We start from the raw sequence: 55,097 nt of genomic DNA on the forward strand, positions 1-55,097 counted from the left end.
ACCGGCCGGCGCCGAACGCCTATAGTTGATGCACGACCGACCACAGGAGGCCCACCATGGACACCACCCCACACACCTTCGCCGAGTTGTTCAAGCAACTGGGCCTGCCCAGCGGCCACCAGGAGATCGACGCCTTCCTCGCCGCGCACCGCCTGCCCGAAGGCCAGGCCCTGGCCGATGCGCCCTTCTGGAGCGAAGCCCAGGCGACGTTCATCCGCGAGGCCCTGGAAGAGGACTCGGACTGGGCCGAGGAAGTCGACGAACTGGCCGCGCGGCTGTCCCACTGAGCTACTTCAGGTAGGAACGCAGCACGCCCATCACCTGGTCGAGGTCTTCCGCGCGCTGCTGCGGCGTGCGCGCCTCGGCCGCCAGGTGCTCGCGCAGGTGCCCTTCCAGCACCTCGGCCATCAGGCCGTTGACCGCGCCACGGATCGCCGCGATCTGCTGCAGCACCGCGGCGCAGTCGCCCTCCTCCTTCTCCAGCGCCCGTTCCAGCGCCTCGCTTTGCCCCTTGATGCGGCGGATGCGGGTGAGCAGCTTGCGTTTGTCGCGGATGGTGTGGGCCATGGGCTGACGTCCTGAAAGTATACTGGGGTATAGTATATGAAACGGATTCCAGGACATTCTCGCATGCCAGCCCCCGCCCTTGCCCCGTCGCATCCGCACGACTTCCACGAAAGCAATCCGCTGGCCGAGCGCAACACCCTGCGCGCGGTGGTGCTCACCGCGCTGATGATGGTGCTGGAGATCGCCGGCGGCTGGTACTTCAACTCCATGGCCCTGCTCGCCGACGGCTGGCACATGAGTTCCCACGCCATGGCCCTGGGCCTGGCGTTCTTCGCCTACGTCGCGGCGCGGCGCCTGAAGGGCGACGGGCGTTTCGCCTTCGGCACCTGGAAGATCGAGGTGCTGGCCAGCTACAGCAGCGCCCTGCTGCTGCTCGCCGTGGCGGCGTTGATGCTGTTCGAGTCGGTGGCGCGGCTGATCAGCCCCTCGCCCATCCACTACGTCCAGGCCATCGTCATCGCCGCGCTCGGCCTGCTGGTCAACCTGGCCTGCGCCTGGCTGCTGCGCGACCACCACGAGCACGAGCACGGGCACGACCATGACCATGACCACGATCATCACCACGACCACGGGAACACCCATGGTCACGACCTCAACCTGCGCGCCGCCTACCTGCACGTGCTGGCCGACGCCGCCACTTCGGTGCTGGCCATAGTCGCGTTGCTCGGCGGCATGCTCTGGGGCGCGGCCTGGCTCGACCCGCTGATGGGCATCGTCGGCGCCGTGCTGGTGGCGATCTGGGCCCGTGGCCTGCTGCGCCAGAGCAGCCGCGTGCTGCTCGACGCGGAGATGGACGCGCCGGTGCTGGAGGAAGTGCGCCAGGCCATCGCCGCCGGCCCCTACCCGGCGCGCATCACCGACCTGCACCTGTGGCGGGTGGGCAAGCGCAAGTACGCCTGCATCCTCAGCCTCAGCACCGCCAGCCCGGCGCGGCCGGAAGACTTCAAGGCACTGCTGGGGGTGCACGAGGAGCTGGCCCATGTGACCGTCGAAGTGAACCCCGCCTGAGGCGCCGGGCGGCCTTTGACGATAGCGGCCATCTGCGGCCTAATGCACGCCCCCGACCGTCGCCGCCGCCCATGTCCGAGAAGCCGTTTTCCGCCGCCCAGCACCGCGCCAGCACCCTGCACCTGCCGGCCGGCCCCTGGTCGACGGTGCTCGACTGCCTGTGCGCGCGCTTCCCGGCGATCCCCCGCGAGACCTGGCTGCAGCGCCTGGCCCGCGGACGCGTGCTGGATGCCGAAGGCCGCGCCCTGGATGCCACAACGCCCTACCGCGAGGGCTTGCGCGTGCACTACTTCCGCGAGGTGGAGGCAGAAACGCCGATCCCCTTCGAGGAGCGCATCCTGCACGTCGACGAGCACCTGGTGGTGGCCGACAAGCCGCACTTCCTGCCGGTGACGCCCTCCGGCCAGTACGTCGAGCAGACCCTGCTGGCGCGCCTGGCCCGGCGCCTGGACAACCCGCTGCTGGTGCCGCTGCACCGCATCGACCGGCCCACCGCCGGGCTGGTGCTGTTCTCCGCCAACCCGGCCAGCCGCGCCGCCTACCAGGCGCTGTTCCGCGAGCGGCGCATGCACAAGCGCTACGAGGCCATCGCCCCGCCGCTGCCGCAGCTGGAATTCCCCCACGTGCGGCGCAGCCGCCTGGTGGACGGCGAACCCTTCATCCTCATGCGCGAGGCCGAGGGCACGGTCAACAGCGAAACCCGCATCGAGGTGCTGGAGCGCCGCGAGCACTGGTGGCGCTACGCGCTCTACCCGGTGAGCGGCAAGCGCCACCAGCTGCGCGTGCACATGGCCGCCCTGGGCGCCGCGCTGCGCAACGATCCGCTTTACCCACAGCTGCTGCCGGAAGAGCAGCGGCGCAGCGACGATTATTCCCGCCCGCTGCAGCTGCTGGCCCGCCACCTGGCCTTCGACGACCCGCTGACGGGCCAGCCACGACAGTTCGACAGCCAGTTGCAACTGGACTGGTGAGCCGGGCCTTTCATCGATTTCATCAATAGTCGAAAGCAGGAAGTTCCATTTCCGCCGGGGTGGCCGTTGCGCTTTCATAAGCGTCATCCCACTGACGGAACGCAAGGAGCCCGCCATGAGCTATACCGCGAAATCCTTCTCGGCCCTGGTCAACGCCCTGCTCGCCGCCGGCATCACCCGCCCGGAGCAGATGGCCCGGCAGCCATTCCGCAACGCCCAGGGCTACTGGTCGGCGGAGGTCAAGGCATGAACGCACGGACTTTCCGCCACTCGCCGCTGGGCGAGGATGGGTCGCTGCTGTTCTACCTGCTGGCGGTGGCCTGGTTGCTGTGTTCGGGGGTCTGAACCCCCGGGCCTCGTAGGAGCGAGCTTGCTCGCGAACCCTGGGCCTGTGCTCCGATCTCCACCCCTTTGTCATTGAAAAGACGTCGGGTGTGGGTGTAGCGCGCCGCTCCGAGTGTTCGGACGTCTCTTGTTTCGCCCCCTCGGGCGAGTCCCTTTTGTCAAACGCCACAAAAGGAACCAAAAAGGCTTGCCCCGCATACGGGCCCGATGAAGCCGGGCTACCCTCACGAACTCCCCCGCCACGGAGGCCCGCCCCGAGGGTACGTCCCTGTAGCCCATCGGGGCTCTCGCGACATCCATGTCGCATGACCTCCTGAGCGCCGGTTTCGCTCGGCCTTCTGAAGGGGCGTTCCGGTGCGCTCGGATATTTCTCTGGAAACCCGTAGGGCGCATAACGCCTACGGCGTTATCCGCCATTGTCGTCGGGCATCGGTGTTTGGGCTAACGGCGGATAACCGCGAACGGTTATTCGCCCTACGAGTTTGCCGGCTGACTCTGCGTTATCCGCCCACGCCGAACGGCCCCCTCTCCCTTCAGGGCGGGCCGCGTAGGCGAGGGTTGGGGAGAGGGGACGGACTTCGCTCTGGCACCTCTGCCAAACCTTGACTCCGCTCCCCCTCCCTAACCCTCCCCCGCAAGCGGGAGAGGGGACCGTTCGGTCTGGTGCGGAACCCCGAAGCTCCCGGGCTCCCCGTAGGGCGCATAACGCCTACGGCGTTATCCGCCAAATCGCGGACAAGGTCCGCTCCTACGGGGGTAGGAAAACGCTGTCGTAGAATGGGTTGAGCCTGCGAAACCCATGGGGCCGCCCCCGGGCTATTTCTTCAGGCACCCGCTCATGAACGTCTTGCGCTCGTCGCCCTTCAGCGCCTTGGCCGCGGCGTCCTTGTTGCACTGGGCCATCTTCTCCTGCTGCGGGGTGAGTTTCTTGCCGGTGTCGCCGCCGCCGGCCTTCAGGCAGTTGCTCATGAAGGACTTGCGCTCGTCGCCCTTGAGCGCCTTGGCGGTGGCGTCGGCGTTGCAGGTCTTCATCTTTTCCTGCTGGGCGGTGTTGGCGGCGAAACCCTGCACCGAGAACAACAGGGCGCACAGCAGCAGGGGAAGGCGGAGCTTGATCATGGAGCGGTCTCCTCGAATGATGATCGCTTCCTGAGCGTAGCCTGCTGTTACATTTGTGCGAGCCCACCTCCGCGCGCGCTACCCGGCTGACAGCGCCCCGGCAGCGGTTATAATCGCGCCTGCTATGCTTTTCCCGCATATCCCCATCCATCAGCCACACGCCATCAGGAACACAGGTGACGAAAGACGAACTGCGCGCCGAACTGGAGCGCCAGGAACAGCGTTACAAGGATGTCTACGGCGGCGAGGTCACCCTCTACGCCGCCCAGCCCGACCCCGACAAGAAGCCCTGGCGCAAGCGCCCGTCCGTGCAGGACAAGGCCTTCGACCGGGAACTGGAGAAGATGCAGAGCGACCTGCAGAAGGCGCAACAACGCCAGGCCGAACAGGACGCGACCTGAGCGGCGGCGGCCCCGCGAAAACGTTGCAGCGCATTGCCCGCAGCGCTGCAAGCCCCGTGCGACCGGGTGTCGCGAGATTCCGAGAATCGCTTCAGGTTTCAGACGACATCCTATCGCTTCTGGCATAATCGCCGCCCCGTCACCGACCGGTCACAGAAACTTCATGTTCGATCTCTTCAGCGGACTCGACCTCTGGGTAGGCATCAGCCTGGTGCTGGCGCTGGGCTTCGTCCTGGCCTTCGAGTTCATCAACGGCTTCCATGACACCGCCAACGCGGTGGCCACGGTGATCTACACCAAAGCCATGTCGCCCTACCGCGCGGTCATTCTCTCCGGCATCTTCAACTTCCTCGGCGTGCTGCTCGGTGGCGTCGGCGTGGCCTATGCCATCGTCCATCTGTTGCCGGTCGAACTGCTGATCAACGTCAACAGCGGCCACGGCCTGGCCATGGTGTTCTCCCTGCTGGCCGCGGCCATCGCCTGGAACCTGGGCACCTGGTACTTCGGCATCCCCGCCTCCAGCTCGCACACCCTGATCGGCTCGATCCTCGGCGTGGGCCTGGCCAATGCGGTGATCACCGGCGTGCCGCTGGCCGACGGGGTGAACTGGCAGAAGGCGATCGACATCGCCATGTCGCTGATCTTCTCGCCGCTGGCCGGCTTCCTCGTCGCCGCCCTGGTGCTGATCGGCCTGAAGTGGATGTACCCGCTGTCGAAGATGCACAAGACCCCGGAAACCCGCCGCGAAGTCGACGAGAAGAAGCACCCGCCGTTCTGGAACCGCCTGGTGCTGGTGCTCTCGGCCATGACCGTGAGCTTCGTCCACGGCTCCAACGACGGCCAGAAGGGCATCGGCCTGATCATGCTGGTGCTGATCGGCATCGTCCCGGCCAAGTTCGTCCTCGACCTCAACAGCACCACCTACCAGATCGAACGCACCCGCGACGCCGCCATCCACCTGAGCCAGTTCTACCAGCGCCACACCGACGTGCTCGGCGACATGCTGGCCCTGGGCAAGGGCGCCGACGGCGAGATGCCCGAGCTGTACCGCTGCGAGCCGAAGCAGACCGAGTCCACCCTCAAGGGCCTGCTGAGCGACATCAAGGGCATCTCCAACTACAACGAACTGTCCGCCGACAGCCGCGTGCAGGTGCGCCGCTACCTGCTGTGCCTGGACGACACCGCGAAGAAGGTCGGCAAGCTCGACAGCCTGCCGGCGCGCGAGAAGGCCGACCTGGAGAAGCTGCGCAAGGACCTGACCAGCACCACCGAATACGCGCCCTTCTGGGTGATCATCGCGGTGGCCCTGGCCCTGGGCGTGGGCACCATGGTCGGCTGGAAGCGCGTGGTGCTCACCGTCGGCGAGAAGATCGGCAAGCAGGGCATGACCTATGCCCAGGGCATCAGCGCCCAGCTCACCGCCACCGCGGCGATCGGCATGGCCAACCTCTACAGCCTGCCGGTGTCCACCACCCACGTGCTGTCCTCCGGCGTGGCCGGCACCATGGTCGCCAACCGCAGCGGCCTGCAGGGCGGCACCGTGCGCAACATCCTGATGGCCTGGATCCTCACCCTGCCCACCTCCATGGCCCTGGCCGCCGGCATGTTCTGGCTGGCGTCGCGCTTCTACTGACAGCCAGGGGATGCTGACGACACTGGCGCTGTGCGCCTGGCTGGCCGCCTGTGCCGTCCAGGACCTGCGCCGCCGCCAGGTGGACAACCTGCTGACCCTCGGCGGCCTGGCCATGGCCGCCGGCCAGTTGCTCCTCACCGGCCACAGCCTGACCCAGCACGCCCCTGCCGCCGCCCTCGCCGCGGCCGGCCTGGGCCTGCTGCTGAGCCTGCCCGGCTACCTGCTGGGCAAGCTGGGCGCCGCGGACGTCAAGCTGCTCGCCGCGCTGGGCCTGGCCAGCGATCCCTACAGCCTGCTCTATGCCCTGGCCCTGGCCTGCCTGGTGACGGTGGCGCTGATGCTGGCGAGCAAGCTTTCCCTTGAGTCGCAACGGCTGCCGAAGGCTTTCGAAGGCTGCCTGAAACCCTTCGACCTGAGCCGCTCGAAGTCCTTTCCCTTCATATTCTCGATCTTCTGCGGCTACCTGCTGCAGCTGTCATTCCGCTGACGCCAATCATCCGCGCCACCGGCTAAAGTTCCGCCCGGCGCCGCCGATATAGCCTGCCTACTTCGTCGTTTCCGCAGGATGCTCTACCCATGCTTCGCTCGCTGTCCTTCGCCAAGAAGATCCTTCTGGCGGCCTCCCTCGTGGTGATCTTCGCCTTCGCCTGCTTCATCCTCTTCAACGACTTCCGCCAGAGCCGCGCCATCCAGGAGGACACCGAGTCCTACCTGCGCGAGATCGGCAGCCTCACCGCCAGCAACATCCAGAGCTGGCTGGAAGGCCGCATCCACCTGGTGGAGATGGAAGCCGCGCAACTGGCCGACGGCGAGCCGACTGCCGAGCGCATCCAGCACGTGCTGGAGCAGCAGGTGCTGCAGCGCAACTTCGAATCGGTGTACCTGGGCGAGGCCGCCAGCGGCGTCTTCACCATGCGCCCCTATTCGCCCATGCCCGACGGCTACGACCCGCGCCAGCGCGGCTGGTACAAGGACGCCGTGGCCGCCGGCCGGCTGATCGTCACCGAGCCCTTCCTCGACGCCGGCACCAAGGAGCAGATCCTCGCCATGTCGGTGCCGGTCATGCGCAACGGCCAACTGGTCGGCGTGGCTGCCGGCGACATGAAGCTGGAGACCATCACCGCCATCCTCAACTCGCTGAAGTTCGACGGCGACGGCTACGCCTTCCTGGTCAGCGACGCCGGCAAGGTGCTGCTGCATCCGGACGCCGGGAAAGTGTTCAAGAACCTCGCGGAAATCTACCCGCACGGCGCGCCGCAGGTCCGCCCGGGCGTCCAGGAGGTCGACGTCGACGGCCGCACCCAACTGGTCTCCATGACCCGCGTCGAGGGCCTGCCGGGGGTGTCCTGGTACGTCGCCCTGGTGCTGGACAAGAGCGCCGCCTACGCCATGCTCAGCGACTTCCGCACCTCGGCCATCATCGCCACCCTGGTGGCCATCGTCGCCATCATCTTCCTGCTCGGCATGCTCATCCGCGTGCTGATGCAGCCGCTCACCGCCATGGGCCGCGCCATGCAGGACATCGCCCAGGGCGAGGGCGACCTGACCAAGCGCCTGAAGGTCGACAGCCGCGACGAGTTCGGCATGCTGGCCGAGGCCTTCAACCGCTTCGTCGAGCGCATCCACGAATCCATCCGCGAGGTGGCCGGCACCGCCCGCCAGCTGCATGACGTGTCGCAACTGGTGGTCAACGCCTCCAACTCGTCCATGGCCAATTCCGACGAGCAGGCCACCCGCACCAACAGCGTGGCCGCGGCCATCAACGAACTGGGCGCCGCCGCCCAGGAGATCGCCCGCAACGCCGCCGACGCCAGCCACCACGCCAGCGATGCCAGCCACCAGGCCGGCGACGGCCGCCAGGTGGTGGAGCAGACCATCAGTGCGATGAACCAGCTGTCGGAGAAGATCAGCTACGCCAGCACCCACATCGAGGCGCTGAACAGCCGCACGGTGAACATCGGGCAGATTCTCGAAGTCATCAAGGGCATCTCCGAGCAGACCAACCTGCTGGCGCTCAACGCCGCCATCGAGGCCGCCCGCGCCGGCGAGGCGGGCCGCGGCTTCGCCGTGGTGGCCGACGAGGTGCGCAACCTGGCGCACCGCGCCCAGGAATCGGCGCAGCAGATCCAGGGCATGATCGAGGAACTGCAGGTCGGCGCCCGCGAGGCGGTCAACACCATGGGCGAAAGCCAGCGCTACAGCCTGGAGAGCGTGGAGATCGCCAACCGCGCCGGCCAGCGCCTGGCCAGCGTCACCGGGCGGATCAGCGAAATCGATGCGATGAACCAGTCGGTGGCCACCGCCACCGAGGAACAGACCGCGGTGGTGGACTCGCTGAACATGGACATCACCGAGATCAATACCCTCAACCAGGAAGGCGTGGAGAACCTGCAGGCCACCCTGCGCGCCTGCGCCGACCTGGAAAACCAGGCCGGCCGCCTGCGGCACCTGGTGGACAGCTTCCGTATCTGATCCGCCATCCATGAACAAGGCGCCTGCGGGCGCCTTTTTCATGTTCGCAAGATGCCACCTGTAGGAGCGGGCCCTGCCCGCGAATCGCGCGCAGGGCGCGCTCCTACAAGGGTGCGAGGCATGGGCACCCGTAGGGCGTATAACCGTTCGCGGTTATACGCCGATACACCGACCTCATGCCCGACCTCCCGGCCGAGAGCGGAGTGCCTGGGAACCAGGGCCAAACGGCGGATAACGCCGTAGGCGTTATCCGCCCTACGCTCCATTCGCGGTCCGTTCCCATGCCCGGCCCATCGGCGCCCCACGCTTCTTTCTGCCTTTCACCGGCCGACCGCTACCGTTCGTCCGCCTCGCTAAAGCTTCCTACGGAAAATGCCGATTTCCTGTCTGAAAGCCGCATCAGCCGGCGCTTCAGCCCCGGGCAAGGGCTTATCGGCACAGGAGTGCCATGGGCCGCACGCCATCCGCGAGCGGCCCCCACCGCCGCCCTACCCGGCGCGCGGTCTGTAGTCCGGGAGCCCCGAACCATCGTCGGGGCCCCCAATCACTGGCCCCCTCCCTGGATGCAAAAACAAGATGATGAAGAACCTGAAGTTCAGCCACAAAATACTGCTGGCCGCTTCTTTGGTGGTTTTCGCCGCATTCGCGCTCTTCACCCTGTACAACGACTACCTGCAGCGCAACGCCATCCGCGCGGACCTGGAGTCCTACCTGCAGGAAATGGGTGAAGTGACCGCCAGCAACATCCAGAACTGGCTCAGCGGGCGCATCCTGCTGGTCGAGCACAGCGCCCAGAGCATCGGCCGCGACAGCTCGCCGGCCACGCTCGGCGCCCTGCTGGAGCAGAAGGCGCTGACCTCGACCTTCAGCTTCACCTACCTCGGCCAGGCGGACGGCACCTTCACCATGCGCCCGGACGACAAGATGCCCGACGGCTACGACCCGCGTACCCGCCCCTGGTACAAGGACGCCCTGGCCGCCGGCGGCACCACCCTGACCGAACCCTACGTCGACGCCGCCACCGGCCAGCTGATCATCACCATCGCCACCCCGGCCCAGGCCGCCGGCAAGACGGTGGGCGTGGTCGGCGGCGACCTCAACCTGCAGGCCATCGTGCAGATCATCAACTCGCTGGATTTCAGCGGCATGGGCTACGCCTTCCTGGTCAGCGGCGACGGCAAGGTGCTGGTCGCCCCGGACAAGCAGCAGGTGATGAAGAACCTCAGCGAAATCTACCCGCAGAACACCCCGCGGATCGGCAGCGGCTTCAGCGAGAGCGAGCTCAACGGCGCCACCCGCATCCTCGCCTTCGCCCCGGTCAAGGGCCTGCCCTCGGTCAACTGGTACATCGGCCTGTCCATCGACAAGGACAAGGCCTACGCCATGCTCAGTACCTTCCGCACCTCGGCGGTGATAGCCGCGCTGGTCGCCATCGTCGCGATCCTCCTGCTGCTGGGCATGCTCATCCGCGTGCTGATGCAGCCGCTCACCGCCATGGGCCGCGCCATGCAGGACATCGCCCAGGGCGAGGGCGACCTGACCAAGCGCCTGGCGGTGCACAGCCACGACGAGTTCGGCACCCTGGCCGAGGCCTTCAACCGCTTCGTCGAACGCATCCACGAGTCCATCCGCGAAGTGGCCGGCACCGCGCGCCAGCTGCATGACGTCTCGCAACTGGTGGTCAACGCCTCCAACTCGTCCATGGCCAACTCCGACGAGCAGGCCAACCGCACCAACAGCGTGGCCGCGGCGATCAACGAACTGGGCGCCGCCGCCCAGGAGATCGCCCGCAACGCCGCCGACGCCAGCCACCACGCCAGCGACGCCAGCCACCAGGCCGGCGACGGCCGCCAGGTGGTGGAACAGACCATCAGCGCGATGAACCAGCTGTCGGAGAAGATCAGCTACGCCAGCACCCACATCGAGTCGCTGAACAGCCGCACGGTGAACATCGGGCAGATTCTCGAGGTCATCAAGGGCATCTCCGAGCAGACCAACCTGCTGGCGCTCAACGCCGCCATCGAGGCCGCCCGCGCCGGCGAGGCGGGCCGCGGCTTCGCCGTGGTGGCGGACGAGGTGCGCAACCTGGCGCACCGCGCCCAGGAAGCCGCGCAGCAGATCCAGGGCATGATCGAGGAACTGCAGGTCGGTGCCCGCGAGGCGGTGACCACCATGGGCGAAAGCCAGCGCTACAGCCTGGAGAGCGTGGAGATCGCCAACCGCGCCGGCCAGCGCCTGGCCAGCGTCACCGGGCGCATCAGCGAGATCGATGCGATGAACCAGTCGGTGGCCACCGCCACCGAGGAGCAGACCGCGGTGGTGGACTCGCTGAACATGGACATCACCGAGATCAACACCCTGAACCAGGAAGGCGTGGAGAACCTCAAGGCCACCCTGCGCGCCTGCGCCGACCTGGAAAACCAGGCCGGGCGCCTGCGGCAGTTGGTGGATAGTTTCCGCATCTAATGAAAAGGCGCCTTCGGGCGCCTTTTTCATACACGGCGTCTGCCTATGCGTAGGGCGTATAACCGTTCGCGGTTATACGCCGATACACCGACCTCATGCCCGACCTCCCGGCCGAGAGCGGAGTGCCCGGGAACAGGTGCTTCGTGGTCGACAGCGAAGCGCGCCTGGAACCAGGGCCAAGCGGCGGATAACGCCGTAGGCGTTATGCGCCCTACGCTCCGTTCGCGATCCGTTCCTATGCCCGGCCCATCGCGGACGGAGTCCGCTCCTACGATATGACCACCACCGGCTCCACCTACCGCCGCTTGCCGCCCAGCAGCGAGCCCATCAACCCGCGCACCAGCTCGCGGCCGATCTGGTTGGCGGCCTGGCGCACCACGGTCTTCATGGTCTGGCTGGCCAGGTTACCGAGGATTTCCCCGGCCATGCTGCCCAGGCTGCTGCCGGCGTCGGCCTTGGTTTCGCTGGGCGCCATCTTGTCGTCGGTGCGGCCGGTCAGGCGCTCGTAGGCAGATTCGCGGTCGATCGGCTTGTCGTAGCGACCGGCCAGCGGCGAGCTGCGGATGATCGCGGCGCGCTCGGCTTCGCTCAGCGGGCCGATGCGCGACTGCGGCGGGGCGATGGCCACGCGCTGGACCATGGACGGCGTGCCCTTCTCTTCCAGGGTGCCCACCAGCGCCTCGCCGATGCCCAGCTCGGTGAGCACCTGCAGGGTGTCGAACGCCGGGTTCGGGCGGAAGCCGTCGGCCACCGCGCGCAGGGATTTCTGCTCCTTGGCGGTGAAGGCGCGCAGGCCGTGCTGGATGCGCAGGCCGAGCTGGGCCAGGACGTCGTCCGGCAGGTCGCTGGGCGACTGGGTGACGAAGTACACGCCCACGCCCTTGGAGCGGATCAGCCGCACCACCTGCTCCAGGCGGTCGTGCAGGGCCTTGGGCGTGCCGTTGAACAGCAGGTGCGCCTCGTCGAAGAACAGCGCCAGCACCGGCTTGTCGGCGTCGCCGCGCTCGGGCAGCTGCTCGAACAGCTCCGACAGCAGCCAGAGCAGGAAGGTGGCGTAGACCTTGGGCGCCTCGTGCACCAGCTTGCTGGCGTCGAGCAGGTGGATGCGCCCGCGGCCATCGGGGTCCGGGCGCAGGATGTCCTCCAGTTGCAGCGCCGGCTCGCCGAAGAAGGCCTCGACGCCCTGCTGCTCGAGGGTCGCCAGGCGCCGCAGCAGGGCCTGGGAGGAAGCGCCGGTGAACAGGGCGCGGTCCTCGCCGAGCACTTCCGGGTGGTCCTTGAGGTAGTTGAGCAGGGCCTTCAGGTCCTTCAGGTCGAGCAGCAGCAGGCCCTGCTGGTCGGCCACCTTGAAGGCGGCGAAGAGCGCGGCCTGCTGGCTGTCGGTCAGCTCCAGCAGGTTGCCCAGCAGCAGCGGGCCCATCTCGCTGAGGGTGGTGCGCAGCGGGTGGCCGGTCTTGCCGGCGACGTCCCACAGGCTCACCGGGTAGGCCTTGGCCTGGTAGCCCAGCCAGGGCATCGAGGCGATGCGCTCGGCCACCTTGCCCTGGGGGTTGCCCGCCGCGCCCAGGCCGCAGAGGTCGCCCTTGATGTCGGCGGCGAAGACCGCGACGCCGGCATCGCTGAAGCTCTCGGCCAGGTGCTGCAGGGTCACCGTCTTGCCGGTGCCGGTGGCGCCGGCGATCAGGCCGTGGCGGTTGGCCAGCTTCCACGGCTGGCTGACGGGCTGGCCATCGGCGCCGGCGCCGATGATGAGTTGGTTGCTCGCTGACATCCTTGCTCCCCTGGTGGACGGAAGGTCACCCGGCAAGACTGGCGCGTCGCGCGGCGAAGCGCAACGCCGCCGTGGCGCTTTTCAGCCCAGGGCCTCGTCGACGCGGAAGACGTGCTTGAGGTAGCGGCCGAAATTCTCGTCGTTGCACTGCATCTTGCCCGGGGTGTCGGAGATCTTCGCCACCGGCTGGCCGTTGCAGGCGGTCATCTTCAGCACGATGTTCATCGGCTCGACGCCGGGGATGTCGCAGGTGAACTGGGTGCCGATGCCGAAGCTGACGTCGATCCGCCCGCGCAGCGAGCGGTAGATGTGCAGGGCCCGCGGCAGGTCGAGGCCGTCGGAGAACACCAGGGTCTTGCTGCGCGGGTCGATGCCCAGCTGCTCGTAGTGGGCGATGGCCTTCTCCGCCCACACCAGCGGGTCGCCGGAGTCGTGGCGCAGGCCGTCGAAGAGTTTGGCGAAGTACAGGTCGAAGTCGCGCAGGAAGGCGTCCATGGTGATCACGTCGGTCAGCGCGATGCCCAGCTGGCCGCGGTATTCGCGGACCCAGGCGTCCAGCGCGGCGGCCTGGCTGTCGATCAGCCGCGGGCCGAGCTGCTGGTGGGCCATCAGCCACTCGTGGGCCATGGTGCCCAGCGGCTTGAGGTCGAGCTTGCGCGCCAGGTGCACGTTGCTGGTGCCGACGAAGCGGCCCGGGAAGCTCGCCTTCAGCTCGCGCACCACGCATTCCTGCACGGCATAGGAGAAGCGCCGGCGGGTGCCGAAGTCGGCCATCTTGAAGCCGGCCAGTTCCTCGGCGCTGGCCTCGCGGCGCAGCCAGTCGAGCTTGTCGCGCAGGCGCTCGCGCACCAGGTCCAGGGTCACCTGTGGATAACACTGCAGGTTGCGCGCCTCGCTAATGCTGGCCAGCACCGGCACCTCGAAGAGGATCACGTGCAGCCAGGGGCCCTTCAGGCGCAGGAAGAACGCGTCGTTCTCGATGCCGGTCTGCACGTAGCGCATGTTGAAGCGGAACAGGCCGAGGAAGCGGATGAAGTCCGGCGTGAAGAAGGGAATGCGCTCGAGGAAGGCCAGTTGCTCGCTGCTGAAGCTCAGCCCGGCCAGCGCCTCGATGCGCTCGCGGATGCGCGCCAGGTACGGGCGCAGGTCCTCGCGGTTGCGGCAACGGAACTCCCACTCCACCTCGGCGTTGGGGTAGTTGTGCAGCACCGCCTGCATCATGCTCAGCTTGTAGAAGTCGGTATCCAGCAGGTTCTGCACGCCGAAGGGGGTGAATGCGGACTCAGCCATGCTCGCCTCTCGCCTGTCGTCAGCCTGCAGTCTAACGGCATGCATTCGCCGCGCGCAGAAAAAACCCTGATTAGGGGGATGTGGTTCGTTTGGGGCGTAGCCTGCTGGAACCCGGCACCTAAAGCTCTCGGGAAATCCGTAGGGCGCATAACGCCTACGGCGTTATCCGCCGAATCGCGGACAGAGTCCGCTCCTACGGGTACAGGGAAGCACGGGTGTAGGAGCGGACTTTGTCCGCGATTGGACTCACCGGCCACGCCGGGCGCCCCAGTGCATTATGAAAAATGTCCGCTGTCAAGTCTTTAGTGCAGACGGACAGCACGGTGAAAGGTCTTACGGGGCAATAGGTTAGGCCAGATTTCGGCCTCCGCGTGCTCTTGCCGCTTTTTGAGCCAGGTGCCACATAGGCGCTTCGCGGTGGAAAGCCCAAGGGCATCGCAGCGGGCAAGGTCGCAGCTTCATCATAGCCCGGCTTGTGGCGTTCACGCCCCAAAACGAAAGCGCAGCCCGTGGGCTGCGCTTTCGTAGCGGTCGATGGCGGCGGAAGCATCCGCATCGTCAAGGCTGCTTCGGTGGCGTCGCCTTGGCCGCTGTTCCTTTCTTGAATCCCCGATCCCCGGCAATGAACGCCTCCAGCATGTGCGGAATCAGTACCGTGGCATCGACCGCTTCGCCGTAGGTCTGCGCGTGCAGCGCCGCGTAGCGGTCGAGGTCGGCCTTGAGCGTAGCCGGGCACGCGAAGGTCAGTTTCACACTCTCGGTCTTGGGCAGCGGCCCCAGCCGCAGCTTGCGCGTCGTGCTCATCGTGCAGTCCCCCGGCTGAAGAACAGCGGCTGGTACGGCCGCAGCACCAGGTCGCGGTTGACGATGATGCGCACCGGCAGGCCCGGCCGCTCGGTCAGCGTCGGCTGGATGTTGAGGTTGCGCCGGGTCATCTCCTGTCCGACCTGATTCACGCTGTCCTGCAAGCTGTCGCGCCCGGCGATGATGACACGATCACCGCCTTGACGGTTCTCCGGCGCGGCCAACTCGGCGCCGACACCCAGCAGCGTCGTTAGCGCCGCACCGGCGAAGATGCGATCCCAATGCCAATCGACACCATCCTCCAGGCCGGCATAGCCGGCAGGGTCGGTGCCGGCCAGGTTGTCGAGCGTGAGCGAAGACGTGTCCGGCAGGATGATGCGGTTCCACACCACTTGCACGCGGCTCTGCCCGTAGGCGACCTGGCTGTTGTATTTGCCGAAGATGCGCGACCCCTGCGGGATCAGCAGATAGCGGCCCGTCGCCGTGTCGTACACCGGCTCCGTCACTGTGCCGATCACGTCGCCCGGCAGGTCGGACTTGATGCCCGTCACCAGCGCCGCCGCGATCACCGTGCCAGCCATCACCTGATACGGCGAGGTCGGCATTTGCAGGTTGCCGGAATTGCGGGTTTCCGCGGTTCCGGCTTGCTGGAACGCCTCTTTCTGGTCTTGCCGGTTCTGCACGGCGGTCGGGTCGGCAGGCTGGGCCGCCGTCGAGGCCGGCCCGGCGGCCTGCGGGTCGAAGCCCGCAAGGCCAGATGCTGGAGTGGCCGTGGCAACCTGCGCAGGCGCGGCAGCGGCGCGCTGGCTGCTGGAGCGGAAGAACACCGACGAACCTGCCGCCGCGTCGGCCTCCTTGCGCAGCGCATCGCGTTCGGCGGCGGCGGGGTCTTGGCCGGGCGGCGTGTAGCTGGCCACCGCCGGCTGCTGCGACCTGACGATGGCCGGGCCGAGGTCGCCCGGCAGCGGCGGCCCCAGCTCCGGCACGGCAGGCGGCAGCTTCGAGTAATCGGCGGGAAGCCGGTCGAGGCCATCGGAGCGCGAGACGCGATCGACGTTGTAAAGCTCGGCCGGCTCGTTGCCGCCGCGCCGCTGTACCGGCTGCAACGACCACATCGTTGCGCCCAGCACGGCGACGCCTAGGCCGCCGGCCAGCATCGCCAGCGTGCGGCGGTTGAGGCGCGTCACCGGGCGCGGTTGCGCGCGTAGCGTCACCGCTTCCGGGGCTACCTTGCCCGCAGGCGGCGCGGCAAGGTCGGGGGTGTCGTCCTGGCTCATGGTCAGTTCCCCTGCGTGCCATCCGTGCGCTCGATGCGCACCACGTCGCCCTTGTCGCCGCCCAGGCGCAGTTCGGCCGCGCCAAAGAGTCGATCCACGATGTAATACGGTGAGCGGAAGCGGTAGTTCACCAGTTGTCCGTCACCCTGCGCGCCGATGACGAACAGCGGCGGCAGCTCGCCTTGGGCGATGCCGGGCGGGAACTGGATATAGACCTTCTCGCCGTCGTCGAAGGCGCGCAGCGGTTTCCACGGCGGATTGCTGCCGCTGACCGCGTAGCGGAAGCGGATCTTCTCCAGCGACAAGCCGGTATCGACCGGCGCACTCGCCTGCGCGGCCTGCGCCTGGCGCTGCAAGGCCAGCATCCGGTCTTTCGGGTATTCCCACGACACCGACGCCATCCATGCCTTGTCCGTCGAGGTCAGCTCGATCAGGTAGGTGCGTCGGCTGGTGGTGATGACCACGTTCGTCTTGAGGCCGGAGCGGATGGGCTTGACCAGCACGTTGACGCGCAGTGCGTCGCCGGCTCCGCTGGACGTGTCGCCGACGATCCAGCGCACGGTGTCGCCGGCGGCGACCGTCACCAGTTCCTCGCCCGGCTGGAGCGAAATCACGGTCACGCGCCCCGGTGAGGCATAGACCTGATACAGCGCGCCGTCGGTGAAGGGCCAGACCTGAATCGCGTTGACGTAGCCCTCGCGCGTCGGCGCGATGCGTGCCTCGGCATTTGCCTTCGACACACGCACGGTCTCGTCGGCAGGCTCCGGCGCAGGCTTGGCCTCGTCCACCTCCGGCAGCGGCTTCATCTGCGCCGGCATCGGCAGCACGGTCGGCACCTCCACCACTTCGACCGGCTTGGGCGGTTCAGGCAGCGGTTGCGCCTGCACCGGCTCATCGAGCGAAATGCGCGGCGGCGGCTTGCCCTGCGAGGCGCAGCCCGACAGGGCCGCCACGGTCAGCACGAAAGCGTAGATACGGAAATGCAGGTTCATGGCTTGGCTCCTTCGGACGCATCGAGTTCGCGGCTCCACGACAGACCATTGACGTAGATGCCCAGCGGGTTCTTGCGCAGGCGTTGCTCGGTGCGCGGGGTTTGCAGGACGATGGAAACGACGGCGTTCCAGCGTTCGGTGCCGGTGGGTGCGCCGTTGACGAATCGCTGCTCCGTCCAGCGCACGTTGAAAGACGTGTCGCTGGCGCGCACGACGCTGGTGATCTGCACCGTCGCCGACTCCTTGCCGACACGCGCGAACGGGTCGTTGGTGCGGGCGTACTCGTTGAGCACGGCTGCGCCGCGGTCGGTGGTGTAGTCGTAGGCATCAAGCCAGTTCTGCCGCACCACGATGGGGTCGATGGACAGCGAGCGAACCAGCGTGACGAAGTGCGCCAAGTGGTAGGCGATCTGCGCATCTGCGGGCCGGTACGGCGTGGCGGCTTCGCCGATCGCGCGCACCTGGCCGGTCTTGTCCACCTCCACGACGTAGGGAGTGACGATGGACTGCGCCGAACGCCACACCAGGCCGCCGGCCATCAGCAGCGCGAGCACGAGGCAACCGAAAGCCATCAGCCGCCAGTTCTTGGCTTGCACGCGAGGCTCACCGATGCGCTTGTCCCACACCTGGGCCGCGGCTTGATACGGGGTGGCAGGCTGCGGCGTATCGGCGTAGCGCACCTGCGGTCGCTTGAATCGCATGGCTCGTTCTCCTTATGAATCGGAATCGCGCAGGCTCGGCCCTTGCGCCGAGCCGCCGCCATCCCCGCCGCGCAGCGTGTGCGCGACAGTCGTGGCGGCATGGGTGATCTGTTGGCGGCGATGCAGGCGCTTGGCCCAGCCGGGTTGCTGCTGCGGATTGGCGGCGTTGCCGGCGGCTTCGCTTGCACCAGCGGACGCGGCCCCGGCACCTTCGCCAGCCGAGCCGTTCCATCCGGCCCGGAAGGAGCCGGCCATCTTCTGCCCGGCAGCGGAAGCGCCGGACGCGGCGCGGCGACCCGCAGCCTGTGCGCCGGTCTTGGCGACATTGCCCAAGCCCGCCATCGCACCTTTCGCACCGCCGCCCGCAGCGGCGGAACCGGCCTGGAACGCCGACCGGGCGCTGCTGGCTGCCGAGGTAGCGGCACGCGCACCGGCGCCGGCGATCTTGGCGGCGGCAGGCGCCATGCGTGCGCCAGCGGCCACGGCACCGCCCACGCCGGTTGCGGCGGCGCCGATGGCAATGGCGGTGCCAGCAGCACCGAGAGCCGCGCCGGCCATTGCACCCGCACCGAGCTGCGGCGCACCGGACACGAGGCCGGTAGCGATGCCCGGCCCGTAGATGCCGAGCGCGAGCAAGGCGAGCGAGGCCAGCATCACGACAAGGGCGTGGTCGATGGAAGGCTCGTCGGGATGAACCTGGAACTCGGCGAACAGGCCCGATCCGATGCCGACGATGACGGCCAGGACCAGCACCTTGATGCCCGCCGATACCACGTTGCCGAGCACCTTTTCCGCAAGGAACGAGGTTTTGTTCCAGAGCGCGAACGGCACCAGCACGAAACCGGCCAACGTGGTCAACTTGAACTCGATCAGCGTGATGAAGAGCTGCACCGCCAGCACGAAGAAGCAGAGGACGACGACGAGCCACGCGAGGAACATCACCACGATGGGATCGAGGTTCACGAACACTTCGGGGAAGCCGGCCATGTCGCCTATCTGGTCGAGAATCGGCGCGGCGGCGTCGATGCCGGTCTTCGCCAGCCGTCCCGGCTGGAGAAAGTTCTCCATCGTGATGGCCGAGCCGGTGGCCGTTATTCCCAAGCCGGCGAACGAGCGGAACACGATGCCGGCCAGCAGGTTGAAGTTGCCGATGATGTAGGCGAAGGCACCGACGTAGAGTGTCTTGCGCAGCAGCTTGGCGATCACGTCCTCGCCCTGGCCGGTGGCGTGGCTCAAGGCCCAATACAGCCCGGCGATCGTCATGTCGATGACGATGAGCGTGGCGGTCAGGAACGCGACTTCGCCTTGCAGCAGGCCGAAACCGGAGTCGATGTAGCGCGAGAACGTGTCCAGAAATCGGTCGATGATGGTCACGTCGTTCATCGCTCGTCCTCCGTGAAGGCGAGCGGCGCATCGCCTCCCTGCATGTCGTCGGTGGGCGCGTCGAAGCTCGCCGGAATCGGCGGCAGGTCGGCCAGCGAGTTGTATTCGTCCGGCCCGGTGTGGCCGGCGAAAAAGCGCCGCCGGAACGCTTCGGCGGTGGCGCGGCAATCGTCCTCGCCCACGGCCTGCCGGTTGGCCGCGCATTGCGTGCGCAGCGCCTTGAGCCGCACGGGATCGGCGGCCAAGGTATCGGCCAGGTCATCGGCCGGCTGCTGGCCGCACGCGACCAGCAGCAACATCGACAGGGCAAGGACGCATCGCATGGCCGTGTCTCCCGTCAGTTGGAGTAGAAATCCACGCGCTGCGGCGTGTACGGCGTGCCGGTGCCGATGAAGCGCCGCCGCACTTCGCGGGCGCGTTCGACGGCGGCGGCCTGCCGCGCCAGTTCCAGTGAGGCCGCACGGTCTTGCGTGATCTGGAGCTGCTGCGCCTGGATGGACTGCTTGGCCTGCAAGGCAAGGAGTTGGTTCGTCGCCTGCATCGCTTGCAGCGCGCCGGTGGCGGACTGGCTCTGGCTGACCAGATCGGCCAGCGCGCTTTCGTCTTGGGTCAGGTTTTGCGACACCTGGGCTTGCATCCGCATCGCGGTGTGCAGGCCGTTCAAGCTGTTCTGCCAGCGTTCGCGGGCGTCCTGCGCCATGCGGTCGCCGCTGACGGTGGCGGCGTACTGCTCGGGATACAGGCGCGCGAACTCCCGATCCATGCTCGTCACGTCGTAGGCCAGCCCCTGCGCTTCGGCAATCAGGCGTTCGGTGGTGGCAAGCGTCGAACGCAGGCGGTTGATGATGTTGAAGTCCAGCGTCGCCAAGTTGCGGGCCTGGTTCATCAACATCTGCGCCTCGTTCTGGAGCTGGTTGATCTGGTTGTTGATCTGCTCCAGCGTGCGAACGGCGGTCAGCGTGTTCTGCACGAAGTTCGACGGATCGAACACGGTGATGGCCGCCGCCGGCTGGGCAAGCATCAGCGAGCCGGTCAGCGCGGCGGCGAGCGAAATGGAAAGCACACGGGTCTTCATGGCGAAACCTCCAGCGGTTGCGTAGCGAGGAAGGAAGCCGCCGCCGGTGCGGACGGCAGCAGGTCGGCAGCCCAATCGAGGCCGCGATGGCGCAGCCACGCGCCGGCGAAGCCGGGAGCGCCGGCTTGCGTCAGCACGCGGTCTATGTCGCGTTGGTCTTGCGGTGTGGATGCGCCTGCGAACGCGAGCGCGACCGGCCCCAGGTCGAGGTCGAACAGGCGATTGCCGAGGCGCGATTGGTAGTAGTAATCGCGCTTGGGCTGCGCGGTGGCGACGATCTCGATTTGCCGGCTGTTGAGGCCGAAACCTTCGTAAATCGTCCTGATTTGTGGCTCGGTGGCCTGCGGGTTCGGCAGGAAAATCCGGCTCGCGCAGCTTTCGATGATCGCGGGCGCGATGCTCGAATCCTTGATGTCCGCGAGCGACTGCGTGGCGAAGATGACGCTGACCTCTTTCTTGCGGAGCGTCTTGAGCCATTGCCGGATACGCGCCGCGAAAGACGGTTCATCGAGGAACAACCAGGCTTCATCGAGAATCAGCAGCGTGGGTGCGCCATCGAACCGCTCATCGAAGCGGGCGAACAGATAGCGCAGCACCGCTTGCACGGCGGCCTTGCTGTGCATCAGTTCTTCCATCTCGAAGCACTGCATGTCGGCTGCGCCCAGTCGGTCGGCATCCGCATCCAGCAGCTTGCCGTGCGCGCCGCCGAGCACATAGGGCGACAACGCCTGCCGCAGCGCGTTCGATTGCAACAGCACGGAAAGCCCCGTCATCGTGCGCTGCTCGACCGGCGCACCGGCGAGACTGCCGAGCGCCGACCAGATCGCCGCCTTCTCGTCCGGGCCGACCGCCACGCCCTCGTGCAGCAAGCGGCCTTCCACCCATTCGGCGGCCCAGGTGCGATAGCTCTCTCGGTCGATGCGGGCGAGCGGCTGGAACGCGATCGCGCCATCGGCACCGAGGTCGTAGTATTCGCCGCCCAGGCCGAGGATGGTGGCGCGTATCGAGCGCCCCATATCGAAGGCGAAGACCCGCGAGCCGAAATAGCGGCGGAACTGCAAGGCCAGTGTTGCTAGCAAGACCGACTTGCCCATGCCGGTCGGCCCTGCAACCAGCGTGTGTCCCACGTCGCCGATGTGCGTCACCAGCCGGAACGGCGTGTCGCCATCGGTGCGGGTGACGATCAGCGGCGGGCCGTCAAGGTGAGCGTTCTTCTCCGGCCCAGCCCATACCGCAGACAGCGGCATCATGTGGGCCAGATTCAATGTGGAAACGATGGGCTGGCGCACGTTGGCGTAGGCATTGCCGGGGACGGACGACAGCCACGCCTCCACGGCATTGAGGGTTTCGGGCATCGTCACGAAGCCCCGGCCTTGGATGGCGCGTTCGACCATGCGCAGCTTTTCGTCGGCCACGTCGGCGTCGGCATCGAACACTGTCACCGTGGCGGTGAGATAGCCGAAGGCGACTTGATCGCTGCCCAACTCCTGCAACGCAGCGTCGGCATCCGCCGCCTTGTTGCTCGCGTCGGTATCGACCAGTGGCGATTCCTGCTGGAAGATCGTTTCGCGCAGCAAGGCGAGGACGTTCTTGCGCTTGGCGAACCACTGCCGGCGCAGGCGGCCGAGTTCCTTTTCGGCCTCCGACTTGTCCATGCAGATAAAGCGCGTGCTCCAGCGGTACGCGAAGCCGAGCCGGTTGAGGTCGTCCAGAATCCCCGGCCAGGTCGAGGTCGGGAAACCGCGCACGGTCACGACGCGCAGGTGTTGGTCGCCCAGCATCGGCGCCAGCCCGCCGATCAGCGGCACGTCGGCCAGCAGTGCGTCGAGGTAGAACGGTACGTCCGGCACACCGAGCCGGTAGCGCCGTGTGGACACCGTGGCGTGCAGGTAGGTCAGCGTTTCGGCGTCATCGAGCCAGGCGATTTCCGGCATCACGCCGTCGAGCAGGTCGAACACGCGATCGGTTTCCGCCACGAAAGCATCGAGCCGACCGCGCCAGTCCACGCCATCGCCCGGCGAGTTCTCGTAGAGCAGCTTGGCGGCGCGGGCGCGGGATTCCTCGGGCGGCAGATAGGCCAGCGTCAGGTGATAGCCGCTCTCGAAGTGATGGCCGGATTCCTCGAACGCGGCGCGGCGTTCCTCGTCCACCAGCCATGACAGCGGTTCAGGAAAATCCGAGTGCGGGTAGTCCGCCGCCGCCCGGCGCTCGGCTTCGATGAACAAGGCCCAGCCCGAACCCAGCCGGCGCAGCGCGTTGTTGGCCCGCGCCGTGGCGGCGATCAGTTCGCCTTGTGTGGCGCTGTCCAGGTCGGGGCCGCGGAACCGCGCCGTGCGCTGGAAACTGCCGTCCTTGTTGAGTACGACGCCCGGCGCGATCAGCCCGGCCCACGGCAGCCAATCGGCGAGCAAGGCCGGGCGCTGGCGGTATTCGGCGAGGTTGAGCATCGCGGTGTCCTCCTCACACGTCCAGCAGCGACTTGTGCTTGATGTGCCGGGCGAACACCTGCATGAACTGCGCATCGACCTTCGCGCCCCACACGGCGAGCGAGTGGCCGACGATCCAGAGCACCAGCCCCGGAATCCAGAGTTGCAGGCCCAGGCCCACGGCAGCGGCGAGCGTGCCGTTGGCGATCGCCACGGTGCGCGGCGCACCGCCCAGCAGAATCGGCTCGGTCAGCGCGCGATGCAGCGGCACCTCGAAGCCCGGCAAGTCGTTGGCGGTGCTCATACGACCGCCCCGCCGGAGAAGCTGAAGAACGACAGGAAGAACGAGGACGCGGCGAACGCGATGCTCAAGCCGAACACGATCTGGATGAGCTTGCGGAAGCCGCCGGACGTGTCGCCGAAGGCCAGCGCGAGGCCGGTGGCAATGATGATGATGACGGCGACGATGCGGGCGACCGGCCCCTGGATGGAATCGAGGATGGATTGCAGCGGGCCTTCCCACGGCATCGAGGAACCGGCCGCCTTCGCGGTGCCTGCCGTCATCAGCATGGCGGCGGCCAGCAGCAGGCCGTGGTGCGCAGGGCCGGCCAGCCGCCGCAAGCGTGCGAGGGTCGAAACCGGATTTACGGAAATACGGAAAGCATGGGCGTGCGTCATGGCAGTTCTCCAAGGTGGTCGGCGGACGGGGAAGGCGCAGCGGCATCGGCTGCGGGGAAAACCAGCGGCAATTCGGGAAACGGCGTTTCCAGCGCGTCCGCCAGGCGGTAGCCGGCGGCGTCGAAACCGACGACGCGGGCGATGCTTTCGACGTGGCGCTTGCGGCCACGTCCGGCGATGTGGATGACGACGTTGACCGCCTCGGCGATCAGCGCACGCGGCGGGTTCACCGCGACTTCGAGAATCAACTGTTCCAGGCGCAGCAACGCGCCCAGCGCGGAACCGGCATGGATGGTGGCGATGCCGCCGGGGTGCCCCGTGCCCCACACCTTCACCAAGTCCAGGGCTTCGCCGCCACGCACCTCGCCGACGATCACGCGGTCGGGCCGCAGGCGCATCGTGGCGCGCACCAGCTCGGTCATCGACACGACGCCGGCGCGGGTGCGCAGCGGCACATGGTCGCGGGCGGCGCATTGCAGCTCGATGGTGTCTTCGAGCACCAGCACGCGGTCGCCGGTGGCGGCGATTTCCGCAAGCAAGGCATTGGCGAGCGTGGTCTTGCCGCTGCTCGTCGCCCCGGCGATCAGAATGTTCTGGCGCTCGCGCACGGCGCAGCGCAGAAACTCCGCCTGCTCGTCGGTCAAGATGCCGTCGGCCACATAGCGATCCAGGCCGATGATGCTCACTGCGCGCTTGCGCAGCGCGAAGGCTGGCCCAGGTGCAGCCGGCGGCAAGATGCCCTCGAACCGCTCGCCGGTTTCCGGCAGTTCTGCCGTAAGCAGCGGCCGCCCGCGATGCACTTCCGCGCCGACGTGCGCGGCCACCAGGCGGATGATGCGCTCGCCATCGTCTTCGGACAGTTCCACGCCCAGCGGCGTGCGGCCCGACGACAGCCGATCCACCCATAGGGTGCGGTCGGGGTTGAGCATGATTTCCACCACGTCCGGGTCGGCCAGCGCGGCGGCGATGACCGGCCCCATTGCCGTGCGCAGCATCTGGATGCGGCGATCCAGCGAGGCCGCGGTGGATGAGCGTTCGGGCGGGGTCTGCGGAACGGCGCTCATGAGGCACGCTCCTGGGCTTCGGCCAGCGCCGCCGCGTCGTCCATCCGCACCGGGTCGGGGTGCAGTTCCTCCACCACGTCGCGCACCAGGCTGCGGCCGCGCAGCAGATGGCGGCCAAGCTGCTCCACGAATTGCTCGAAACGCGCCTTGCCCTGGGCGCGGGCCGCGTCCTGATGGGCTTCGGGAACCGGCGTGCTGACGGTCAGGAAGTAGCGGATGAACAGCGCCAGCGTCTCGATCTGGATGTTCTGGTCGCGCTCCAGGCGCTCGGCCTGCCGCGACAGCCGATCCAGCCGTTTGGCGATGGCGGCCTCGCGCTGGTCGCCGGCATCCGGCGACAGCCAGGACGCCAGCGCCGCCGCAACGATGGACGACTTGGACACGCCTTTCCTCGCGGCCAGTTCGTCCAGCCGCTTGGCGTGCTCCGGTTGGATGAACAGATTGAGGCGGTAGTGGCTCATAGCTCGATTCCGTCGTGTTGGTCGAGGGAAGCCAGCCGGGCCGTGCGCTGCATGGCCGGGTCGAGCTGGCCGGGAAGCGGCAGCGGCAGGTCGTCGTCATCGAGCAGCGCCAAGTCGGTCGCGTGCGCGTCCGGCTCGGGGTCATAGGCGACGGTTTCGGAGAGTTCGGGCTGACGGCGCGGGCCGCCGTCGTCGGCACCGCCAAGGTCATCGGCGGATGCCGTGGCCGGTGCCGCAGGCATGGCCGGGATCGCCAAGCTGCTCCAGTCGTCGGGCCTCGATGGCGGCGCGTCGGCGTACTGCCCGGCCGCAAGCTTGGGCGGAGCCAGTACGCGCCGTGTGAAGTTCTCGTCCTCGTAGTAGCGCAGCTTCCGCGCCCTGATCGGCGGATGGCCGGAGATCATCACTACCGCCTCGTCGGGTGGAAGCTGCATCACTTCACCCGGCGTCAACAGCGGTCGCGCCATTTCCTGACGTGACACCATCAGATGCCCAAGCCAAGGGGCCAATCTGTGCCCGGCATAGTTGCGCTGCGCGCGCAGTTCGGTGGCGGTGCCGAGCATTTCGGAAATGCGCTTGGCCGTGCGCTCATCGTTGGTGGCATACGCCACTCGCACATGGCAGTTGTCCAAGATGGAATTGTTCGGGCCGTAGGCCTTTTCGATCTGGTTGAGCGATTGCGCGATGAGGAAGCTGCGGATGCCGTAGCCAGCCATGAACGCTAGGGCCGTCTCGAAGAAATCCAGTCGGCCGAGCGCAGGGAACTCATCGAGCATCAGCAGCAATTCGCGCTTGCGTTCGATGCCATCGGAACCATCAAGGGACTCGGTAAGCCGGCGGCCGATCTGGTTGAGGATCAGGCGCACGAGTGGCTTGGTGCGGCTTATGTCCGAAGGCGGCACCACCAGGTACAACGACACCGGCCGTTCAGCGGAAATCAGGTCGGCGATGCGCCAGTCGCAGCGCGACGTGACTGCGGCCACCGTGGGGTCGCGGTAGAGGCCCAAGAACGACATGGCCGTGGACAGCACGCCAGACCGCTCGTTGTCCGACTTGTTGAGCACTTCCCGCGCGGCAGATGCGACAACCGGGTGCGGTGAATTGCCCAGATGCTTCGTCGTCATCATCCGGTGCAGCGTCAACTCGAACGGGCAAGCCGGGTCGCTGAGGAAGTTGGCGACGCCGCGCAGCGTCTTATCCTCGCCTGCATAGAGCACATGCAGGATCGCGCCGACCAGCAGCGCATGGCTGGTCTTCTCCCAATGGTTGCGCTTCTCCAGGGCACCTTCGGGATCGACCAAAATATCCGCAATGTTTTGCACGTCGCGGACTTCATGCACGCCGCGCCGCACTTCCAGCAGCGGGTTGTAGGCAGCGGATGCCGGGTCAGTGGGGTTGAACAGCAGGCAATGCGAGAACAGCGAGCGCCAGCCGGCGGTCAGCTTCCAGTTCTCGCCCTTGATGTCGTGAATGACTACCGACGAGAGCCAGGACAGCAGCGTCGGTATCACCATGCTGATGCCCTTGCCAGTGCGCGTGGGGGCAAACGCGATGACGTGTTCGGGGCCGAAGTGCCGCAGGTAGTGCCGGAGCCGCCCCAGCATTCGGCCCAGGAAGACGCCGACGGCCTGCGTCAAGCCTGCGCGCTTGATTTCCTCGTCAGTCGCCCAACGCGCGGAACCGTAAGTCGTGACCAGCTTCGATTGCCGCGAGCGCCACACCGACATGGCGATGGCGACCAGCACGGCCACCAGACCGCTTCCGCCTGCAATCCCACCGCCAATATCGAAGACATGCGGCGCGTAGGCATCGAAGAAGAACCACCACTCGAACAGCCGCCAGGGGTGATAGACCGGCGTTCCAAAGAGGTCGAACCACGGCGAGCCAAGGCGTAGTTGATAGCCTAGAGCGGCGGCTGTCCACTGCGTTGCACTCCAAACGCCGGCGATCACGATGCCGAAGACGACCGCGATCTGCCCGAACAGAACGCCCTGACCTTGCATGACTGGCTCCCGATTTCTCCTGCGTTGATTCCTCGTTCACGCACGGCACAAGGACGTGCCGCATAGCGCGAGGATCAGAGCCGAAGCGGTGCCGGTCAAAGACCGTTTCCGGCATCAAGATGCCGGAAAAAGCAATGTTTCCAGTAGCGGAGAACGCAATAAAAACGCCGCGAATACTGGCGTATCGCGGCGTGTCGAGAAATGAATTGAAAGTTTCGTGGCCGAGCTGCCCGATCAGAACTTGGGCGGATTCTCCGGTGGTGTGTAAGGCACCTTGCCGTCGCCATAGAACCGTTTGCGCGTGGCCTCGGCGACCCGATTGCACAACACGTCCCCCAGCCTGGCGCGATCGGTCTTGCACTGCTGGCGAAGTTCTTTCAGCCGTTCGGGGTTGGATGCCAGTTCTTCCACGGTCGGCACGTTGGCCTGCTTCGGCGTTTCGTGCTTCGGCGTTTCGGATGGGCCGCAGGCCGACAGCATCACGGCCAGCAAGAGCAAGATGGTCTTCTTCATGGCTTTGGTTCCTCCGAGGGGTCGGGATCAATGCGCGGTGCGGGTCGGCTGGTTTCCGGGGATTCAATGGCCTGCACGCGCTCAATGAACCGATCCAGCGTATCCGAAGGCTCGCCATCTGGCCGTAAAAGATAAGTTGTGAGCATTGGCGAGCGAGCGGCCAGGGGGCGTGCGACCACATCCTGTTCCCGGCTGGCCGCGATGTGGGCATAGCCTGTCAGGCCCAGGCCGAAGCCTGCGGACACCAGTGCCATCATCAAATCGCATGAGGCGACCCGCTCGGCAACGAGCGGTTCCGTATCCACGCGGCGCAGCACCTTATCGACCTGTCTGGCATGACCTTCACACGCCTGCGGATCAGCGAGCACCAGCGGGAAGCGCAACACTTCTTCCAGCGGAATCCTTCGGTACTTGAGCAAGTCATGCCGCGCCGGAACCGCCACCATCAACGGATCGTTCCAGACGGGCATGGCTACGATGCCATCGTCAACTTCATCGGAACGGGCAAATCCCACGTCGTAAAGGTCGTCGTGAATGCCCTTGATTTGCTGCGACAGCGGCACCTCGAAGAAGCGCAGTTCAACTTCGGGTTCTTCCTGCCGGCAGAGTGCCAGCAAGGCCGGCAGGCGCGACGGCGTGATGCCGTCGGACAAGGCGATGCGCAACTGACGATGGAAGCCATTGGCGGCAGCCTTCACGCTGTCGCGTGCCTGCTGTATCGAGAGGAAGATGCGCGGCACATGCTCTGCGAACAGCTTGCCAGCACGGGTCAAGCGGGTGCTGCGACTGGTTCGGATGAATAGCTGCGCACCCAGTTCTTCCTCAAGCTCCCTAATGGCCCGTGACAGCGGCGACTGCTCAATATGCAGTTTCTCCGCTGCACGGGCGAAGTGGAGTTCTTCATGCACTGCCCAAAAACAGCGGAGATGCCGTAACTCCATGTCTCCTCCGCGATTGCAATGGTGTCTGCACTTGTCAGTGTCTATTTGTTGAACGAAGTGCCGAAGGCGCCTCGTTCAACAAGTCGGGGGCGAGGTTCAAGCGATACCGGCACCGAGGGCCGGAAACACATCGCTGAACAACAAGCCGATCAGTTGTTGCCCGGTTGGCGTTGACCAATCCTGCGCGATCTCTGCCATGAGCGTATTGGTGGCGGTGAGCACTACTCCGGCATCGTGCATCCGTTGGCGGGAGAATTCTTCGGAAAGATCGCTGGGCGAACCCGAAGCATCCATCACCGCCTGCACGGCGAAGCCTTCGCGTGCCGCGTCGATGGCCGGGAAGATCAGGCAAACATCGGTGGTCACGCCGGCCATGACCAGGTTCTTGCGCCCAGTGGCGAGCACCGCGTCGCGGAAGTCAGGATAGGCCCAAGCATTGACTACACCGGGACGCTTGACCCGCGCTGCGTGCGCTTCGGGCAGGATCTTGGCGATTTCCGGGAGAATCGGGCCTTGGGCACGATCTTCCTGACTGGACGTAATCACGACCGGCAGGTTGAGAATCTTCGCCATCTTGGCCAGCGCAATCGACTGCTTGGCGGCCAGTTCGCGGTCGATGTTCTTGATGAGTTGCATCGTGCCGACCTGATGGTCGATCAGCAGCAATGCGGTGTTTTCGGCGGTGAATTGTTCGTATGCCATGATGAAACTCCTTTGTGGTCAGGTTGTAGCGAAGTGCAGCGGCGGCCCGGCGAAAAGCATGACTTTGGAGCTGCCGCGGGGGGATTGAAGGGAGATCGCGTGCAGCCTGTCTTGTGCCGGGAAAACCGGAAGCTTGAGGTCGTTGTGGTCGAAGTTTTGACCATCCACCATCACTTTTCCGAAGATCGGCATGACGAAGGCGCTATGGCCTGCTGAAACGGGCACGGCCAGTTCGGCACCTTCCTCCAGTGAAATATCGAGCATCGTCACTTCGGTCGGTGGATTCAGAGGGGAGCGTGTGTCTGCAAAGCTCCCCACGGGAATACGCACCTTGACCCCTGGCAACTGCACGACCGGCACGTCATGCGATTCGAGCGTCAGAGGAAATGGCGCCACATTCCGCCGTGCGGGAGAGAGCGCGACGAATATTTGCAACCCGTGAACTGTCTTGCCGGTTTCGGCAGGGTCTTCTTCGTGTACCACGCCGCGCCCGGCGGTAGTCCAGTGCAAGCCACCTGGCTGAATCAGGTTATGGGTGCCGATCGAATCGCGGTTGACCATGCCAGTCTCGGAATCGAGAAACAGGTACGACACCGCCGAGATGCCGGCATGAGGATGGGCTGGAAAGGTCGGCGCACTCATCCAGTAGTGATCGACCCCCAGGAATGGGTCGATCAACTCGGCTACGCCGCGCAGGCCATAGGCCCGGAAGTGGCCGCCGTGGTTGGCGCGCTGGATTGGAGCGATAACGGACATGATGACCGCCTCTGGTTCATGGATTGAACTGACCAAGTGACGTGCTGCGAATCATTGAGGCCGTAGCGAGGCGTCAATGATCCACAGGTTCAGCTCTTTGCAGCGACGAAGCTGGCGATCAGATTGCCGTAGAACGGCAGGTGTTCACCCATGATCTGACCCAGTTCCTGGCCCGTCGGCTTGCGCCAATCGGCCTGGAGTTCGGCGCCGACGGCAACCCAGGTGATCGGTTTGATGCCGGCCTGTACCATGCGTGCCACGGCGACCTCCTGGACGAGCTTGTTCCAAGTGCCGGAGGCGTCGATCACCGCATAGACGTCGTAGCCAGCATTGATCGCCGACAGCGCGACAAAGGCGACGCAGACCTCGGTGGAGACGCCCGCCACGATCAGCTTCTTACGGCCAGTTTTCTCGACTGCGGCGACGAATTCGGCGTTATCCCAGGCATTGATCTCGCCGGGTCGATGGATGACCGGCGCGTTTGGAAGGGTCTGGGTGATTACCGGCAAGACAGGGCCGTTAGGCCCGTCGCTGGCGCTGGTCGTGATGACGGCGGGAAGATTGAACGCCTTGGCGAACTTCACCAGGCCGGTCACGGCAGCCAGGTATTCGGGGACGCTCTGATCCTGTACGCCGTTCGACAGGCCGGTCTGATGATCGACAAAAAGGACGGCGGCATTGTCGGGTGTAAGACGGTCGTAGCTCATAACAATTTCTCCTTGGGTGATCCGGCCACTGGCCGGGTTTCGTTCGCCGGACGTTTTGCCGGCAGTGGGGGTGTCACGTCTTCGGTTCGGTACGCCATCAGATCCACGCGGCGATGCAGGTCACGGCCAGAACCGCGCAGGGAATGAGGGCGTGGCCATATTCCTTGTGGTAGAGAACAATGGTGGTGGCTGCGGCCATCGTGGCCGCAGCCAGTACGAACCCGCTGGTTCGCCAGCCCGGCACGAAGAGCATGATTGCCGCCGCCAGTTCCAGCCCACCCACCAGCAAACGGAACCAGTCCGGAAACCCCCAACGCTGAAACTCGGCCCGGATCGGGGCTGGCGCAACGATGTTGACGCCACCACCGATGAGGAAGAAAGCGCCTAGAAGCCAGGTCAGGATGGTTGCCGTCATATCGAAGATCTCCGCGTAGAATGGTGCCGCTGGCAGGCTCAGGCGCTCACGGCACCGCTCAAGGCGGGATAGTCGATGTAGCCCTTGGCACCCGGCGAATAGAACGTGTCCTTGTCCGGCGCATTGAGCGCGGAACCCAGGCGGAAGCGTTCGGGCAGATCGGGGTTGGCGAGGAAGGCAGCACCGAACACTGCGGCATCGGCCGCGCCCTCGCTGATGAGGGTTTCAGCCTTGGCTTGGTCGAGGCCGCTGCCGATCAGGTAGGCACCCTTGAAGCGCGGGTGCAGCAGCGCGTGGTAATCGGCGCTGGGTGCGCCGAACAGGGAGACCTGCAAATAGGCCAGATCGAGGCCGCGCACCTGATCGACGAGGTAGGTGTAGGTTTCTTGCGGCGTGGCGTCGGAGACATCGTTGAAGTTCATCTCGGGCGAGATCTTCAGGCCGACGCGATCGCCGCCCGCCTCCGCCACCATCGCCGCCAGTACCTCCAACACGAAGCGGGCGCGGTTGGCGATGGAGCCGCCGTACTCGTCCGTGCGCTGGTTGCTGCCCGAGGACAGGAACTGCTCGGGCAGATAGCCCGACGCGCCGTGCAACTCGACGCCATCGAAGCCGGCTTCCAGCGCCCGGCGCGTGGCGGTGCGATAGTCGGCGACGATGCCGGCGATCTCTTCCACACTCAGGGCATGCGGCACGACGTAATCCTGCGGCCCACTGGCAGTCCAGGACTGACCGGCCGGCTTGATCGCCGACGGCGCCACGGGTAGCGCGCCGCCCGGCTGCATCGACGGGTGCGAGACGCGCCCGGCGTGCATCAACTGCATGAAGATGCGGCCGCCTTTGGCATGCACGGCATCGGTGACGTGCTTCCAGGCCGCGACCTGCGCATCGTTGATGATGCCCGGCGTACGCACGTAACCCTTGCCCGTCGCCGAGGGATAGGTGCCCTCGCTGATGATGAGGCCGGCGCCGGCACGCTGCGCATAGTAGGTGGCGACCAGTTCGGTCGGCACGCCGGTTTCATCGTCGGCGCGCGAACGGGTCATGGGGGCCATGACCAGGCGGTTCGGGAGGGTGTAGCGTCCAACGCGGACGGGAGTGAAAAGCTGGCTCATGATTGAGTTCCTTGATAGTGAACTGAGATTTGGACGCGGCACGGACTCATGCCCATTCGTAGCCGTACCTAGTCGCTATTTGTGGTGGGGCATCCTCGTAGGAATCGAAACCTAGGCGCTCGCCACTTTCGCAGCGATCCGGGCAGTTTCTGCATCGTCACGCCACCCTGCGGTTGCGCCACCATCCACACTGAAGTTCTGCCCCGTTACCCAACTCGACTCGTCCGATGCCAGGTAAAGGGCCATATATGCAATGTCATGCCCTGTGCCGGCACGCTGAATCAGTGCCTTGCTCAACTGCCAAGCCTTGCCTTGAGGATCGACAGCCTTGTCGGTTGCAGGCGTACTCACAAACCCAGGAGAAATCGAGTTCGCACGGACGCCATGCGAAGCACCTTCAGCCGCCAATGCGCGGGTCATGGAGATGACGCCGCCTTTGGCCGCAGCATGCGCGACCTGAGCGAGCGGCTCGATGCCGCGGAGTGCCGAATATGAGGCAATGTTAATCAACGAGCCGCCGTTCTTGAGTAGGAGCGGCCATGCCGCACTCGTCGTATGAAAGACGAGATCAAGCTCGACATTCATGACGTGGCGCCAGAGCTTGAAGTCCATGCGGCTGAATGGCGCAAAGCCGAATCCAGACGCATTGTTGTAGAGAACGTCAAGTCCTCCCATACTGGCCGCGCCATCGCGCACCCAAGCGGCAGATTGCTCAGGGTCGGTCAGATCGACAGTGCTTCCAAATACATCGAAGCCTTCCTTCCTGAGTTCTTCAGCAGTGCGCTCGGCAGCACCGCTTTTCAGGTCGCAGCCGATGACCGACGCGCCTTCGGACGCGAACAGCCGCTGCGCGACTTCGCCTTGTCCGCCGCCAGTGCCAGTTATGAGAACGCGCTTTCCTGACAGGCGGCCAGTTTTCGATGTGCTCATGGATGCTTCTCCGTTTGTGGAAGCCTCATCATCGTCCGCTTCTAATTCGGGATAAATATGGTATTTTGGAGAACATTGATCCATTAATGGAGCAGTTGAGGCGAAGCGGTTGAACGACAATGATCTTGCTCATGAAGGCCGGCCAAACGTTTTCGCGGCAAGGCAGATGCGATATGGATGCCGAATTGACGCTATCGCGGTGGATCAGCGCGTCGTCGATGAAACCGTGCCGCACAAGCAACTCGGCGAAATGCTCGCCAATTCCGTGGTGTGCCTCGTTGCCGGTGGATTCCGCAGCCACCTATTTGAGCATCGCGGCTAACCACATCCCTTCGCACGTCCTTCCACCGCTGTGGATTCCATGAACACTTGCGCTCGATGAGTACGACACGACAGGAAATCATCATCGTCGGCGGCTCCCTTGCCGGACTCACGTTGGCGCTCGCCTGTGCAGCGAGGGGCGTGCCTGTGCGTGTTATTGAGCGTTCTGTCGGCCATGTGCATGGCGGCGACAGCTTGAGCATTGACCTCGCCGCAGTGGCAACCGCCGTGGGGCACGACCCGAGAGCGCATCCCGTCTTGCCCGTGGTGCCTGCCTATCGAGAGTTGACCACCTGGCCGGCGTTGTACGCTTGGCTACGTGATTGGACTGTTGCAACACCCGGCATCACCCTCGAAGAAGGCAAAGCAGTCGTATCAGTCGCGGACTTCGGCGATCAGGCGCGAATCACCCTTGCCGATGGAACGGAGCGGGTTGCCGCAGCAGTGATCGGTGCGGACGGCTATCGCAGTGTCGTTCGCCGGGCGATTACGCCTGACGCCCCGTTTGCCCGCTATGCCGGTTATCTCGTGTGGCGGGGGCTGGTCGAGGAACAAAGGCTGACGTGCCCCGTCCCTTGGCCGTCGAATGGCGGACTCTGGATCGAGTTCGTGAGCGGCTACCGGCTGGTCGCCGCGACGCTTCCTGGCCGTGAGGGATCGGTGGAGGCCGGGCAGCGGCAAGTCACCTTCGCATGGTTCGACGTGCATCAGGAAGACCTGCTGCGCCGCACCGGCTGCCTCACGGCCAATGGTGACATCGTGGGAACACTCGGTCGCGGGATGATCGGGGAAGATGTCCGGGCGGAACTGCTCGCGCTCCTTCCTCGGCTCTGGCCTGAGACATGGGCCGAGGCGGTATCTGTCGGGGTGCGCTCGGCAGACACGTTAAGCGGAGCGCCGATCGCCGAATACAAGCCGCAGCGGTTGGCACGGGGCGTACTGGCCATCGTGGGCGACGCAGCCCACGTCGTATCACCGATGACGGGACGCGGCTTCTTGACCGGGGTGGAAGACGCTGCGGTGTTGGCTCAGATGCTGGCAGAACGACGTGCAGACGAACCCATTGCCGCCGTGCTGACCCAATACGAGGCGGCACGACTGCCCTTCGTCCGTGGGCTGGTCACTCATTCGAGCCGGATCAGCGCCGATTATCTTCACTATGCGACGGCGACTTGACAGGGCTTGCCAAGGAGATTGCAGTGGAATTGTTCAACGACATGGCCTTGTTCGTAGAGGTCGTCAAGGCCAAGGGCTTTCGCAGCGCCGCGGATGCGATGGGAATGCCGAACTCGACCCTGTCACGGCGGATCAGCGCATTGGAGAAGGAAATCGGGCTACGCCTGCTGCATCGCACGACGCGGAAAATCGAACTGACCGAAGCTGGCCAGATCTACTTCGAGCGATGCAAGCGCATCGTCGATGAGGCCCGGCTAGCACATGAGCAGCTCGGCGAAATGCTCGCCCAGCCCAGCGGCGTGCTACGTGCCTCGATGCCGGTGGATTTCGCAGCCACCTACCTGGCGCCGCTGATCGCCGAGTTCGCCAGCCTCTATCCCGGAATTACCTTCGATTTCGATGTGACGCCACGCCGAGTCGATCTGGTCAGTGAACCCTTCGACGTGGCGATCCGCATGGGCGAGTCCGAGAACTCGCAACTGATCGCGCGCACGCTGACATCGCTCAAACCTTACCTCTATGCCTCGCCCGGCTACCTTGAACGATCGGGCGAACCAAGCAAACCCGCTGATCTGGAAAAGCACGAGTGCTTGACCATCTTGAAATCGGGTATGTGGACGTTGCATGACAGGAAGCGAACCGCCACGGTGTCAGTAGGCGGGCGATTCAAGCTCAATAGCGTCGGCATGATCCGCCGCCTGGCCACGCTCGACATGGGCATCATTCTGATGTCGAAGGAACTCGTTGCTGATGAACTGTCCAGCGGGAAGTTGCACCAAATCATGCCGGGATGGCATGGAACTCCGATGCCCGTCTATGCCATGACCGAAACCCGCTTGCTTCCCGCAAAAACGCAACGCTTCATCGAGTTTCTGCGCGAGCGTCTAGGGCAACGATGACGTGGTATCAGTCTGGAGGTATTCCCTTCTTCAATTTCTTCATGAACTCAAAGAAATGAGGCGAGAACTCCTCGAAAAGTAAGTTGCTCCGGTTCTCAATCATGACTTCGCTGAACAGCTTGAGTCCAACTGCGAAAGCGGCCGTCGTGGTGTCGTCGAAGTCACCGCGCCGCTTTACGCGCTCCACCACCGCAAACACGTCATCGTGGTTGCCTACCTCGAACTGCATCGGTTTGTCGTAGGCGGAGGGCTGGCCGTTGGCATCGGCCAGATGCTCGACGGTGATGCGGTAGCGGTGCTGTTTCATGTGTTCAATCCTGCTTTCCCAAGGTTCCGAACTCCACCGGAACCTTCATGTAGAACACCTGCACCCGTTCCTGGGCAAGTTGCGTGAACAGGCGTTCTACTTCCTCGGCAGTGACCACCATCGTGACCTGAACCGGCTGGTCGGAAAAGTCGAACATATTTATCGCGTGGATCGTGCCATCGTGTCCCAGACCCTGGATGGCACCATCCAGCGTCGCTCCGCGAATACCCAGCTTCTTCGCCTCATCGAGCAACCATTGCGCGAGGGGCATGTGACCGTGCATACGATCCTGCTGGGTGAAAAAGGTGACTTGGAACCCGTGCATGATGATCTCCGAAAGAAGAGGGACGTACTGGTGTCAGGCGCCGAGCATGATTCCGCCGTCCACGGCGATATGCTGTCCGGTGACGAAGCCGTTGTTCATCAGGAACAGGTAGGCCGAAGCCAGTTCGTCAATGTTGGCCGTGCGCTTGAGGGGGATGACTTGCTCGAAGTGATCGCGCGTGGCCTCGATCTGCGCTGGCGGCACATCGCGCCAGAACGGCGTGACAGTCCAAGTCGGTGAAACCGCGTTGACCCGCGCCTTCGGTGCCAGTTCCACCGCCAGCCCCTCGACCAGTGCATTGATGCCGAGGTTGCCGACGTAGCTGGCGCAGGCATCCTGGGCGCGACCGCCGGTGCCGGAAGTGAAAACGAGGCTGCCGCCCTCGCGCACTTTGGTTGCAGCCAGTTGCCCGATATGCACGTTGGTGAAGAACTTGGATTCAATCACGTGGCGGATCACCGCTATGTCGGCACCGACGAAGCCGCCACCCATTACGTCGCCGATCATCGAGACAAGATGGTCGAACACGGGCAGTTCGTTGAACAACGATTCCAGCGCCGCGTGGTCGTGGGCATCCACCTGACGGGTTTCGACAGTCACGCCACGCGCTTCGAGGTCGGTTTGCGCAATTTGCAGGCGCCCGACATCTCGACCGACGATCAGTAGCCGGGCGCCCTCGTCGGCTGCGAGCTGGGCAACGCGAAAGCCGATGCCGGAACTGCCACCGATGACGACCAATGCCTTGTCTTTCAAGGTGTTCATGGCTGCACTCTCATTCTCTTGAATGTTCGATGGCGGCTGCGGCGACTGTTGCGACGTGCGAGTCGTTGGCACCGTGTGCGCCGCTGATGCCCACAGCCCCGATCACTCGGCCATCAACGACGATGGGAACCCCGCCTTCCAGCGCAGTGACGCCGGGCGTGGACAAAAAGCTGGGCCGCCCTTCGTTGACGAAATCCTCGAATTGCTTGGACGGCGCCCGCAACAAGGCCGCCGTGCGCGCCTTGCCGACGGCCACCGAGGGGCTTATGCCGATCGCCGTGTCGCTCTTTTCAAAAGCGACGAGTTCGCCCGCGACATCGACGACGGCCACACTGATCGCCCAATTGTTGCGCTCTGCCTCGGCGTTCGCCGCCGCGATGACGCGGCGCGCGGCCGCCAACGCAATACCGGGACGCTCAATGACGATATCGGATCGCGCCGGCTTCCCGGCCTGCGCCGTGCCACACAGGAGCAGTCCAATCAGCAGAGCGCGGAAAAAAGCGGGCAACGAATGAGGAAGGGGGAGATGGACATGGGGAGAATCCCTTTACCGCGAAGCCGTCGGTCGTGATGCACCATGTTCAGATCCAGGCGCCTCGACAACCTTTGCATTGACGTTGATGACCGGGCGTACCGACATGCCGACGCGCAGTTGGCGGACATCTTCCTGACCCGGTTCCAAATGGATGCGTACCGGCAGGCGTTGCACGATCTTGGTGAAGTTGCCCGTGGCGTTGTGTGGTGGCACCGATGAGAAACTCACGCCGCTGGCTGGCCCCAGGCTTTGGACTCGTCCCTTGATCTGGACGCCCGGTAGCGCATCCACGGCGATTTCTACCGGCTGACCGACCCTCACGCGGGCCAGTTGCGTCTCACGGAAGTTGGCTTCCACATAGACCGCATCCAGCGGCACCAACGTCAGCAATGGTTCTCCCACGCGGGCATAGCCGCCAACCCGCGCTTTACGCTGAGCGACGATGCCGCCGACGGGCGCGGTCACGCGGGCATAGGACAGGTTCAAGTCGGCGGCGGCTTTTTCCGCTTGCGCCGCAAGCAATGCAGCCCGTGCCTTTTCCAGATCGGCACGAAGAATGGCGGTTTGTTGCTCCGCCGAGTGCAATCCGGCCCGATCTCTCTCATGCGCGGCACGCTGAATGTCCCATTGCGCTTCGGCCTGTTGTTGAGCCTGCACCGTGCCGGAACCATCGCGTGCCAAGTTGGTGAAGCGGCTGCGATTGGCCTCCGCGAGCTTGAGATTGGCTCCGGTGGCAACCACCGCTGCGTGGGCCTGCTCGATGATGCTCCGCTGGCGGGCAATCTGTGCCTGCAAGCTGTCGATGGCGGCCTGCGCACTGGCGACATGTGCCTTCGCGTTGTCCACCGCGATGCTCAGGTCGCGCTCGTCGATGCTGACCAGTGGAGCGCCTGCTTGAACTTCCTGATGATCGACAACCGCCACTTGAGTGATGACGCCTGCCACCTGGGGGACGATCACCGTGAAGTCGGCCTGCACGTAGGCGTCGTCGGTGCTTTGTTCGGATGCGCTGGATTCCGAGCGATTCAGGATCAGGAACGCTCCCACGAGGGTGGCAGCGGCGATCACGCCGACCGTGATGCGAGAACGGAGATTCGTGGCCATAAGAAGCTATTTCACCAGGAGAAGATCAAGAGGTTGCACCCGCCGGTGCGGCTGGAGGCGCATTTCGGGGCGTGCGATTCACCACAGGCGCAGGGATATGTTGGAGCTTCAACACGGCCGGAATCAGCAGTACCGCCAGCACAGCGAACACTCGATAGATGTCCGCTGTGGTCAGTACGCTGGCCTGCTGCGCGACAGTTGCTGCCAGTGTTTCCTGCGCCGTGTCGGATGGCCCGATCCGAGGCAGGAGCTGTCCCGCTCTGTCGAGCAACATTTCGGTATGGAAGCGACTGCGCACCGCGGTGAGTTGCCCGATGACGGCGCCGCCAACGGTCGCGCTGAACACGCGCACGATGTTGACCATACCGGCGAGAAAAGGCCCCTCCATCGGTTGAACCACGCTCGTCACCAGAAACAGCAACGCGACCATAGCCATCGGCTGTCCAACGGCTTGCAGGATTTCGGCCCACATGAACTGCTGCACCATCCATTCACTGGTGATGCTCGCAGCCAGCCAGCAGCCCGCCGCCATGCAGGCCAGTCCTGCCGCGAAGACGTGGCGTGCATCAACCCAACGCTGATACAGCAGCAGCGCCACGAAAGGCCCCAGCACCAGTTGCGGCAACCCGACGATCAAGCCTATGGCCGCGCTCTGCTCCATGCGGAAACCCTGGAGTTGGCCCAGCACATTGGCCGGCAAGGTGACGGCGGTGGCCATCACCATCAGCAGGACGGCGAGGCTGACGAATCCGAGCCAGACGTTGCGGCGTTCCAGCAGTTGCAGCCGATTGAAAGGTGCTGGATGTCCCCATTCGCTCGCCAGGAACAATGTGGTGAACACGAGGCCCGTCAGCAGCGCGGCAACGATCAGCGGTGAATGGAACCAATCCAATCGCACGCCCTGATCCACGCCAACCACCAGCAGCATCAGGCCAGGTACGCCCAAGCCCATGCCGAACCAGTTGGCCTGTTTCAGCCGTGGCAACGCCAGCGGCAGTTTCGGGATGCCCCAGGCGACCAGCGCAGCGGCCGCCAGGCCCACGGGAAGCACGTGCCAGTAGACCAGGCGCCAGTCCTCCAGACGATCCACCCACAGAGCGGCCAGCCAAAGCGCGACATTGGGCGAGAAAGTGGCGACCAGCGCGAACACTGCGAGGCCATGCAGCCGGATCGGCGGCGGCAGGAAGCGCAGGCAGGACATCATCAGCAAGGGGATCAGTGCGCCGCCGGAGAATCCGTGCAGAACGCGCAAGGCCAGCAGCAGGTGCAGATCCCGCACGTAAGGCATGACGGCGGACAGAAGCAGCGCAGTCAACAGCATCGTCAGTTGAAAGCGGCGCAACGAAAACGTGATGGCCAACCACGTTGCGAACGGCATTGCGGCCAGTTCACCCGCTGAATAGGCCGTGGTCAGCCAGGAGGCATCGTCCAGGCCGAAGCCCAAGGCACCTCGGAGGTCGGCCAGCACCAAGCCAGGAATACGGCCGTTCAAGCCGGCGACCATCGCCGCCAACAGCGCCCCCAGCAAGCCGGTGGCCAGGCGTGCATTGAAGACGGGTGGTGATGGCTGACCAGGCGGCGGTGCCGCTCCGCCGGCTGGCGTGGATGTCGGCGTACTCATGACTTGTCGCCATCCAACGCTGCTTCGGGTCGGAGTGCTGAAGACCAACCGCCGCCGAGCGAGCGGTAGAGGGCGACAACGGAAAGCGCGGAGGCTGTCGCGCAGTCGGTCAGTTCGGTCTGGCTTGCCAGCAGCGAACGCCGGGCGACCAGGACGGCTGTGAAATCGGCGGTGCCCTGCTGGTACGCGCGTTGCGCCACGCTCAGAGCCGTCTGGTTCTGCGTCAAGGCAAGCTGCAACTGCTCGTGCCGTTTCAACTCGGTGGTGTAGGCGTTCAACGCATCATCGACTTCGTGCCAGGCGCGCAGGACGGTCTGTTGGTAAGCGATACCCGCCAAGCGATGACGGGCTTCGGTCAACGCGAGATTGCTCTTGAGGCGGCCACCCTGAAAGATCGGCAGGTGCAGCGTCGGCCCTATCGAGAAACGCCGGGAATCCCAACTGCCCAGGTCGGAAAAGTCGAACGCCTGCACACCAATGCTCCCGGTCAGGCTGATGCGTGGGTAGAAGTCGGCGGTTGCCGCGCCAATGTCGGCCACGGCGGCACGCAGGCGTGCTTCCGCCTGCAAGATGTCCGGCCGCTGCCGCGCCAGTTCGGAAGGGATGCCTACGGGCAGCCGCTGCGGCATCGGTGGCAGGCCGGCCGTGGCAAGGTGGTCATCCAGTTCTCGTGGCGGCTTGCCGAGCAGCAATGCCAGTGCGTTCATCAGGGCATCGCGCTGTTGGTGCAGTCTGGACAAGCGTGCCTCGATACCGGCCAAGTCGGCGCGTGCCGCCGCTGCATCGAAGCGGGTGGCGACGCCGTTGCGCTCCCGGCTTTCCGCCATGCGCAACAATCCCTCGGCGATCTGGTGGTTTTCCTCGACGATTGCCACTTGTGCCTGCACACCACGCAGCAGCAGGTAGGTGCGCGCCACGTCGCCGGCGACGGACACCTTCACCGCCTCCATGCCGAAGGCGCTGGCTTGCAGCTTGGCTTCGGCGGAATCGCTGAGGTGGCGCAGATACCCCCACAAATCCAGCTCCCAGCCAGCTTGCAGACCCAGCGACCAGGTACTGGTGGGTTCGGTCGGCGCGCCGAGCAGCACCATCGGCGAGTGTTCACTGAGGGCCGAGCGCGCGTAGCTGGCGTCTGCGGACAGTTGGGGTCTGCGCGCCGCATTGGCCAGCCCAAGTTGCGCACGGCTTTCTTCGATACGCGCGGTGGCGGCGAGGAGATCGAGGTTGGATTCGGCAGCTTCGGCCTGCAACGCACTCAGCGTCTTATCGCCGAACAGTTGCCACCATTCGGTCGGTGCCGGCTCCTCGACCAAAGCAGGTTCATTCGCCACGACCGTCGCGCGTGAGCGCAACGCCGCGTCGGGCGATGCAAGGGATGGCCCCGAACGTCGGGTGCCGTCACGCAACCAGCGAGCACCAAAACCAGCGCGGGCGCTCCGTATGCGATTCGGCGAAGTCCCCAGCCTCGAAAAACGCGATTCATAGAAGTCCTCTAGCGATGCGGCGCGGGAAAGGTTGCGAATGCAAGCTCCCCTGGCTGCTGTACCGAACGGTACTATACCGGGCGGTACTCTAGCCGCAATCTGAGAATTCGTCAACTTGTTGCTAGATGACACGGGGCCCTCGTGGGCGCGACGCTCCCGCTTTGCCTCAACTAAAACCGTTCGGTATAGTGATGATCTCGCTTTCTTCAGCCTATTGAGTAGTCACATGCCCGCCACCGCCGCCGTAGAGCGAAACGACAAGGAAGTTGCCGTATTGAAGGCAGCCACATCGGTGTTCCTGACGCATGGCTTCAGCGCCGCGACCACGGACATGATTCAGCGTGAGGCGGGTGTCTCGAAGGCGACCATGTACGCCTGCTTTCCCAACAAAGAGGCTTTGTTCGCTGCGGTGATGGAACACGAATGTGCGTCGATGACCGCGACGTTCAGGGCGATGCACACGTCCCCTGGCAACATCGCCAAGACCCTGACCGACCTTGGCATGTCCTACCTCGACATCGTGCTTTCGCCGACTGCGTTGGCGTTGTATCGGGTGGTCATGGCGGAAGCGCCCAGGTTCCCAGACTTGGGCCGACGGTTCTTCTTGGCTGGCCTGAAAGTCGTTACTTCAATGTTGGCCGAACGACTGAACGTGGCAGCACAAGCTGGAGAGATCAACGTCCAGTCGGTAGGCATCGAAGCCGCCGCGACGCTGTTCCTCAGCATGGTTCGTGCTCAGGCGCAAATGGAGTGCCTGACGCACCCTGAAACCCGGCCATCTGCTGCTCAAAAGGATCACTGGGTGCAGATCGCGGTAACAACCTTCCTAAACGCATTTGGCGATAGGAAATAGCCGAACCAAACAATCCCCTCGGGGACTCTGCCAGGATTCAGTCCATGTCCGTAAGTTCACCCCGCTCAGATTGCGATGGGTCATTGGCACGCCAAGGCGATAGCATCATCTGGCTAATTCAGTCCATTCACGGACAAATGCGCGCGAAGATCAATCAGCGAATGAAAGCCATCTCGCTCACCGACGCGCAGTGGGGCTTGGTGCTGCAACTGGCCAAGAACGGATCAAGCACGGCGTCCGACCTCTCGCGCATCTGTATGCGCAACTCCAGCGGCATGACGCGCGCGCTTGATCGCTTGGAAGCCAAGCGCATCGTGTCGCGCACACGTTCGCACGACGATCGCCGCATCATCAACTTGGAACTCACCGAAAAAGGACGGTTGTCGCCAGCGCGGTTCCGACAATCGTACGCGAGATCAACACGCAGATGCTGACGGAGTTTCAGCCCGAAGAAGTTGGTCAATTCAGGGAGTATCTGCACCGGATCCTGGCCACGATGGACGACGGCGTTCATTGACCAGCGCCCTATGTTGCTGCCTGAACTTCAGACGATTCCGGGGCTGCGCGTCCGTCCGACTTCCCATGACGCCCCCGCCGCCGCGCACCGTGGCCTTCCAGTGGGTCGATGAAACCGAAGGTGAGCCGTCCCGGCTGGAAGACCCTCGCATAGGCCCGATGCCGTGCAAGGTCGGCGGGCAAGGCGTCCGTCCCGATGGAGGTCATGGCGTCGCTCCCGCTTCTTCATGCGCGCGTGATCGGCCGAGCAAGGCGAACACCAGTAATGCGGTCAGTGCCGACGCGGCCGCCAGGACGTAGAGCACCCGGCGGAACGCGGTGTCGTAGGTCGCCAGCAGCAACGCACGTTCGCCGGGCAGCAGCGTGGTGGCCTGGTGCAGGTCGCCCAGCGCGGCGCGGTTGGCCGCCTCGATCACGGCCGCAGGCTCGGCAGCGGACAAGGCACCGAGTAGCCCGCCCTGGATCAGGAACGCCAGCAGTGCGCCGGCGACCGCAATGGCGATGCCGTCGGCCGAGACCCGCACGCAGTTGAAGATCCCGGTCGCCATGCCCGCGCGTTCCTTCTCCACCACGCTCACGGCCATGCCGTCCATCAGTCCCCACGGCAGGCCGATGCCGATGCCGATCAGCGCCAGCGGCGCCACCAGCACCGGGCCGGCGCCGCCAGCCAGCACCTGGCCCAGCCAGACCAACCCGACCGCCACCAGCAACAACCCGACGCCGGACAGCACGCCGGAGGTGAACCAGCGCGACAGCAGCGCGGCCAGGAACGGCACGACCAGCAGCGGTACGGCCAGGGCAATCATCATTTGTCCCGCTTCAAGCGCACCCAGCCCGTCGATGCCGATGAAGCGGCCCGGCAGCATCACGATCAGCGTGACGAAGAAGAAGGCCGGCGACGCGGCCAGCACCTGCACGCCGACGAAACGCCCATGGCTGAACAGCGACAGGTCGAGCATCGGCCGCGACACGCGCCGCTCGATGCGTACGAAAGCCATGAACAGCACGGCTGCCGCCAGCAGCGACCCCAGGACCGTGGCGCTGCGCCAGCTTTCTTCCGGTGCCAGCAGGATGCCGTAGGTGAACAAGGTCAGCGCGGCGGTGAAACTGAGAGCGCCCGGCCAGTCCAGGCCGGTGGCCTGCGGATCGCGGGACTCCGTGGCGCTGGCCCATACCAGGCCGAAGCCGGCCACCCCGATCAGCGCCGTCGCCAGGAACACCCAGCGCCAGCCCGCCACCTCCACCAGCCAGCCGGCCGCCAGCGGCCCGAAGGCCAGGCCGATGCCAAACGTGGTGCCGAGCAGGCTGAACACCCGCGTGCGGATCGGGCCGTGGAAGGCCTGCGCCAGCGAGGACATGGCGCCGGCGAAGGCGGCCGCGCCGCCCAGTCCTTGCAGCAGGCGCAGGCCGTCGATCCAGCCGACCGTCGGTGCCAGCGGGATGGCGAATGTCACCAGCGCGAACAGCGCCAGGCCGACCAGCCACACGCGCTTGCGGCCATAGGTGTCGGTCAGGCTACCGGCCGCCATCATGGCGCTGCCGTAGGTCAGGATGTAGCCGTTGACCACCCAGTTCAGTTGCACCGCCGTCCCGCCCAGCTCCTGGCTGATGGACGGCAGTACGACGGCCGGCCCGGTGAAGCACAACGGAATCAGGATGCCGGTGAGGCAGGCGGCCAGCAGTTGCAGCCAGTCGCGGCCAGTGGTGCCGCTTGTGGCGGCCAGGGCTTGTGTCATGGAAAACGTCCGCAAAGAGTCCGCAGGGGGACAGGCGGACGCCGAAGCCTTGTCTGGAACGCCAGGACAGCCGCATCCAACCTGTGCAGCCGTCAGCGTAGGCGTGCGCAGGATCAAGAAAAATAGGCTAAGGTTCCGAACATATCGGACAAATATTCTTAGATTGGCGACGCAATGGATTCCCTCAACGGCATTGGGTTCTTCGTGCAGGCGGCCGAAGCCCGCAGCTTCTCGGAGGCCGGGCGCGTGCTCGGCATCTCGTCGTCCGCCGTGGGCAAGAGCGTGGCGCGGCTGGAGGAACGCCTGGGCGTGCGCCTGCTCCACCGCAGCACGCGCAGCATCACGCTGACCGCCGAAGGCGCGCTGTTTCTGGAGCGTTGCCGGCGCATCCTCTGCGAGGTCGAGGCGGCCGAGCTGGAACTGTCGGAAACCCGGCAGGCCCCCAGGGCAAGCTGCGCGTGAGCCTGCCGCTGGTCAGCGGCCTGGTCATGCCGGCGCTGACGACCTTCATGCACCGCTACCCGGCCATCGAACTGGACGTGGATTTCTCGGATCGGATGGTCGATGTGATCGAGGACGGGTTCGATGCCGTCATTCGTACCGGGGAGCCGACGGACTCCCGGCTCATGTCCCGCCCGCTGGGCACCTTCAAGCTGCTGCTGGTTGGTGCGCCCCGGTATTTCGCGGTGCGAGGCACGCCGCGCGTGCCCGCCGACCTGGCGGGCCATGCCTGCCTGCAACACAAGTTTCCGAGCACCGGCAAGTTCGAGCCGTGGCCCTTGCGTTTGCCGGAGGGCGAGGCGGAACCCAGCCTCTCGGCGTCGATGGTGTGCAACACCACCGAGGCCCTGGTTCACGTCGCCCGCGACGGTCTCGGGATCGCCTGCCTGCCGGACTTCATGGTGCGCGACGCGATCGCAGCGGGCGAACTGGTGACGGTGCTGGATGACTTCAACCCGCATCAGGGCACCTTCCGCATGCTGTGGCCGTCGAGCAAGCATCTGGCGCCGAAGCTGCGCGCGTTCATCGACTTCATGGGCGCGGAGCTGTTCAAGCCCTGATCGACCGACCGCTCGCTGTTATTGCACGGCTTCGGCACGCAAGGCCACCTGCACAGTGGGCCGCGATCCGAGCCACACGCCTAGAGTTGTAGGCCACGCTGCTTTCCAATCTCCCACGACACGCCACCGCCGCGCACCGTCGCGGCGAGCTGCTGCCCCAACCGCTGTTCGATCACCGGCTTCCACGGCACCAGTGAGAAGCCCATGCCGTCATCAAGCATCGCGTAGCGTCCGCTGGCGAGCATGACGGAACGCCGGTAAATCCCGGCCACGCGCTGCCCGTCCGTGATGGGGCGATGCTCCAGGCCGGTTTCAGCGGCAATGTCCTTGACGGCTTGCGCCAGTTCCCGATTGCGCAGCGTGCCCAGCAGGTTGCGGGCGAGGATCACGCGCTGCCCGCGCCGCTGTGCCAGCCCCTGTTCTTCGAGGAAGTCGGCACGCTGCTGTATGGCTTGCTTCACATCGCTGCCAAAGCCCAGGTCGCCCAGCCCACGGCCGCCGCCGACCAGTTGCTGGTCAAGCCAGGTCGCGCCGATGACGCGGGCCTGCCGCTCGATGGGCAGGTGCGATTTCATCTCTACGGCTACACCGCCCAGCCGTTGCGAGTCGTACTGGCGGCCACGCTCGGCCAGGTCGTCCGGCACCTTCCATAGCCCTTCGGCCACGCGCTCCACGATGCCGGCGCGGCGCAGGGCTTCCAGCCGGCGGACGTGGGCCGCCACGACCTCGTGCGGGTCGCGCCCGCCTTTGGCCCGGCCTTGCTCGATCGCCAGGTGGTGATCGGTGCGGTACAGGCCATCGCTTGCCAGCGCGGCGATGCTCTTATCGGCTGCGCGCACGTCGGCGGAACCCTTCACCTCCACCACGGCGCCGGCCGGGTAGTTCGCCAGCTCGTCGCGGGCGTTGAGCGCGACATAGTGAGCCTTGCCGTCCACGCCGTCGATGACCAGATAGCCGCGGTCATGCAGCTCGTCGGCCAGTCCCTTCGCGGCCACGCGGCCGATGACGGTTCGGCCAACCTCACCCGGCTCGAACACCGCCAGCTCGCGCGGCTGGCCGCGCATGGCCCGCTGCATGGTGCGGATGATGTCGCCGCGCTCGCCCAGGGCGCGCAAGGTCTTCTCGGTATCGGCGTGAACCGCCCAGGTGCCGGGCTGCGTCTCGTCGGCCAGGCCCAGGCGCTGCAAGCGTTGCAGGCGGCCGATCAGCAGCAGGCGCTGGCGTTGCAGCCGGGGTTCGTTGAAGCATTCGATCTGCACCCGGCCATCGTCGCCGGCCTCGCGCTGCAACGTGCGGTCGAGGCTCGTCCACCGCTCTTGCTCCACCTCGCGCTGCAAGGTCTGCTGGATCTCCAGTTCGGTACGCGGCCCAAGCCATTCCGTCGCCAACTCGGCGGCCCGGTGGCGGAAGCCGTGGGCGATGTAGTCGCCCGCGATGATGAGGTCTTTGCCGGTGTCGTCGCGCCCGCGCACGATGAGGTGCGTATGCGGGTTGTCGGTGTTCCAGTGATCGACCGCCACCCAATCCAGCCGCGTGCCCAAGTCGGCTTCCATGCGGTTCACCAGATGCCGGGTATAGGTGCGCAGGTCGTCCAGCTCGGCCCCGTCCTCGGGCGAGACGATGAAGCGGAAATGGTGCCGGTCATCGGCGCAGCGTTCCTTGAAGGCGTCCAGATCGGCTTCGTCGGTCTGCGGCCCATAGGCCCGGCCCGGTTCGCCATCGCGGCCCGCGCCGTCGCGCTCAACATAGCGCAGATGCTTGGCGAGCGACTGCGGACTGGCCCGCTGGTGATTGACCAACAAGGTCTTGATGGTCACGCGCCGCGACATGGGCGTTAGCTTCGTCCCGGCGAAACGCGCCGCCGTATGGCCGCGCCCCAGGCGCGAGCCGGGACGCTGGCCGGTACCAGCCGCCCCAGGACGGCGCACCGCCGACTTGCCGCTGCTGGCTTTGCCGGCCTGCTTGAGCACCTTGGAAACGAAGCTCTTGCCCTGGCCTTTGCCCCGGTTTTTCGGGGCGCTGGGGCGCACCCGGAAATCGTCGTCGCGGCGGTCGGTCATGGTCGTTCTCCCTGCAAGCTCCGGCGTGTCCTGTCGTGCGAAGCACGCGGACATGCCTGCATTGGCGCGACCTTCGCGCCGAACGCGGCACGGCGGCAAAGCCGCTCCGTGCCGCGCCACCCCCATGTGCAGACTGGCTTTCGACGCGGCCCGGTGCCGCGTCCTTTTGTCTTGCCTTCCGCCTTTGCCCTTCGCTGTCGCTCCGGGCGTCGGCGGCCCGGCGGTGCTGCTGCGTGAGCAGCCAGCGCGCCGGCGAACGCGCCAATGGCCGCAGGCCGGGCGCGTCCGAGGCAAGACGCCTGCACGCTGGACGGCTGCGCCGGATGTTGCGCGAAGTGCGGCGAGGATGCGCCCGCACTGCACGCGCGACGACACGGCAGCAGCCAGCAGAACAACATGCCCGATGGCACGATGAGATGCACGGCAACGTGCAGCGAATCGGCGGCCATCATGGGCGCGTCTCCAGCCAGATCGGGTGCGCAACGCCGATCACGGCGGACGCACTGACCGGGCCGAAATACCGGCTGTCGAACGATGCCGGATTGGTCACGCTCAACAGGAACAGTTCGCCCGGTTCGAGGCGGCGGCAAAGCTGCAAGGACGGCAGCGCCCGGCCCATCCGATCGGCGGGCAGCACGGCGGCCGTAGGCACGCCGTCGATGCGTACCTGACCGTCGACGATGCAGACGTGTTGCGGCGCGACTGCGCCCACACGTTTGAGCAGCGGCACGCGCGTCGGCAGGTAGCCGCGCTGCGCAGCCAGCGCGGCGGCCGTGGCCGGCAGCGGCACCAGCACGATGCTGCCCACGGACAACGGACGTGGCAGCGAGGCGGTGCGCGGGTCGAACGGGTCGATGCGATACCAGCCGACCGCCACGCTGTCGGACGGGTTGTAGGTCAGGCGCGGCAGCGGCGACACGAAAGCCGCCCAGGCCAGCGCAGCGAAGCCGATGGCGGCCAGTGTGACCACGACGATGCGAGCGCGCAGGCGCGAGCGAGGGCGCGGCGGAACGGCGGGCGTGCTGGCCGTGGCGATGGGTACTGTCATGGCAGCGCCTTTCCGGCCAGCCAGGCGGCGTGCCGCTCGGCGGTGTAGTCGGGCAGCGGCGAGCGCGCCGCAAGACGGTTGCCCAGCGTGCGCCAGTACGCGGGCGACACGTCGATGGGGGCGATGCCCAGCGCCTCGATGGCGTCGATGCGTTCCAGCACGGCGCGCACGTTGGCATCGCCTTCGGTGTGCAGCAGCAGGCGTGCGCCCGGCTGCACGCCGGGGATGCGCTGCATGGCATCGAGCGGCGTGGCGGCTTGCATCACCATGAGCTGCCAGCGGATTGTGCCGTAGTCATTTGCCTGCCAGCGCACGCGGCAGAACATTGCACGCGGCAGGAACACCGCGCAGCGCCGCCAGCGGTCGAGCCGCAGTGTGCGTGCCGGTTCACCGAACCGCAGGTAGAGCTTGAAGCGCGGTTCGACGTAGGCCAGCGATACGCGCGTCAGCGGCACGTTGCCGGCTTGCCCGGCGAGTGCCGAAAGCGCAGGCAGCGGCGTAGCCGGTGCCGCGTTCTCGGCGAGCGAAGCGGATGCATTCATGGCATGTTCTCCGTGCGGTGTTCGGGAAACTCCCGCTCCAGCAGGCCGCGCAGCAGTTCGGCCACGGTCACGCCCTGGCCGAAGGCGGCGATCTTGATGCGTGCGCGAAGCGCAGGCGTCACGTCGAGCGTCAGGCGGGCCGTGTAGAGGTCGCCCTTGTTGAGCGCATCGGCATCGCCCTGGCGAACCCACGCCTCGGCGTGCGGATTCGCGGGCGGACGTGTGCCGATGCCGACGCGCTTGCCGCGTGCGGTGCTCATGTCGGCCACCGCAGCAGTTCATCGACCAGTGCGGTGATCTCGCGTGCGGCGGTGCTGTCCGGCGCCGTCTCGCGTGCAAGCCGACCAGCGGCCACGCTGTCGGCGAACACGATGCGTTGATGCACTTCCGCGCGCAGCGCAGGAAATGGCTGCTCGGCGAGCGCCTGGCGAGCTTCGCGCCCGATCACGGTGGTGCTGACGCGCCGGTTGATGACGAAGGCCGCGCGCAGCGCAGGCCGGAACACCTGCGCCTCGCGGATGAGCGAAACCATTTCCGAGCTGGCCCAGAGGTCGTAGGGGCTTGGCTGCACCGGAATCAGCACGCGCTCGGCCGCCAGCAGCGCGGAGCGCGCCAGGGCGGCGATGCGCGGCGGGCCGTCGATGATGACGTGATCTGCGCGGCGGGCCAGTTCTGGCGCTTCCTGATGCAGTGTTTCGCGGGCGAGGCCCACGGCGCTGAACAACCGGGGCAAGCCCTGCTGGCTCCTGCGCTGTGTCCAGTCCAGCGAGGAACCCTGCGGGTCGGCATCGAGCAGGATGACGTGCTGGCCACGCAGCGCCAGTTCGCCCGCGATGTGCGTGGCGAGCGTTGTCTTGCCGACACCGCCTTTCTGGTTGAGCAGAGCGAGGATCATGGCGCGGCGCCCCGTGTTGGAAAGCCGGCTTTTGGCCGCCGTGCAAAACGCGGTTCGCCGTACCGTTGGGTGGTTGTCCACCGAAACGGCGCGCTTCTACTAAAAGTTAGAGATTTATAGTTAGGTAAGTTAGAGGGGCCGCAAACCCGCGCCATTACTGGCTTTCCGGCGTTTTCGTACTCCTGATAGCACGATAGGCGTACTCCTGATAGCACGATACCCGGTACTCCTGATAGCACGAGGCCGTCCACAACTTTTCCCGCAGTTATCCCCGTGCCGTGTGCAGCACGGGCCGGAAGGTCAGCAGCTCCGTTCCGTCGTCCGGCATCCGCTCGATGCCCAGGACGTAGCCGGGCAGCGACTGCCGCGCCACCAGGGCGCGCAGGTCGTAGGCGAAGTCCGAGAAGCGGGCCGCGCTGCCGGATTTGCGATGCAGGTGCCGGAAATCGAATTGCCAGCCGTCCGCTTGCTTGCCGCCGTGCTTGCGCACCAGGCGGTACAGCCAGCGTTCGATGCCGCCCTTCAAGCGGAAATACGCCGGGTCGATGGTCAGTACCAAGGCCGCGTCCAACACGCCCGCGTAGAACCAATCCGGCAGGATCAGCTCGATGCCCAGCGGCGTGCCGCTGGCGTCGGCCAGCTCGCGCCATTCGTTCACCCAGGAGAAGCGATGTAGACGCCGCCCGGTCGGTGCGCGGATGGACGTTGCCACGCTGGTCGATTGCAGCCGGTCGAGCGCGGCTTTCAGCCGCAGGTAGTCGTTGAGCGAGGTGCCGCGCCCGATGAAGCGCAAGACCTCGTAAGGCGTGGCGCGTATCCAGCGTGACGGCATGATGCCGGCGTCGCGGGCTTCCACGATCTGCGAGGCGGCCCAAATCAGCACGTCGGCATCCCATATCGTTGCGATGCCGTGCTCGATGGTGCCCTCCACGCGGATGGTGATGTTGCCGCTGCGGAAGTCGATCGGCGCGGTGCGCCGCGACTTCGCCAGCGAGAAGAACGGAAAGGCCATCAAGTCCTGGCTGTCGCGCGGCGCCATGTCGCCGGGCAAGGCGCGGAACAGATCGAGCTGTTCCCGCTCCTGCCGTGGGCTGGACATGACGGCGGCCACCGGCGGGCCAACGATCAGCGGCCATCACGGTAGTCGCCCGCGTGGCGTTCGGCATATTCCGGGTCGGACGTGGCTTCGTAGCTGCGCTGGTCGGCCCAGGCATCGAGGTCGGCCACCGCATACATGACGCGGCGGCCAAACTTGCGGAATTTCGGGCCGCCGCCGATCACGCGCTGTTTCTCCAGCGTGCGCGGCGAAAGGCGCAGGTACTCGGCGGCTTCGTCGTTGGTCAGGTAGCGTTGGGGCTGCGCGGGCGCAGCGACAGCAGCGGCGGCAGGCCGCAAGGGAGCGGGTCGCATGGGATGTGCCTCCATCAAGCCCGGCCACACCACGCAGCCGGATAGAGACACTTTCAAGAAAGCGAGGCTCCCTGTTCAGGGACGATTTGCAGGCGACGCGAAACGTCCCCCCTAGTGCAGTGATGGCGGAAGCTGTGCCAGGCGGCGGTAACCGCCGCGCATCAGCCCATCGCCCCGGCGCACCAGCCGCCGCACGCGGGCACGCAAGGCGCTGTCGGCGTGCCAGTCGGTCACGACGGCATCGGCGCCGAACAGCCCTTCGGCCACTTCGCGCAAGGACGCGCCCGCCAGGGTCGCGTCGAGCGCCTGCAAGGTGTGCAGTTCCAGCAGCGCGGCGGGCGTAGGCCGCGAGCGGGCCGCCGCCGCAGGCACGGCCTCGGTCACGGCGGACAGCGCATCCAACCCAGCCGCCAGCGCACGGTAGCGTGCGCAAGGCGCGGTGCAGGCGCGGATGGCGTAGAGGTAGGCCATGCCGTCTTCCAGTTCCGGCGCGAGTGCGAGCCGCACGCAGCAGCCGGGCCAGCGCGACACCAGCACCAGGCGCTTGCCGTCGTGGATCAGATGCTTGTCGCCGGGGACGCACCAGAACGCGAAGGCATCGGCATCCGGTGGCGGGTCGGCATCCGGGTAGAGCTGGATCACGCCGTCATGGTCGGGGAACCAGACCGGATGCGCGTCCCGCGCGTCCAGGTCTGGATCTTCCAGCAAGCGCAAGCCCCAGCGTTCGGCGGCCTGTGGCCGGCGGCGACGGCGCAGCCAGTCGCGGCGGTAGTCGGGATTGCGGCGCAGGTATTCCCACGCCAGCGCAGGGCCGTCGAGGTGCAACGTGTAGAGATAGGCGGCGGTGGGATACCAGTGCTCGGTGCTCGGTTCGGCCATGACGCAACCTCCTGTCAGTCAGCAGGAACGTCGCCACGGATTTCGCTGTGCGGGGCTATCGAATCGCCATCAAACCATCGTCGGGTCGGGGTAAGCTGAAGTGGTAGGTGTCAAGACCGATTGGCTCCGAATCATTGCGAAAATCGTCTCAATGCGACGACTGAAACGCCGGAAAATTGGCGTCAGCATCGGGCACCGTGCCGAAACCCGCGCCAAGGATCATGTCTATTTCGGTCAGGCACGCACCGATTTTGTGCAATGAAGCCGATCAAGACCTGTTCGGTCTTGACCAAGACCGAAATAGTCACGATGCGCTCGCCTTGGCTCGGTTTCTCCCTGTCTTCGTGGCCGCTCAATCCGTGATCGCGCCGTTCTCCTGCGCCAGTCGGACGTACTCCGACAGCGGGCGCTGCGCCAGAAAGTAGCGATCGCGCATCACCGGCTGCTGGCGCGGCCCGACGATGGACGCCAGATCGGACAGCTTCACCGTTCCCAAGGCCGGCAGGCCGATGCCCAGGTCGATCAGTCCCCAGGCCGTATCGCCATCAGCCGGGTCAAGCGCGGCCAGCAGCCAGGTGACGTGTGCGTCGGGGGTGAACAGGCGCACCGCAGGCAACGGGTCGATGTTCTGGCCGGCAGCGCGCACCTCGCCGACGGCGAGTAGCTGCACGCGCTGCTCGGCGGTGATGAGCGGCGGGTTCATGGCCGGGATTCCCACATAACCGAGGATGCACGGAGCCGCTTTGCCGCCAAGACGCGGAAGCGTTGAAGCGGATACGTGCTTTCGTGGGGATGCACGAAAGCGCAAGCTGCCGAATCCGTACATGCACGGAAACGTGGAAGCGGAATTGCGCAGGACAGGAAAAGCACGAATGCGGCTCCCCGATTCTGTGGAAAGTCGCTGATGCGGATTTCCGTAAAAGCACGAAAGCGGGCCGGTCTGCTGGAAATGAACACTTTAGATTGTAGCCCTATGGTGTGCAATGGGCTGTCATCTTGGTTTTTGCGGGGAAACCAAGTTGGCGACGGCGAAACACTCATTGGCAGCGGCGATACGGACGATCAGGAAGGCGCGTGGCTTGAGCCAGGAAGCCTTTTCTGACGTGTCCAGCCGCACTTACATGAGTACGCTGGAGCGCGACCTGAAAAGCCCGACCCTGCACAAGCTGACCGAGCTGTGCGAGGTCATGGAAGTGCATCCGCTGACGTTGCTGACGCTGGCCTATGCCGGCGACAGCACGCGCAAGACCGAGCAGCTTCTGGCGCAGGTGCGCCAGGAGCTTGAGGCCGTCTTGAAGGAACGCGACGCGCCGTAGGCGCGTGCGTGACGTGCTGCGCCAGCAGCACGGCGCCCCGCCGCAATGGGCGAGGCGCGGTGGGTGGCCGTCAGGCCGCCTTGGGCTTGCTGCGTGACCAGATCAGGTCGTGCGTGCCGTTCTCGCCTTCGATCAGGCGGGCATAGACCGTAGCCGGGAACGAAGGATCGTCGAGGGTCACGGACAGGTAATCCCGCCCGGCCTCGCTGGTCTTCTTCCACGCCGCGCCGATGTCGTGGCCCGCCGCCTGCACGCGGAAGTCAGGGGCGTTCTCGGTATCGCCCTTGTCGTTGGGAACCAGCTTGACCTTGACGTTGAGCGTCAGGGTGCGGAGCGTGCCGGTGAAGCCGTCTTTCTCTGCGGTGAAGGTGCCGATGTTAGCCATGATGTTTCTCCTTTTGGGTTGAACAAGGTCGCGCCAGTGCGTCCTTGTTGTGATCCGGCCGGCGGGGGATGGGCGGGCCGCACCGCTTGCGGTCGAAACGCAGTGGAGAACCTAGAAGCGAAAAGAATTTGTCCCGCGAGGAATGCGCGAAGCGCAGGGGAAATTGTTTTCGCTGGAAGGTTGCGGCCATGAAGCCCAAGGCGCAGCCGTGCCCACGCCAGGATTCACAACAAGACAAGGACGCAAAGGCCGCCCTGTCCCGAATGGAGACATGCCCGACTCGGCATCCCCGCGCGACGGCTTCATCGGCTTGCGCCTTGACGCGGGCAAGGCCAACCACCAACGACAAAGCGAGAACGCCCCTTGCCGCCGCAGGCGGCAACGTGCTTGAGGCGTGGTGTGGAAGCTCCATAGGCATGGCCGAGCGGCGTGTTGGTGGACCGTCCTTCGTGACGTGTGGACAACGAACCGCCAGCGTCGAGGACGGCACGCTTTCGCACAACCTGCCGCAGCAAGCCACGGGGTAGCCGCCCGCGCTCCGCCCATTGCGGCGGGGCGCCATCGAAATCCTGCCCGCGTCAGCGGGCGCCGATTGCCGTGCCGCGTGCAAGGCACTTGCACGCCCGCCACGTCGCCGCCTGGTCGAAGGCGGCGACGTGGCGATTTTGTTTTGGATGCTGGAACCCGGGCGCGGCCACTGCCGCGCCCGGATTTTTGACCACCGGCCCCACGGTGGAACGGCTTGGGGCCGGTGCTGCTGGTTATTCCTTCGTTTCGATGATCCACCACACGGCACGCGGCAAGGCGCGGCCCGTGATGGGGTGCAAGTCGGTCAGGTCGGCGCAGGCTGTCCAGCCGCGCGGCGGACGGTAGCCG

59 protein-coding genes and 1 pseudogene (1 of these 60 only partly in view) are annotated in these 55,097 nt (G+C 65.6%); 15 read left to right on the forward strand and 45 right to left on the reverse strand.

The genetic code is table 11. The features are described 5' to 3' along the window. The first annotated feature begins 56 nt into the window (after positions 1-56). Positions 57-287, forward strand: a complete 231-nt coding sequence (locus PKO50_RS24655) for a DUF2789 domain-containing protein (protein ID WP_275627500.1) — start codon at positions 57-59, stop codon at positions 285-287. Between the two features lies 1 nt (position 288). Here the strand turns inward: PKO50_RS24655 and PKO50_RS24660 are convergent, their stop codons facing one another. Continuing rightward, the gene (locus tag PKO50_RS24660; RefSeq protein WP_275627501.1) at positions 289-567 is read right to left on the reverse strand and encodes a metal/formaldehyde-sensitive transcriptional repressor; all 279 of its coding nucleotides are present in this window, start codon (positions 565-567) and stop codon (positions 289-291) included. Between the two features lie 63 nt (positions 568-630). On the opposite strand from PKO50_RS24660, the gene dmeF reads away from it, so the two are divergent. The 3 genes from dmeF (at position 631) to PKO50_RS24675 (ending at position 2,796) form a co-directional block, all read left to right on the forward strand. Then, complete coding sequence (dmeF, locus tag PKO50_RS24665; RefSeq protein ID WP_275627502.1) at positions 631-1,575, forward strand: CDF family Co(II)/Ni(II) efflux transporter DmeF; 945 nt, start codon at positions 631-633, stop codon at positions 1,573-1,575. 71 nt (positions 1,576-1,646) lie between these two features. Further along, on the forward strand, positions 1,647-2,546 hold the full coding sequence (locus tag PKO50_RS24670) for a pseudouridine synthase (protein ID WP_109932538.1): 900 nt from the start codon (positions 1,647-1,649) through the stop codon (positions 2,544-2,546). Positions 2,547-2,661: 115 nt separating this feature from the next. After that, positions 2,662-2,796 (forward strand): hypothetical protein, encoded by a 135-nt coding sequence (locus PKO50_RS24675; RefSeq protein ID WP_256595797.1) that lies wholly within the window; start codon positions 2,662-2,664, stop codon positions 2,794-2,796. Positions 2,797-3,707: 911 nt separating this feature from the next. Here PKO50_RS24675 and PKO50_RS24680 read toward each other — a convergent pair. Next, positions 3,708-4,010: a PsiF family protein gene (locus PKO50_RS24680; protein ID WP_109932302.1), complete on the reverse strand. Its 303-nt coding sequence runs from the start codon at positions 4,008-4,010 to the stop codon at positions 3,708-3,710. 176 nt (positions 4,011-4,186) lie between these two features. Here PKO50_RS24680 and PKO50_RS24685 point away from each other — a divergent pair, with 176 nt between their 5' ends. From PKO50_RS24685 to PKO50_RS24705, 5 genes are all read left to right on the forward strand, one after another. After that, on the forward strand, positions 4,187-4,411 hold the full coding sequence (locus tag PKO50_RS24685; protein ID WP_109932304.1) for a hypothetical protein: 225 nt from the start codon (positions 4,187-4,189) through the stop codon (positions 4,409-4,411). Positions 4,412-4,574: 163 nt separating this feature from the next. Next, positions 4,575-6,044 carry an inorganic phosphate transporter gene (locus PKO50_RS24690; RefSeq protein ID WP_275627503.1) on the forward strand — a complete coding sequence of 490 codons (1,470 nt, stop codon included), beginning with the start codon at positions 4,575-4,577 and terminating at the stop codon, positions 6,042-6,044. A gap of 10 nt (positions 6,045-6,054) precedes the next feature. Then, positions 6,055-6,531, forward strand: a complete 477-nt coding sequence (locus tag PKO50_RS24695; RefSeq protein ID WP_089390688.1) for a prepilin peptidase — start codon at positions 6,055-6,057, stop codon at positions 6,529-6,531. A gap of 89 nt (positions 6,532-6,620) precedes the next feature. Further along, positions 6,621-8,516 (forward strand): methyl-accepting chemotaxis protein, encoded by a 1,896-nt coding sequence (locus tag PKO50_RS24700; RefSeq protein WP_275627504.1) that lies wholly within the window; start codon positions 6,621-6,623, stop codon positions 8,514-8,516. Between the two features lie 576 nt (positions 8,517-9,092). Next, positions 9,093-10,982, forward strand: a complete 1,890-nt coding sequence (locus tag PKO50_RS24705) for a methyl-accepting chemotaxis protein (protein ID WP_275627505.1) — start codon at positions 9,093-9,095, stop codon at positions 10,980-10,982. A 295-nt stretch (positions 10,983-11,277) separates the two neighbouring features. On the opposite strand, the gene PKO50_RS24710 is transcribed toward PKO50_RS24705, so the two are convergent. From PKO50_RS24710 to PKO50_RS24820, 23 genes are all read right to left on the reverse strand, one after another. Further along, positions 11,278-12,753 (reverse strand): helicase HerA-like domain-containing protein, encoded by a 1,476-nt coding sequence (locus tag PKO50_RS24710; protein WP_275627506.1) that lies wholly within the window; start codon positions 12,751-12,753, stop codon positions 11,278-11,280. 81 nt (positions 12,754-12,834) lie between these two features. Then, positions 12,835-14,043, reverse strand: coding sequence for a nicotinate phosphoribosyltransferase (gene pncB, locus PKO50_RS24715; protein ID WP_275627507.1), 1,209 nt, complete (start codon positions 14,041-14,043; stop codon positions 12,835-12,837). 558 nt (positions 14,044-14,601) lie between these two features. Continuing rightward, positions 14,602-14,847 (reverse strand): DUF2274 domain-containing protein, encoded by a 246-nt coding sequence (locus PKO50_RS24720; protein WP_275627508.1) that lies wholly within the window; start codon positions 14,845-14,847, stop codon positions 14,602-14,604. Further along, positions 14,844-16,124, reverse strand: a complete 1,281-nt coding sequence (locus tag PKO50_RS24725) for a TrbI/VirB10 family protein (protein ID WP_275627509.1) — start codon at positions 16,122-16,124, stop codon at positions 14,844-14,846. The genes PKO50_RS24720 and PKO50_RS24725 overlap by 4 nt, the downstream gene beginning before the upstream one ends. 2 nt (positions 16,125-16,126) lie before the next feature. Then, positions 16,127-17,116, reverse strand: a complete 990-nt coding sequence (gene trbG / locus PKO50_RS24730) for a P-type conjugative transfer protein TrbG (protein ID WP_275627510.1) — start codon at positions 17,114-17,116, stop codon at positions 16,127-16,129. Then, a complete protein-coding gene (gene trbF / locus PKO50_RS24735; RefSeq protein ID WP_275627511.1) occupies positions 17,113-17,817 on the reverse strand; it encodes a conjugal transfer protein TrbF in 705 nt (234 codons plus the stop codon). The genes trbG and trbF overlap by 4 nt, the downstream gene beginning before the upstream one ends. 12 nt (positions 17,818-17,829) lie before the next feature. After that, entirely contained in the window at positions 17,830-19,200 is a 1,371-nt protein-coding gene (gene trbL, locus PKO50_RS24740; RefSeq protein WP_275627512.1) for a P-type conjugative transfer protein TrbL, read from the reverse strand. Continuing rightward, complete coding sequence (locus PKO50_RS24745) at positions 19,197-19,523, reverse strand: hypothetical protein (protein WP_275627513.1); 327 nt, start codon at positions 19,521-19,523, stop codon at positions 19,197-19,199. Before PKO50_RS24745 ends, trbL begins: the two co-directional genes overlap by 4 nt. A 14-nt stretch (positions 19,524-19,537) precedes the next feature. Beyond that, entirely contained in the window at positions 19,538-20,275 is a 738-nt protein-coding gene (trbJ, locus tag PKO50_RS24750; RefSeq protein WP_275627514.1) for a P-type conjugative transfer protein TrbJ, read from the reverse strand. Then, the gene (gene trbE / locus PKO50_RS24755) at positions 20,272-22,722 is read right to left on the reverse strand and encodes a conjugal transfer protein TrbE (RefSeq protein ID WP_275627515.1); all 2,451 of its coding nucleotides are present in this window, start codon (positions 22,720-22,722) and stop codon (positions 20,272-20,274) included. The genes trbJ and trbE overlap by 4 nt, the downstream gene beginning before the upstream one ends. A gap of 13 nt (positions 22,723-22,735) precedes the next feature. Beyond that, the gene (locus tag PKO50_RS24760) at positions 22,736-23,005 is read right to left on the reverse strand and encodes a VirB3 family type IV secretion system protein (RefSeq protein ID WP_275627516.1); all 270 of its coding nucleotides are present in this window, start codon (positions 23,003-23,005) and stop codon (positions 22,736-22,738) included. Beyond that, the gene (locus PKO50_RS24765) at positions 23,002-23,379 is read right to left on the reverse strand and encodes a TrbC/VirB2 family protein (protein WP_275627517.1); all 378 of its coding nucleotides are present in this window, start codon (positions 23,377-23,379) and stop codon (positions 23,002-23,004) included. The genes PKO50_RS24760 and PKO50_RS24765 overlap by 4 nt, the downstream gene beginning before the upstream one ends. Continuing rightward, positions 23,376-24,443 (reverse strand): P-type conjugative transfer ATPase TrbB, encoded by a 1,068-nt coding sequence (gene trbB, locus PKO50_RS24770; RefSeq protein ID WP_275627518.1) that lies wholly within the window; start codon positions 24,441-24,443, stop codon positions 23,376-23,378. Before trbB ends, PKO50_RS24765 begins: the two co-directional genes overlap by 4 nt. Beyond that, entirely contained in the window at positions 24,440-24,904 is a 465-nt protein-coding gene (locus tag PKO50_RS24775) for a CopG family transcriptional regulator (protein ID WP_275627519.1), read from the reverse strand. Before PKO50_RS24775 ends, trbB begins: the two co-directional genes overlap by 4 nt. Then, positions 24,901-26,907: a conjugal transfer protein TraG gene (locus PKO50_RS24780; protein ID WP_275627520.1), complete on the reverse strand. Its 2,007-nt coding sequence runs from the start codon at positions 26,905-26,907 to the stop codon at positions 24,901-24,903. Before PKO50_RS24780 ends, PKO50_RS24775 begins: the two co-directional genes overlap by 4 nt. A 234-nt stretch (positions 26,908-27,141) precedes the next feature. Beyond that, positions 27,142-27,420: an EexN family lipoprotein gene (locus PKO50_RS24785; protein WP_275627521.1), complete on the reverse strand. Its 279-nt coding sequence runs from the start codon at positions 27,418-27,420 to the stop codon at positions 27,142-27,144. Then, entirely contained in the window at positions 27,417-28,361 is a 945-nt protein-coding gene (locus PKO50_RS24790) for a LysR family transcriptional regulator (protein WP_275627522.1), read from the reverse strand. The genes PKO50_RS24785 and PKO50_RS24790 overlap by 4 nt, the downstream gene beginning before the upstream one ends. 96 nt (positions 28,362-28,457) lie before the next feature. Then, positions 28,458-29,063 carry an isochorismatase family protein gene (locus PKO50_RS24795; protein WP_275627523.1) on the reverse strand — a complete coding sequence of 202 codons (606 nt, stop codon included), beginning with the start codon at positions 29,061-29,063 and terminating at the stop codon, positions 28,458-28,460. Between the two features lie 18 nt (positions 29,064-29,081). Further along, complete coding sequence (locus PKO50_RS24800) at positions 29,082-29,819, reverse strand: pirin family protein (RefSeq protein WP_275627524.1); 738 nt, start codon at positions 29,817-29,819, stop codon at positions 29,082-29,084. A gap of 89 nt (positions 29,820-29,908) precedes the next feature. After that, positions 29,909-30,532 carry an isochorismatase family protein gene (locus PKO50_RS24805; protein WP_275630525.1) on the reverse strand — a complete coding sequence of 208 codons (624 nt, stop codon included), beginning with the start codon at positions 30,530-30,532 and terminating at the stop codon, positions 29,909-29,911. 91 nt (positions 30,533-30,623) lie between these two features. Further along, positions 30,624-30,941, reverse strand: coding sequence for a DoxX family protein (locus PKO50_RS24810; protein ID WP_275627525.1), 318 nt, complete (start codon positions 30,939-30,941; stop codon positions 30,624-30,626). Positions 30,942-30,979: 38 nt separating this feature from the next. Then, the gene (locus PKO50_RS24815) at positions 30,980-32,056 is read right to left on the reverse strand and encodes an alkene reductase (protein ID WP_275627526.1); all 1,077 of its coding nucleotides are present in this window, start codon (positions 32,054-32,056) and stop codon (positions 30,980-30,982) included. Positions 32,057-32,167: 111 nt separating this feature from the next. Further along, positions 32,168-32,986 (reverse strand): SDR family NAD(P)-dependent oxidoreductase, encoded by an 819-nt coding sequence (locus tag PKO50_RS24820; protein ID WP_275627527.1) that lies wholly within the window; start codon positions 32,984-32,986, stop codon positions 32,168-32,170. Between the two features lie 109 nt (positions 32,987-33,095). On the opposite strand from PKO50_RS24820, the gene PKO50_RS24825 reads away from it, so the two are divergent. The 3 genes from PKO50_RS24825 to PKO50_RS24835 are packed head-to-tail and all read left to right on the forward strand — an operon-like array spanning position 33,096 to position 35,382. Continuing rightward, positions 33,096-33,308, forward strand: coding sequence for a hypothetical protein (locus PKO50_RS24825; protein ID WP_275627528.1), 213 nt, complete (start codon positions 33,096-33,098; stop codon positions 33,306-33,308). Between the two features lie 56 nt (positions 33,309-33,364). Beyond that, a complete protein-coding gene (locus PKO50_RS24830) occupies positions 33,365-34,483 on the forward strand; it encodes an FAD-dependent monooxygenase (RefSeq protein ID WP_275627529.1) in 1,119 nt (372 codons plus the stop codon). Positions 34,484-34,506: 23 nt separating this feature from the next. After that, the gene (locus tag PKO50_RS24835; RefSeq protein ID WP_275627530.1) at positions 34,507-35,382 is read left to right on the forward strand and encodes a LysR family transcriptional regulator; all 876 of its coding nucleotides are present in this window, start codon (positions 34,507-34,509) and stop codon (positions 35,380-35,382) included. Positions 35,383-35,389: 7 nt separating this feature from the next. Here the strand turns inward: PKO50_RS24835 and PKO50_RS24840 are convergent, their stop codons facing one another. From PKO50_RS24840 to PKO50_RS24870, 7 genes are all read right to left on the reverse strand, one after another. Then, positions 35,390-35,689, reverse strand: coding sequence for a DUF3861 domain-containing protein (locus PKO50_RS24840; protein ID WP_275627531.1), 300 nt, complete (start codon positions 35,687-35,689; stop codon positions 35,390-35,392). A gap of 4 nt (positions 35,690-35,693) precedes the next feature. Beyond that, positions 35,694-36,014 carry a DUF190 domain-containing protein gene (locus PKO50_RS24845; RefSeq protein WP_275627532.1) on the reverse strand — a complete coding sequence of 107 codons (321 nt, stop codon included), beginning with the start codon at positions 36,012-36,014 and terminating at the stop codon, positions 35,694-35,696. A 33-nt stretch (positions 36,015-36,047) separates the two neighbouring features. Then, positions 36,048-36,776: an SDR family oxidoreductase gene (locus tag PKO50_RS24850; protein ID WP_275627533.1), complete on the reverse strand. Its 729-nt coding sequence runs from the start codon at positions 36,774-36,776 to the stop codon at positions 36,048-36,050. A 10-nt stretch (positions 36,777-36,786) separates the two neighbouring features. Continuing rightward, positions 36,787-37,176 carry a heme-binding protein gene (locus PKO50_RS24855; RefSeq protein WP_275627534.1) on the reverse strand — a complete coding sequence of 130 codons (390 nt, stop codon included), beginning with the start codon at positions 37,174-37,176 and terminating at the stop codon, positions 36,787-36,789. A 147-nt stretch (positions 37,177-37,323) separates the two neighbouring features. After that, the gene (locus tag PKO50_RS24860) at positions 37,324-38,415 is read right to left on the reverse strand and encodes an HlyD family secretion protein (protein WP_275627535.1); all 1,092 of its coding nucleotides are present in this window, start codon (positions 38,413-38,415) and stop codon (positions 37,324-37,326) included. Positions 38,416-38,440: 25 nt separating this feature from the next. Continuing rightward, complete coding sequence (locus PKO50_RS24865) at positions 38,441-40,036, reverse strand: MFS transporter (protein WP_275627536.1); 1,596 nt, start codon at positions 40,034-40,036, stop codon at positions 38,441-38,443. Then, entirely contained in the window at positions 40,033-41,442 is a 1,410-nt protein-coding gene (locus PKO50_RS24870) for a TolC family protein (protein ID WP_275627537.1), read from the reverse strand. The genes PKO50_RS24865 and PKO50_RS24870 overlap by 4 nt, the downstream gene beginning before the upstream one ends. A gap of 304 nt (positions 41,443-41,746) precedes the next feature. Here PKO50_RS24870 and PKO50_RS24875 point away from each other — a divergent pair, with 304 nt between their 5' ends. Then, entirely contained in the window at positions 41,747-42,373 is a 627-nt protein-coding gene (locus PKO50_RS24875; protein ID WP_275627538.1) for a TetR/AcrR family transcriptional regulator, read from the forward strand. Between the two features lie 154 nt (positions 42,374-42,527). Here the strand turns inward: PKO50_RS24875 and PKO50_RS24880 are convergent, their stop codons facing one another. Then, on the reverse strand, positions 42,528-42,887 hold the full coding sequence (locus PKO50_RS24880; RefSeq protein ID WP_275627539.1) for a hypothetical protein: 360 nt from the start codon (positions 42,885-42,887) through the stop codon (positions 42,528-42,530). A gap of 205 nt (positions 42,888-43,092) precedes the next feature. Continuing rightward, entirely contained in the window at positions 43,093-44,625 is a 1,533-nt protein-coding gene (locus tag PKO50_RS24885) for an MFS transporter (RefSeq protein ID WP_275627540.1), read from the reverse strand. Positions 44,626-44,799: 174 nt separating this feature from the next. Between PKO50_RS24885 and PKO50_RS24890 the strand changes: the two are divergent. Next, positions 44,800-45,686 (forward strand): annotated as a pseudogene (locus PKO50_RS24890) (LysR family transcriptional regulator). A gap of 80 nt (positions 45,687-45,766) precedes the next feature. Here the strand turns inward: PKO50_RS24890 and PKO50_RS24895 are convergent. The 9 genes from PKO50_RS24895 to PKO50_RS24935 form a co-directional block, all read right to left on the reverse strand. Next, positions 45,767-47,746: a relaxase/mobilization nuclease and DUF3363 domain-containing protein gene (locus PKO50_RS24895; RefSeq protein WP_275627541.1), complete on the reverse strand. Its 1,980-nt coding sequence runs from the start codon at positions 47,744-47,746 to the stop codon at positions 45,767-45,769. 448 nt (positions 47,747-48,194) lie between these two features. After that, the gene (locus PKO50_RS24900) at positions 48,195-48,794 is read right to left on the reverse strand and encodes a S26 family signal peptidase (protein ID WP_275627542.1); all 600 of its coding nucleotides are present in this window, start codon (positions 48,792-48,794) and stop codon (positions 48,195-48,197) included. Continuing rightward, positions 48,791-49,336, reverse strand: coding sequence for a DUF2840 domain-containing protein (locus PKO50_RS24905; RefSeq protein WP_275627543.1), 546 nt, complete (start codon positions 49,334-49,336; stop codon positions 48,791-48,793). Before PKO50_RS24905 ends, PKO50_RS24900 begins: the two co-directional genes overlap by 4 nt. After that, positions 49,333-49,596 (reverse strand): chromosome partitioning protein ParB, encoded by a 264-nt coding sequence (locus PKO50_RS24910; RefSeq protein WP_275627544.1) that lies wholly within the window; start codon positions 49,594-49,596, stop codon positions 49,333-49,335. Before PKO50_RS24910 ends, PKO50_RS24905 begins: the two co-directional genes overlap by 4 nt. Continuing rightward, complete coding sequence (parA, locus tag PKO50_RS24915; protein ID WP_275627545.1) at positions 49,593-50,231, reverse strand: ParA family partition ATPase; 639 nt, start codon at positions 50,229-50,231, stop codon at positions 49,593-49,595. Before parA ends, PKO50_RS24910 begins: the two co-directional genes overlap by 4 nt. 265 nt (positions 50,232-50,496) lie before the next feature. After that, entirely contained in the window at positions 50,497-51,330 is an 834-nt protein-coding gene (locus PKO50_RS24920; protein WP_275627546.1) for a replication initiator protein A, read from the reverse strand. Positions 51,331-51,356: 26 nt separating this feature from the next. Continuing rightward, positions 51,357-51,641 (reverse strand): helix-turn-helix domain-containing protein, encoded by a 285-nt coding sequence (locus PKO50_RS24925; RefSeq protein ID WP_033938359.1) that lies wholly within the window; start codon positions 51,639-51,641, stop codon positions 51,357-51,359. A 111-nt stretch (positions 51,642-51,752) separates the two neighbouring features. Next, a complete protein-coding gene (locus PKO50_RS24930; RefSeq protein WP_275627547.1) occupies positions 51,753-52,520 on the reverse strand; it encodes a DUF2285 domain-containing protein in 768 nt (255 codons plus the stop codon). A gap of 352 nt (positions 52,521-52,872) precedes the next feature. Further along, a complete protein-coding gene (locus PKO50_RS24935) occupies positions 52,873-53,223 on the reverse strand; it encodes a DUF2958 domain-containing protein (protein ID WP_275627548.1) in 351 nt (116 codons plus the stop codon). A 280-nt stretch (positions 53,224-53,503) separates the two neighbouring features. Between PKO50_RS24935 and PKO50_RS24940 the strand changes: the two genes are divergently transcribed. After that, positions 53,504-53,836, forward strand: coding sequence for a helix-turn-helix transcriptional regulator (locus tag PKO50_RS24940; protein ID WP_275627549.1), 333 nt, complete (start codon positions 53,504-53,506; stop codon positions 53,834-53,836). 70 nt (positions 53,837-53,906) lie between these two features. Here PKO50_RS24940 and PKO50_RS24945 read toward each other — a convergent pair whose 3' ends face one another. Together PKO50_RS24945 and PKO50_RS24950 are read right to left on the reverse strand one after the other, a co-directional pair. Next, the gene (locus tag PKO50_RS24945) at positions 53,907-54,221 is read right to left on the reverse strand and encodes a DUF736 domain-containing protein (protein ID WP_275627550.1); all 315 of its coding nucleotides are present in this window, start codon (positions 54,219-54,221) and stop codon (positions 53,907-53,909) included. A gap of 761 nt (positions 54,222-54,982) precedes the next feature. After that, positions 54,983-55,097, reverse strand: partial view of a hypothetical protein gene (locus PKO50_RS24950; RefSeq protein WP_275627551.1) — the 3' portion only. 95 nt of this gene lie beyond the right edge of the window; only the last 115 of its 210 coding nucleotides appear in the window; its start codon lies off the right edge, out of view — the gene reads right to left on this strand; its stop codon occupies positions 54,983-54,985.

The sequence above is a fragment of the Pseudomonas sp. 273 genome (genome assembly GCF_029201425.1).
Lineage (GTDB): Bacteria > Pseudomonadota > Gammaproteobacteria > Pseudomonadales > Pseudomonadaceae > Pseudomonas > Pseudomonas delhiensis.

Bases quoted from the DNA above. Each gene is read 5' to 3' on its own strand.
- PKO50_RS24945 (WP_275627550.1), bottom strand. From the start codon at position 54,221: ATGGCTAACATCGGCACCTTCACCGCAGAGAAAGACGGCTTCACCGGC.
- pncB (WP_275627507.1), bottom strand. From the start codon at position 14,043: ATGGCTGAGTCCGCATTCACCCCCTTCGGCGTGCAGAACCTGCTGGAT.
- PKO50_RS24705 (WP_275627505.1), top strand. From the start codon at position 9,093: ATGATGAAGAACCTGAAGTTCAGCCACAAAATACTGCTGGCCGCTTCT.
- PKO50_RS24675 (WP_256595797.1), top strand. From the start codon at position 2,662: ATGAGCTATACCGCGAAATCCTTCTCGGCCCTGGTCAACGCCCTGCTC.
- parA (WP_275627545.1), bottom strand. From the start codon at position 50,231: ATGATCCTCGCTCTGCTCAACCAGAAAGGCGGTGTCGGCAAGACAACG.
- PKO50_RS24930 (WP_275627547.1), bottom strand. From the start codon at position 52,520: ATGGCCGAACCGAGCACCGAGCACTGGTATCCCACCGCCGCCTATCTC.
- PKO50_RS24880 (WP_275627539.1), bottom strand. From the start codon at position 42,887: ATGAACGCCGTCGTCCATCGTGGCCAGGATCCGGTGCAGATACTCCCT.
- PKO50_RS24820 (WP_275627527.1), bottom strand. From the start codon at position 32,986: ATGAGCACATCGAAAACTGGCCGCCTGTCAGGAAAGCGCGTTCTCATA.
- PKO50_RS24785 (WP_275627521.1), bottom strand. From the start codon at position 27,420: ATGAAGAAGACCATCTTGCTCTTGCTGGCCGTGATGCTGTCGGCCTGC.
- PKO50_RS24775 (WP_275627519.1), bottom strand. From the start codon at position 24,904: ATGAGCCACTACCGCCTCAATCTGTTCATCCAACCGGAGCACGCCAAG.
- PKO50_RS24760 (WP_275627516.1), bottom strand. From the start codon at position 23,005: ATGAGCACCGCCAACGACTTGCCGGGCTTCGAGGTGCCGCTGCATCGC.
- PKO50_RS24885 (WP_275627540.1), bottom strand. From the start codon at position 44,625: ATGACACAAGCCCTGGCCGCCACAAGCGGCACCACTGGCCGCGACTGG.
- trbE (WP_275627515.1), bottom strand. From the start codon at position 22,722: ATGCTCAACCTCGCCGAATACCGCCAGCGCCCGGCCTTGCTCGCCGAT.
- PKO50_RS24660 (WP_275627501.1), bottom strand. From the start codon at position 567: ATGGCCCACACCATCCGCGACAAACGCAAGCTGCTCACCCGCATCCGC.
- PKO50_RS24910 (WP_275627544.1), bottom strand. From the start codon at position 49,596: ATGAGCACCGCACGCGGCAAGCGCGTCGGCATCGGCACACGTCCGCCC.
- PKO50_RS24845 (WP_275627532.1), bottom strand. From the start codon at position 36,014: ATGCACGGGTTCCAAGTCACCTTTTTCACCCAGCAGGATCGTATGCAC.
- PKO50_RS24935 (WP_275627548.1), bottom strand. From the start codon at position 53,223: ATGAACCCGCCGCTCATCACCGCCGAGCAGCGCGTGCAGCTACTCGCC.
- PKO50_RS24655 (WP_275627500.1), top strand. From the start codon at position 57: ATGGACACCACCCCACACACCTTCGCCGAGTTGTTCAAGCAACTGGGC.
- PKO50_RS24670 (WP_109932538.1), top strand. From the start codon at position 1,647: ATGTCCGAGAAGCCGTTTTCCGCCGCCCAGCACCGCGCCAGCACCCTG.
- PKO50_RS24790 (WP_275627522.1), bottom strand. From the start codon at position 28,361: ATGGAGTTACGGCATCTCCGCTGTTTTTGGGCAGTGCATGAAGAACTC.
- PKO50_RS24865 (WP_275627536.1), bottom strand. From the start codon at position 40,036: ATGAGTACGCCGACATCCACGCCAGCCGGCGGAGCGGCACCGCCGCCT.
- PKO50_RS24815 (WP_275627526.1), bottom strand. From the start codon at position 32,056: ATGAGCCAGCTTTTCACTCCCGTCCGCGTTGGACGCTACACCCTCCCG.
- PKO50_RS24850 (WP_275627533.1), bottom strand. From the start codon at position 36,776: ATGAACACCTTGAAAGACAAGGCATTGGTCGTCATCGGTGGCAGTTCC.
- PKO50_RS24895 (WP_275627541.1), bottom strand. From the start codon at position 47,746: ATGACCGACCGCCGCGACGACGATTTCCGGGTGCGCCCCAGCGCCCCG.
- PKO50_RS24710 (WP_275627506.1), bottom strand. From the start codon at position 12,753: ATGTCAGCGAGCAACCAACTCATCATCGGCGCCGGCGCCGATGGCCAG.
- trbF (WP_275627511.1), bottom strand. From the start codon at position 17,817: ATGCGATTCAAGCGACCGCAGGTGCGCTACGCCGATACGCCGCAGCCT.
- PKO50_RS24745 (WP_275627513.1), bottom strand. From the start codon at position 19,523: ATGCGATGCGTCCTTGCCCTGTCGATGTTGCTGCTGGTCGCGTGCGGC.
- PKO50_RS24860 (WP_275627535.1), bottom strand. From the start codon at position 38,415: ATGGCCACGAATCTCCGTTCTCGCATCACGGTCGGCGTGATCGCCGCT.
- PKO50_RS24720 (WP_275627508.1), bottom strand. From the start codon at position 14,847: ATGAGCACGACGCGCAAGCTGCGGCTGGGGCCGCTGCCCAAGACCGAG.
- PKO50_RS24905 (WP_275627543.1), bottom strand. From the start codon at position 49,336: ATGAATGCATCCGCTTCGCTCGCCGAGAACGCGGCACCGGCTACGCCG.
- PKO50_RS24875 (WP_275627538.1), top strand. From the start codon at position 41,747: ATGCCCGCCACCGCCGCCGTAGAGCGAAACGACAAGGAAGTTGCCGTA.
- PKO50_RS24725 (WP_275627509.1), bottom strand. From the start codon at position 16,124: ATGAGCCAGGACGACACCCCCGACCTTGCCGCGCCGCCTGCGGGCAAG.
- PKO50_RS24700 (WP_275627504.1), top strand. From the start codon at position 6,621: ATGCTTCGCTCGCTGTCCTTCGCCAAGAAGATCCTTCTGGCGGCCTCC.
- PKO50_RS24795 (WP_275627523.1), bottom strand. From the start codon at position 29,063: ATGGCATACGAACAATTCACCGCCGAAAACACCGCATTGCTGCTGATC.
- PKO50_RS24810 (WP_275627525.1), bottom strand. From the start codon at position 30,941: ATGACGGCAACCATCCTGACCTGGCTTCTAGGCGCTTTCTTCCTCATC.
- PKO50_RS24695 (WP_089390688.1), top strand. From the start codon at position 6,055: ATGCTGACGACACTGGCGCTGTGCGCCTGGCTGGCCGCCTGTGCCGTC.
- PKO50_RS24680 (WP_109932302.1), bottom strand. From the start codon at position 4,010: ATGATCAAGCTCCGCCTTCCCCTGCTGCTGTGCGCCCTGTTGTTCTCG.
- PKO50_RS24690 (WP_275627503.1), top strand. From the start codon at position 4,575: ATGTTCGATCTCTTCAGCGGACTCGACCTCTGGGTAGGCATCAGCCTG.
- trbB (WP_275627518.1), bottom strand. From the start codon at position 24,443: ATGAGCGCCGTTCCGCAGACCCCGCCCGAACGCTCATCCACCGCGGCC.
- trbJ (WP_275627514.1), bottom strand. From the start codon at position 20,275: ATGAAGACCCGTGTGCTTTCCATTTCGCTCGCCGCCGCGCTGACCGGC.
- PKO50_RS24800 (WP_275627524.1), bottom strand. From the start codon at position 29,819: ATGTCCGTTATCGCTCCAATCCAGCGCGCCAACCACGGCGGCCACTTC.
- trbL (WP_275627512.1), bottom strand. From the start codon at position 19,200: ATGAACGACGTGACCATCATCGACCGATTTCTGGACACGTTCTCGCGC.
- trbG (WP_275627510.1), bottom strand. From the start codon at position 17,116: ATGAACCTGCATTTCCGTATCTACGCTTTCGTGCTGACCGTGGCGGCC.
- PKO50_RS24780 (WP_275627520.1), bottom strand. From the start codon at position 26,907: ATGCAAGGTCAGGGCGTTCTGTTCGGGCAGATCGCGGTCGTCTTCGGC.
- PKO50_RS24765 (WP_275627517.1), bottom strand. From the start codon at position 23,379: ATGACGCACGCCCATGCTTTCCGTATTTCCGTAAATCCGGTTTCGACC.
- PKO50_RS24920 (WP_275627546.1), bottom strand. From the start codon at position 51,330: ATGTCCAGCCCACGGCAGGAGCGGGAACAGCTCGATCTGTTCCGCGCC.
- PKO50_RS24830 (WP_275627529.1), top strand. From the start codon at position 33,365: ATGAGTACGACACGACAGGAAATCATCATCGTCGGCGGCTCCCTTGCC.
- PKO50_RS24940 (WP_275627549.1), top strand. From the start codon at position 53,504: ATGGGCTGTCATCTTGGTTTTTGCGGGGAAACCAAGTTGGCGACGGCG.
- PKO50_RS24925 (WP_033938359.1), bottom strand. From the start codon at position 51,641: ATGCGACCCGCTCCCTTGCGGCCTGCCGCCGCTGCTGTCGCTGCGCCC.
- dmeF (WP_275627502.1), top strand. From the start codon at position 631: ATGCCAGCCCCCGCCCTTGCCCCGTCGCATCCGCACGACTTCCACGAA.
- PKO50_RS24840 (WP_275627531.1), bottom strand. From the start codon at position 35,689: ATGAAACAGCACCGCTACCGCATCACCGTCGAGCATCTGGCCGATGCC.
- PKO50_RS24900 (WP_275627542.1), bottom strand. From the start codon at position 48,794: ATGACAGTACCCATCGCCACGGCCAGCACGCCCGCCGTTCCGCCGCGC.